The 54,682-nt window shown below is 69.2% G+C and carries 54 protein-coding genes and 4 tRNA genes (2 of these 58 running past the window's edge); 36 read left to right on the plus strand and 22 right to left on the minus strand.

Annotated elements, in window-relative coordinates; translation table 11 throughout:
• The 4 genes from gatB to ACLQ2Q_RS10820 all read left to right on the plus strand — a co-directional run.
• A protein-coding gene (gatB, locus tag ACLQ2Q_RS10805; protein WP_425820438.1) for an Asp-tRNA(Asn)/Glu-tRNA(Gln) amidotransferase subunit GatB crosses the window boundary here: on the plus strand, positions 1-842 show its 3' portion. It extends 682 nt beyond the left edge of the window; only the last 842 of its 1,524 coding nucleotides appear in the window; its start codon lies beyond the left edge, outside the window; it ends in the stop codon at positions 840-842.
• 65 nt (positions 843-907) lie between these two features.
• Positions 908-2,173 (plus strand): DNA polymerase IV, encoded by a 1,266-nt coding sequence (gene dinB, locus ACLQ2Q_RS10810; protein WP_425820439.1) that lies wholly within the window; start codon positions 908-910, stop codon positions 2,171-2,173.
• Between the two features lie 57 nt (positions 2,174-2,230).
• Positions 2,231-2,551 (plus strand): hypothetical protein, encoded by a 321-nt coding sequence (locus ACLQ2Q_RS10815; protein ID WP_425820440.1) that lies wholly within the window; start codon positions 2,231-2,233, stop codon positions 2,549-2,551.
• Positions 2,552-2,618: 67 nt separating this feature from the next.
• Complete coding sequence (locus ACLQ2Q_RS10820) at positions 2,619-3,128, plus strand: hypothetical protein (RefSeq protein WP_425820441.1); 510 nt, start codon at positions 2,619-2,621, stop codon at positions 3,126-3,128.
• A 34-nt stretch (positions 3,129-3,162) separates the two neighbouring features.
• Here the strand turns inward: ACLQ2Q_RS10820 and ACLQ2Q_RS10825 are convergent, their stop codons facing one another.
• From ACLQ2Q_RS10825 to ACLQ2Q_RS10850, 6 genes are all read right to left on the minus strand, one after another.
• On the minus strand, positions 3,163-3,636 hold the full coding sequence (locus ACLQ2Q_RS10825) for a DUF2017 family protein (RefSeq protein ID WP_425820442.1): 474 nt from the start codon (positions 3,634-3,636) through the stop codon (positions 3,163-3,165).
• A gap of 8 nt (positions 3,637-3,644) precedes the next feature.
• Positions 3,645-3,947, minus strand: a complete 303-nt coding sequence (gene clpS, locus ACLQ2Q_RS10830) for an ATP-dependent Clp protease adapter ClpS (RefSeq protein ID WP_425820443.1) — start codon at positions 3,945-3,947, stop codon at positions 3,645-3,647.
• Entirely contained in the window at positions 3,944-4,294 is a 351-nt protein-coding gene (locus ACLQ2Q_RS10835; RefSeq protein ID WP_425820444.1) for a metallopeptidase family protein, read from the minus strand. The genes clpS and ACLQ2Q_RS10835 overlap by 4 nt, the downstream gene beginning before the upstream one ends.
• Before the next feature lie 24 nt (positions 4,295-4,318).
• Positions 4,319-4,394, minus strand: a tRNA-His gene (locus ACLQ2Q_RS10840).
• Positions 4,395-4,430: 36 nt separating this feature from the next.
• A complete protein-coding gene (gene orn / locus ACLQ2Q_RS10845; protein ID WP_425820445.1) occupies positions 4,431-5,057 on the minus strand; it encodes an oligoribonuclease in 627 nt (208 codons plus the stop codon).
• Between the two features lie 45 nt (positions 5,058-5,102).
• Positions 5,103-5,175, minus strand: a tRNA-Arg gene (locus tag ACLQ2Q_RS10850).
• Between the two features lie 351 nt (positions 5,176-5,526).
• Between ACLQ2Q_RS10850 and ACLQ2Q_RS10855 the strand changes: the two genes are divergently transcribed.
• On the plus strand, positions 5,527-5,736 hold the full coding sequence (locus ACLQ2Q_RS10855; RefSeq protein WP_425820446.1) for a methyltransferase: 210 nt from the start codon (positions 5,527-5,529) through the stop codon (positions 5,734-5,736).
• Here the strand turns inward: ACLQ2Q_RS10855 and ACLQ2Q_RS10860 are convergent.
• Positions 5,696-6,391, minus strand: coding sequence for a YczE/YyaS/YitT family protein (locus ACLQ2Q_RS10860; protein ID WP_425820447.1), 696 nt, complete (start codon positions 6,389-6,391; stop codon positions 5,696-5,698). The genes ACLQ2Q_RS10855 and ACLQ2Q_RS10860 overlap by 41 nt on opposite strands.
• A 65-nt stretch (positions 6,392-6,456) precedes the next feature.
• On the opposite strand from ACLQ2Q_RS10860, the gene ACLQ2Q_RS10865 reads away from it, so the two are divergent.
• The gene (locus tag ACLQ2Q_RS10865) at positions 6,457-7,893 is read left to right on the plus strand and encodes a PLP-dependent aminotransferase family protein (RefSeq protein WP_425820587.1); all 1,437 of its coding nucleotides are present in this window, start codon (positions 6,457-6,459) and stop codon (positions 7,891-7,893) included.
• 1 nt (position 7,894) lies between these two features.
• On the opposite strand, the gene ACLQ2Q_RS10870 is transcribed toward ACLQ2Q_RS10865, so the two are convergent.
• Entirely contained in the window at positions 7,895-8,176 is a 282-nt protein-coding gene (locus tag ACLQ2Q_RS10870; protein ID WP_425820448.1) for a hypothetical protein, read from the minus strand.
• A gap of 239 nt (positions 8,177-8,415) precedes the next feature.
• On the opposite strand from ACLQ2Q_RS10870, the gene ACLQ2Q_RS10875 reads away from it, so the two are divergent.
• Together ACLQ2Q_RS10875 and ACLQ2Q_RS10880 are read left to right on the plus strand one after the other, a co-directional pair.
• Complete coding sequence (locus tag ACLQ2Q_RS10875) at positions 8,416-8,931, plus strand: single-stranded DNA-binding protein (protein ID WP_425820449.1); 516 nt, start codon at positions 8,416-8,418, stop codon at positions 8,929-8,931.
• Between the two features lie 76 nt (positions 8,932-9,007).
• Complete coding sequence (locus ACLQ2Q_RS10880) at positions 9,008-9,529, plus strand: DUF6993 domain-containing protein (RefSeq protein WP_425820450.1); 522 nt, start codon at positions 9,008-9,010, stop codon at positions 9,527-9,529.
• Positions 9,530-9,604: 75 nt separating this feature from the next.
• On the opposite strand, the gene ACLQ2Q_RS10885 is transcribed toward ACLQ2Q_RS10880, so the two are convergent.
• Complete coding sequence (locus ACLQ2Q_RS10885; protein ID WP_425820451.1) at positions 9,605-9,865, minus strand: hypothetical protein; 261 nt, start codon at positions 9,863-9,865, stop codon at positions 9,605-9,607.
• A 306-nt stretch (positions 9,866-10,171) separates the two neighbouring features.
• Here ACLQ2Q_RS10885 and ettA point away from each other — a divergent pair, with 306 nt between their 5' ends.
• A complete protein-coding gene (gene ettA / locus ACLQ2Q_RS10890; RefSeq protein ID WP_425820452.1) occupies positions 10,172-11,854 on the plus strand; it encodes an energy-dependent translational throttle protein EttA in 1,683 nt (560 codons plus the stop codon).
• Positions 11,847-12,347 (plus strand): acyl-CoA thioesterase, encoded by a 501-nt coding sequence (locus tag ACLQ2Q_RS10895; RefSeq protein ID WP_425820453.1) that lies wholly within the window; start codon positions 11,847-11,849, stop codon positions 12,345-12,347. Before ettA ends, ACLQ2Q_RS10895 begins: the two co-directional genes overlap by 8 nt.
• Positions 12,348-12,401: 54 nt before the next feature.
• Here the strand turns inward: ACLQ2Q_RS10895 and ACLQ2Q_RS10900 are convergent, their stop codons facing one another.
• The gene (locus ACLQ2Q_RS10900; RefSeq protein WP_425820454.1) at positions 12,402-13,307 is read right to left on the minus strand and encodes an acyl-CoA thioesterase; all 906 of its coding nucleotides are present in this window, start codon (positions 13,305-13,307) and stop codon (positions 12,402-12,404) included.
• A 19-nt stretch (positions 13,308-13,326) separates the two neighbouring features.
• On the opposite strand from ACLQ2Q_RS10900, the gene ACLQ2Q_RS10905 reads away from it, so the two are divergent.
• Complete coding sequence (locus ACLQ2Q_RS10905) at positions 13,327-13,998, plus strand: hypothetical protein (protein WP_425820455.1); 672 nt, start codon at positions 13,327-13,329, stop codon at positions 13,996-13,998.
• 81 nt (positions 13,999-14,079) lie between these two features.
• Here the strand turns inward: ACLQ2Q_RS10905 and ACLQ2Q_RS10910 are convergent, their stop codons facing one another.
• The 4 genes from ACLQ2Q_RS10910 to pepN form a co-directional block, all read right to left on the minus strand.
• Entirely contained in the window at positions 14,080-15,750 is a 1,671-nt protein-coding gene (locus tag ACLQ2Q_RS10910; RefSeq protein WP_425820456.1) for an FAD-binding dehydrogenase, read from the minus strand.
• Positions 15,747-16,196, minus strand: a complete 450-nt coding sequence (locus ACLQ2Q_RS10915) for a globin (protein ID WP_425820457.1) — start codon at positions 16,194-16,196, stop codon at positions 15,747-15,749. The genes ACLQ2Q_RS10910 and ACLQ2Q_RS10915 overlap by 4 nt, the downstream gene beginning before the upstream one ends.
• The gene (locus ACLQ2Q_RS10920) at positions 16,193-17,287 is read right to left on the minus strand and encodes a mechanosensitive ion channel family protein (protein WP_425820458.1); all 1,095 of its coding nucleotides are present in this window, start codon (positions 17,285-17,287) and stop codon (positions 16,193-16,195) included. Before ACLQ2Q_RS10920 ends, ACLQ2Q_RS10915 begins: the two co-directional genes overlap by 4 nt.
• 80 nt (positions 17,288-17,367) lie before the next feature.
• Positions 17,368-19,932 carry an aminopeptidase N gene (gene pepN, locus ACLQ2Q_RS10925; RefSeq protein ID WP_425820459.1) on the minus strand — a complete coding sequence of 855 codons (2,565 nt, stop codon included), beginning with the start codon at positions 19,930-19,932 and terminating at the stop codon, positions 17,368-17,370.
• A gap of 123 nt (positions 19,933-20,055) precedes the next feature.
• Between pepN and ACLQ2Q_RS10930 the strand changes: the two genes are divergently transcribed.
• From ACLQ2Q_RS10930 to ACLQ2Q_RS10965, 8 genes are all read left to right on the plus strand, one after another.
• Positions 20,056-21,258, plus strand: a complete 1,203-nt coding sequence (locus ACLQ2Q_RS10930; protein ID WP_425820460.1) for a ferrochelatase — start codon at positions 20,056-20,058, stop codon at positions 21,256-21,258.
• A gap of 10 nt (positions 21,259-21,268) precedes the next feature.
• Complete coding sequence (locus tag ACLQ2Q_RS10935) at positions 21,269-21,805, plus strand: ribose-5-phosphate isomerase (protein WP_425820461.1); 537 nt, start codon at positions 21,269-21,271, stop codon at positions 21,803-21,805.
• Positions 21,805-22,803 (plus strand): Fpg/Nei family DNA glycosylase, encoded by a 999-nt coding sequence (locus ACLQ2Q_RS10940; RefSeq protein WP_425820462.1) that lies wholly within the window; start codon positions 21,805-21,807, stop codon positions 22,801-22,803. The genes ACLQ2Q_RS10935 and ACLQ2Q_RS10940 overlap by 1 nt, the downstream gene beginning before the upstream one ends.
• A gap of 71 nt (positions 22,804-22,874) precedes the next feature.
• A complete protein-coding gene (locus ACLQ2Q_RS10945) occupies positions 22,875-23,510 on the plus strand; it encodes an FMN-binding negative transcriptional regulator (protein ID WP_425820463.1) in 636 nt (211 codons plus the stop codon).
• The gene (locus ACLQ2Q_RS10950; RefSeq protein ID WP_425820464.1) at positions 23,507-25,027 is read left to right on the plus strand and encodes an amidohydrolase; all 1,521 of its coding nucleotides are present in this window, start codon (positions 23,507-23,509) and stop codon (positions 25,025-25,027) included. The genes ACLQ2Q_RS10945 and ACLQ2Q_RS10950 overlap by 4 nt, the downstream gene beginning before the upstream one ends.
• Before the next feature lie 74 nt (positions 25,028-25,101).
• Complete coding sequence (locus ACLQ2Q_RS10955; protein WP_425820465.1) at positions 25,102-26,673, plus strand: multicopper oxidase family protein; 1,572 nt, start codon at positions 25,102-25,104, stop codon at positions 26,671-26,673.
• Positions 26,654-28,105, plus strand: coding sequence for a sensor histidine kinase (locus ACLQ2Q_RS10960; RefSeq protein ID WP_425820466.1), 1,452 nt, complete (start codon positions 26,654-26,656; stop codon positions 28,103-28,105). The genes ACLQ2Q_RS10955 and ACLQ2Q_RS10960 overlap by 20 nt, the downstream gene beginning before the upstream one ends.
• A gap of 20 nt (positions 28,106-28,125) precedes the next feature.
• On the plus strand, positions 28,126-28,788 hold the full coding sequence (locus ACLQ2Q_RS10965) for a response regulator (RefSeq protein ID WP_425820467.1): 663 nt from the start codon (positions 28,126-28,128) through the stop codon (positions 28,786-28,788).
• A 111-nt stretch (positions 28,789-28,899) separates the two neighbouring features.
• On the opposite strand, the gene ACLQ2Q_RS10970 is transcribed toward ACLQ2Q_RS10965, so the two are convergent.
• Positions 28,900-29,385, minus strand: coding sequence for a Dps family protein (locus ACLQ2Q_RS10970; RefSeq protein ID WP_425820468.1), 486 nt, complete (start codon positions 29,383-29,385; stop codon positions 28,900-28,902).
• Between the two features lie 146 nt (positions 29,386-29,531).
• Between ACLQ2Q_RS10970 and ACLQ2Q_RS10975 the strand changes: the two genes are divergently transcribed.
• Genes ACLQ2Q_RS10975 through ACLQ2Q_RS10985 form a run of 3 tightly spaced genes read left to right on the plus strand, consistent with a single transcriptional unit; the run spans position 29,532 to position 31,205 of the window.
• The gene (locus ACLQ2Q_RS10975) at positions 29,532-30,074 is read left to right on the plus strand and encodes a gamma carbonic anhydrase family protein (protein ID WP_425820469.1); all 543 of its coding nucleotides are present in this window, start codon (positions 29,532-29,534) and stop codon (positions 30,072-30,074) included.
• Positions 30,071-30,820 (plus strand): SDR family oxidoreductase, encoded by a 750-nt coding sequence (locus ACLQ2Q_RS10980; protein WP_425820470.1) that lies wholly within the window; start codon positions 30,071-30,073, stop codon positions 30,818-30,820. Before ACLQ2Q_RS10975 ends, ACLQ2Q_RS10980 begins: the two co-directional genes overlap by 4 nt.
• A 22-nt stretch (positions 30,821-30,842) precedes the next feature.
• Entirely contained in the window at positions 30,843-31,205 is a 363-nt protein-coding gene (locus ACLQ2Q_RS10985) for an A1S_2505 family phage non-structural protein (RefSeq protein ID WP_425820471.1), read from the plus strand.
• On the opposite strand, the gene ACLQ2Q_RS10990 is transcribed toward ACLQ2Q_RS10985, so the two are convergent.
• Positions 31,202-32,122 (minus strand): alpha/beta fold hydrolase, encoded by a 921-nt coding sequence (locus ACLQ2Q_RS10990; RefSeq protein ID WP_425820472.1) that lies wholly within the window; start codon positions 32,120-32,122, stop codon positions 31,202-31,204. The two genes, ACLQ2Q_RS10985 and ACLQ2Q_RS10990, sit on opposite strands and share 4 nt — an antisense overlap.
• 109 nt (positions 32,123-32,231) lie before the next feature.
• Here ACLQ2Q_RS10990 and ACLQ2Q_RS10995 point away from each other — a divergent pair, with 109 nt between their 5' ends.
• A complete protein-coding gene (locus ACLQ2Q_RS10995; RefSeq protein WP_425820473.1) occupies positions 32,232-32,561 on the plus strand; it encodes a hypothetical protein in 330 nt (109 codons plus the stop codon).
• 18 nt (positions 32,562-32,579) lie between these two features.
• Here the strand turns inward: ACLQ2Q_RS10995 and ACLQ2Q_RS11000 are convergent.
• Positions 32,580-32,653: transfer RNA gene (locus ACLQ2Q_RS11000), tRNA-Gly, on the minus strand.
• A 247-nt stretch (positions 32,654-32,900) separates the two neighbouring features.
• Here ACLQ2Q_RS11000 and ACLQ2Q_RS11005 point away from each other — a divergent pair.
• The 8 genes from ACLQ2Q_RS11005 (at position 32,901) to ACLQ2Q_RS11040 (ending at position 40,778) form a co-directional block, all read left to right on the plus strand.
• Positions 32,901-32,974, plus strand: a tRNA-Pro gene (locus ACLQ2Q_RS11005).
• Positions 32,975-33,059: 85 nt separating this feature from the next.
• On the plus strand, positions 33,060-34,499 hold the full coding sequence (gene tig, locus ACLQ2Q_RS11010; protein ID WP_425820474.1) for a trigger factor: 1,440 nt from the start codon (positions 33,060-33,062) through the stop codon (positions 34,497-34,499).
• A 227-nt stretch (positions 34,500-34,726) separates the two neighbouring features.
• Positions 34,727-35,314, plus strand: a complete 588-nt coding sequence (locus ACLQ2Q_RS11015) for an ATP-dependent Clp protease proteolytic subunit (RefSeq protein WP_425820475.1) — start codon at positions 34,727-34,729, stop codon at positions 35,312-35,314.
• A 27-nt stretch (positions 35,315-35,341) separates the two neighbouring features.
• On the plus strand, positions 35,342-36,040 hold the full coding sequence (locus tag ACLQ2Q_RS11020; RefSeq protein WP_425820476.1) for an ATP-dependent Clp protease proteolytic subunit: 699 nt from the start codon (positions 35,342-35,344) through the stop codon (positions 36,038-36,040).
• Positions 36,041-36,203: 163 nt separating this feature from the next.
• Positions 36,204-37,472, plus strand: a complete 1,269-nt coding sequence (clpX, locus tag ACLQ2Q_RS11025; protein WP_425820477.1) for an ATP-dependent Clp protease ATP-binding subunit ClpX — start codon at positions 36,204-36,206, stop codon at positions 37,470-37,472.
• Between the two features lie 19 nt (positions 37,473-37,491).
• Positions 37,492-38,475 (plus strand): serine hydrolase domain-containing protein, encoded by a 984-nt coding sequence (locus tag ACLQ2Q_RS11030; RefSeq protein ID WP_425820478.1) that lies wholly within the window; start codon positions 37,492-37,494, stop codon positions 38,473-38,475.
• 9 nt (positions 38,476-38,484) lie between these two features.
• Complete coding sequence (locus tag ACLQ2Q_RS11035; protein ID WP_425820479.1) at positions 38,485-39,684, plus strand: epoxide hydrolase family protein; 1,200 nt, start codon at positions 38,485-38,487, stop codon at positions 39,682-39,684.
• An 8-nt stretch (positions 39,685-39,692) separates the two neighbouring features.
• Complete coding sequence (locus ACLQ2Q_RS11040) at positions 39,693-40,778, plus strand: class I SAM-dependent methyltransferase (RefSeq protein WP_425820480.1); 1,086 nt, start codon at positions 39,693-39,695, stop codon at positions 40,776-40,778.
• Positions 40,779-40,816: 38 nt separating this feature from the next.
• Here the strand turns inward: ACLQ2Q_RS11040 and ACLQ2Q_RS11045 are convergent, their stop codons facing one another.
• A complete protein-coding gene (locus tag ACLQ2Q_RS11045) occupies positions 40,817-42,874 on the minus strand; it encodes a M3 family metallopeptidase (RefSeq protein ID WP_425820481.1) in 2,058 nt (685 codons plus the stop codon).
• A 102-nt stretch (positions 42,875-42,976) separates the two neighbouring features.
• Here ACLQ2Q_RS11045 and ACLQ2Q_RS11050 point away from each other — a divergent pair, with 102 nt between their 5' ends.
• Genes ACLQ2Q_RS11050 through ACLQ2Q_RS11060 form a run of 3 tightly spaced genes read left to right on the plus strand, consistent with a single transcriptional unit; the run spans position 42,977 to position 45,197 of the window.
• Entirely contained in the window at positions 42,977-43,621 is a 645-nt protein-coding gene (locus tag ACLQ2Q_RS11050; RefSeq protein WP_425820482.1) for an ArsR/SmtB family transcription factor, read from the plus strand.
• On the plus strand, positions 43,618-43,851 hold the full coding sequence (locus ACLQ2Q_RS11055) for a hypothetical protein (RefSeq protein WP_425820483.1): 234 nt from the start codon (positions 43,618-43,620) through the stop codon (positions 43,849-43,851). Before ACLQ2Q_RS11050 ends, ACLQ2Q_RS11055 begins: the two co-directional genes overlap by 4 nt.
• On the plus strand, positions 43,848-45,197 hold the full coding sequence (locus ACLQ2Q_RS11060; protein ID WP_425820484.1) for an MFS transporter: 1,350 nt from the start codon (positions 43,848-43,850) through the stop codon (positions 45,195-45,197). Before ACLQ2Q_RS11055 ends, ACLQ2Q_RS11060 begins: the two co-directional genes overlap by 4 nt.
• 9 nt (positions 45,198-45,206) lie before the next feature.
• Here the strand turns inward: ACLQ2Q_RS11060 and ACLQ2Q_RS11065 are convergent, their stop codons facing one another.
• On the minus strand, positions 45,207-45,461 hold the full coding sequence (locus tag ACLQ2Q_RS11065) for a hypothetical protein (protein ID WP_425820485.1): 255 nt from the start codon (positions 45,459-45,461) through the stop codon (positions 45,207-45,209).
• Positions 45,461-48,037 (minus strand): valine--tRNA ligase, encoded by a 2,577-nt coding sequence (gene valS, locus ACLQ2Q_RS11070; RefSeq protein WP_425820486.1) that lies wholly within the window; start codon positions 48,035-48,037, stop codon positions 45,461-45,463. Before valS ends, ACLQ2Q_RS11065 begins: the two co-directional genes overlap by 1 nt.
• 1,029 nt (positions 48,038-49,066) lie before the next feature.
• Between valS and ACLQ2Q_RS11075 the strand changes: the two genes are divergently transcribed.
• Complete coding sequence (locus tag ACLQ2Q_RS11075) at positions 49,067-49,228, plus strand: DUF559 domain-containing protein (protein ID WP_425820487.1); 162 nt, start codon at positions 49,067-49,069, stop codon at positions 49,226-49,228.
• A 247-nt stretch (positions 49,229-49,475) separates the two neighbouring features.
• Here the strand turns inward: ACLQ2Q_RS11075 and ACLQ2Q_RS11080 are convergent, their stop codons facing one another.
• Together ACLQ2Q_RS11080 and ACLQ2Q_RS11085 are read right to left on the minus strand one after the other, a co-directional pair.
• Complete coding sequence (locus ACLQ2Q_RS11080; RefSeq protein ID WP_425820488.1) at positions 49,476-50,129, minus strand: pentapeptide repeat-containing protein; 654 nt, start codon at positions 50,127-50,129, stop codon at positions 49,476-49,478.
• Between the two features lie 9 nt (positions 50,130-50,138).
• Positions 50,139-51,491, minus strand: coding sequence for an MFS transporter (locus tag ACLQ2Q_RS11085; RefSeq protein ID WP_425820489.1), 1,353 nt, complete (start codon positions 51,489-51,491; stop codon positions 50,139-50,141).
• A 376-nt stretch (positions 51,492-51,867) separates the two neighbouring features.
• Here ACLQ2Q_RS11085 and ileS point away from each other — a divergent pair, with 376 nt between their 5' ends.
• Positions 51,868-54,682, plus strand: partial view of an isoleucine--tRNA ligase gene (gene ileS, locus ACLQ2Q_RS11090; RefSeq protein WP_425820490.1) — the 5' portion only. It continues 578 nt past the right edge of the window; only the first 2,815 of its 3,393 coding nucleotides appear in the window; the start codon lies at positions 51,868-51,870; its stop codon lies off the right edge, out of view.

Below are 54,682 nucleotides of genomic sequence, written 5' to 3' on the forward strand. Positions count from 1 at the left end.
CGGCGGATGGCGAGCCACCCGCGCCCCTCGGCACGCGCACCGAGACCAAGAACGTCAACTCGATGCGCTCGGTGGAGCGTGCCGTGCGGTACGAGATCCAGCGCCAGGCGGCGATCCTGGCCGACGGCGGGAGCATCACCCAGGAGACGCGGCACTGGCACGAGGACACGGGCACGACCTCGCCCGGTCGTCCCAAGTCGGACGCCGACGACTACCGCTACTTCCCCGAGCCGGACCTGCTTCCCGTCGTCCCGTCGGCCGAGCTGATCGCCGAGCTGCGGGCGGCGCTGCCGGAAGCACCCGCCGATCGCCGCCGCCGCCTGAAGACCGACTGGGGCTTCACCGATCTGGAGTTCCAGGACGTCGCGAACGGAGGGCTGCTCGCCGAGATCGAGGCGACGGTCGCCGCAGGTGCGACCCCGGCCGCCGCTCGCAAGTGGTGGACGGGCGAGCTGACCCGCATCGCGAACGCCGAGGGACGAGAGGTCGCCGATCTCGTCTCACCCGCCGACGTCGCGGCCGTGCAGAAGCTCGTCGAGGACGGCACGCTGAACGACAAGCTCGCGCGCCAGGTGCTGGGCGGCGTCATCGCCGGCGAAGGCACACCGCAGCAGGTCATCGACGCGCGGGGCCTTGCCGTGGTGTCGGATGACGGAGCACTCATCGCCGCGATCGATGAGGCGCTCGCCTCGCAGCCGGACGTGCTGGCGAAGATCCGCGACGGCAAGGTGCAGGCGGCCGGTGCGGTCATCGGCGCCGTCATGAAGGCCATGCGAGGACAGGCGGATGCCGCCCGCGTGCGCGAACTGGTGCTCGAGCGCGCGAGCGCGCACGGAGCGTAGAACGGACGCGAGCGCCGGCATCCGGAGGCGAGGCGGATGTCGGCTGCCGCGGCGAGGATGGTGCCATGGGTCGGGGTGACGGCAGCGAGCGCATCGTCTCGGATGCGGATGCCGACGACTCCGGCACCGGCATCCTGCACGTCGACATGGACGCCTTCTACGCGTCGGTCGAAATGCTGGATGACCCGTCGCTGCGCGGCAAGCCGATCGTCGTCGGCGCACCAGAGGGGCGCTCCGTCGTCTCCAGCGCCTCGTACGAGGCTCGTCGGTTCGGGGTGCGCTCGGCGATGCCGGTGTCGCAGGCGCTGCGGCTGTGTCCGCAGGCGATCGTGGTGCTGCCGCATTTCGACCGCTACCTGGAGGTCTCGAGGCAGGTGATGAAGATCTTCTCCGATGTCACGCCGCTCGTCGAGCCCCTCTCGATCGACGAGGCCTTCCTCGACGTGCGGGGTGCACGGCGTCTGTGGGGGAGCCCGGCTGAGATCGCGAGGGCCATTCGGAGCCGGGTGCAGCTCGAGACCGGCATCACGTGCAGCGTCGGGGTCGCGTCGACGAAGCATGTCGCGAAGATGGCGTCCACGATCTGCAAGCCCGACGGCCTGCTGGTCGTCCCGGCGGCGGCCACGGAGGAGTTCCTGCGACCACGACCCGTGCGGGCGCTGTGGGGCATCGGACCGAAGTCCGCCGAGTCGCTCGAGGGACGAGGAATCCACACCGTCGCCGATGTGCTCGACACGCCGCGCGACGTGCTCGACCGAGCCCTCGGGCCCGCGATGGGTGAGCGCATCTGGCACCTCGTGCGCGGCATCGATGCGCGCGCCGTCTCGACGACGCACGTCGAGAAGAGCATCGGGCACGAGGAGACGTTCTCCGAGGACCTCGCCGATCCGGCGTATCTCCGGGCCGAACTGCTGCGGCTCGCCGATCGGGTGGCCGGGCGCCTGCGCCACGGCGGGTGGGAGGCCTCCACGGTCGCCATCAAGGTGCGGTTCGCGGACTTCACGACGATCAGCCGGTCCCAGACGCTCTCGGAGCCGTCGGACGTCGGTCAGCGGATCGGCGACGCCGCCCGCGAGCTTCTCTCCTCCATCGACCTCCATCAGGCCGTGCGGCTGGTCGGCGTGCGCGCCGAGAAGCTGCGCCCCACCGGGGGTGGCGGGATGGGGCTGTGGGACGACGATGCGGAGTGGCGTCGCATCGACGATGCGCTGGATGACGCGACCGCGCGGTTCGGAAAGGGCGCGGTGACGCGGGCGACGTTCCTCGGGCGCACGGAGCGTGGCGCGTCCCTGCCCTCGCACCCCCGTCCACCCGAACCGTCCGACGATTGAGCGGACGATCCCGTTCCGACCCTGGGCAGCACGAGCCGCGCGGGGTAGCGTGGACGTATGCCCAACATCGCACTCGAGCTCGGCAAGCAGTCCGCATCCCTCGGCGTCCACAGCGCCTACGGCGAGCAGCAGGACGTAGACGGCATCCGCCTCATTCCCGTGGCCATCTCATGGTCGGGATTCGGCGGCGGCTCTGACGAGGCCGGCAACGGCGGCGGCGGGGGCGGCGGATACGCCGTGCCGATCGGCGCCTACATCCGCCGGGGCGACGACCTCCGCTTCGAGCCCAACGTCGTGTCCTTCCTCGCCGTTGCGATCCCCTTCGTGTGGGTTGCCGGACGCGCGCTCAGCCGTGTCATCCGCGCCCTCAAGAAGTAGCAGCACGCAGGCCGATCCCTTCGCGACCGCCCTCCGACGGGCGACCGCTTCTCTTCGCGAGGCCATCGTGGGGCTGTCCGCCGCCAACCCCGTCGTCCTGATCGACGGACGCAGCGGAGCGGGCAAGTCGAGCCTTGCGCGTGCCCTGGTGGCGGACTGGCCGCTGCGAGGGCGGGTTCAGCTCGTCGCGCTCGATTCCCTCTACCCGGGGTGGGACGGGCTCGAGGACGGCGTCGTCGCCGCGCGCAATCTGATCCTCGCCCCCCACGCGCGAGGGCTGATCGGCGTCTGGCAGCGGTTCGACTGGGACATCGACGAGTACGCCGAGGCGCACGCCGTCGATCCGTCGCTCCCGCTCATCGTCGAGGGCTCGGGCATCATCACGCCGGTCACGGCCCGCCTCGCCGATATCCGAGTGCTCCTGGAGGCGCCGCCCGACTCCCGCAAGCGCCGAGCGCTGACCCGTGACGGCGACGCCTTCCGCCCGCACTGGGACCGCTGGGCCGAGCAGGAGGAGCGCCACCTGAGGCGAGACGAGCCGGCGCTGCACGCCACGCACGTCTTCTCCATGCCGTGAGCCCTTCTCGGCGCCGAGCCGGGGGACCGCAGGATCAGGGCTCTGAAGCCTGCAGCAGGCCTTCGAGCCGGTAGCCGAGCCAGTCGTAGACGCCGAAGCGGGGATCCGCCTCGTCCCGGTCATCCTCATCCTCGATGCCGAGACGCGACGCGATCACCAGCCGGATGGCGGTGAGGGTGCGCATCCAGGACCGCACTCCCTCCTCGTCCAGGGCGATGTCGACGAGGCGCGTGTCGTCGTCCGGCATCTCCTCGTCGTCGTCCGGAGTGCCCCCGAGATCACCGAGAACGCGGGCAGCGTCCTCGGCTCGACGTCCGAGCAGATCGGACCGGGTGGCTCGCCGGAAGTCCTCGGACGCCTCCGCGTCACCGGGGTAGGCATCGGGCACGAGCCGTGCGATCGCGGGGTCGAGGTCCTCGGTGGGGGATTCGTCGACGAGCTCGGCGAACTGCGCCACGAGATCTGCGAGGTGCTTCGCCTCGATACCGGTGATCGTCAGGATCAGCATCCGCCCGCTCATCCGTCCGCCCTCCGCACCGTCGCCCACAGCCCGTAGTCGTGCATGGCCTGCGCGTGAAGTTCCATCTGCTCCCTCGGCCCCTCCGCGACCACCGCGTGCCCCTCGTTGTGCACGGCGAGCATCCGCTCCCTGGCCTTGTCGGGCGAGAACCCGAAGTACTCGCGGAACACCCGCACGACATACGTCATCAGGTTCACCGGGTCGTTCCAGACCACCGTCTGCCACGAGCCCGTAATGGCAGGCGCGTCATCCAGATCGAGATCCCGGTCGATCCGCGGCGCCGAATCGACGGCGGTCATGCCCAGCCCAGCTCGTGCAGCCGGTCATCGTCGATGCCGTAGAAGTGGGCGATCTCGTGCACGAGGGTCGTGTGCACTTCGTCGCGGAGGTCGTCGATGCTGTCGCACGCCTCGAGGTGCGGCTCGCGATACACGATGATCCGGTCGGGCAGTTCTCCCTGGCCGTACCGGTCCCGCTCCGTCAGCGCCAGGCCGTCGTAAAGCCCGAGCAGGTCGAGACTGCCGTCCTCCGGGCGGTCCTCCACGACGAAGACGATGTTGTCGAGGCCGTCGACCATGTCATCGGGGAGGAGGTCCAGCTCCTCGACCACGAGCGCCTCGAACGTCGCAGAATCCATGTCGATCATCGGGCGTGCTCGACCTCGCTCATCTGGGGTGAGTAACGGGGCTCGAACCCGCGACATCGGCCACCACAAGGCCGCGCTCTACCAACTGAGCTATACCCACCGTGTGCTCGCATGAGCGGGCAACCAGACGATTGTATTACACCTCGGTGGCGAACGCCGACACGGCAGAGGCCGCCGCGGCGCGCGCGCCGTCGCTCGTCGGCCCCGGCTGGGCGACGAAGACCGCCTGACGGTAGTAGGCCAGCTCACGGATCGATTCCAGGATGTCGGCGAGGGCGCGGTGCCCGCCGTCCTTGGACGGGGCATGGATGTAGGCGCGCGGGTACCACCGGCGGGCGAGCTCCTTGATGCTCGACACATCGACGTTGCGGTAGTGCAGCCACCGGTCGATGCGGGGCATGTAGGACGCGAGGAACATGCGGTCGGTGCCGATGGTGTTGCCCGCCAGCGGGGCCTTGCCCTCGGCGGGCACGAACCGCTGGATGTACTCGAGCGCGAGGAACTCGGCCTCGGCAAGGCTGACGCCGTGTGGGATCTCTTCGAGAAGGCCCGACGAGCGGTGCATCTCGGTGACGAACTCGCTCATGTTCGCCAGCGCGCTGTCATCCGGCTTGATCACGATGTGGAATCCGGCATCGAGCGGACGAAGGTCGAAATCGGTCACCACCACGGCGATCTCGACCAGCTCGTCGACCGCCACATCGAGTCCCGTCATCTCGCAGTCGATCCATACGAGCCGGTCGTTCTCGGAAGCGCCCACCATGCGACCCATCCTAATGACGGGCGCCGACAGGCCGACCCGATGAAGTCCCCCAGGCAGGATTCGAACCTGCGACCAGCGGATTAGAAGGCCGCTGCTCTATCCACTGAGCTACTGGGGGTCGCATCATCCAGGTTACCGGGCGCGACGCGCCGGCGCGGGGGTGCGGGGCGGGGCCCCGTCAAGGGGCGCGCGTCAGCAAGCCGGGGGCGTGGGGCGGAGCCCCACAAGGGGGCACGCGTCAGCAAGCCGGGGGCGTGGGGCGGAGCCCCACAAAGAGGCGCGCGTCAGCAAGCCGGGGGCGTGGGGCGGAGCCCCACAAAGAGGCGCGCGTCAGCAAGCCGGGGGTTCGGGGCGGAGCCCCGTCAAGGGGCGCGCGTCAGCAAAGCCAGGGGTATGGGGCGGAGCCCCGTCAAGGGGTAGTTTCCCTCGGCCGCCCGGCGTAACGTCGAGACGGCGGAAGGAGTGCATCATGACGAACACGAGGACGCACCGCTTGTGGGTCGCGCACAACGACACCGGCGCGGTGGGAACCATCCAGCAGGACGACGACGTTTACACGGTCCGGATGCTCGGCCGCGACGAACCCGCGGGTACTTACCCGTCGATGGAGGTCGCGAAGAACGCGCTGTTCTCCCAGCTCAAGCCCGGCTCTGCCTGGCCCGAGTTCCGGGAGCACTGAGCTCCCCTCCGCCGGCCGCCGCGGTGGCGCCGCCGGAGCCGACCGTATCGCGGATGTCGTCCTCTCGGGCGGCGGATGCGCGCGCTCCCGTGTCGAGGAGCGGCAGCGCGACGTGCACCAGCGGGCCGATGAGGAACGCGAACGCCATCGTTCCGACCCCGACCGTGCCGCCGAGGACCCACCCGATGGCGAGCACGGTGATCTCCACGGTTCCGCGCGCGAGCCAGATCGGCCACCCCAAGCGCGCCTTGATTCCGGTCATCAGCCCGTCTCGTGGACCCGGACCGAACCGCGCTCCGATGTAGAGCCCGGAGGCGACGGCGACCATGAGCAGCCCGGCCACGAACACCAGCACCTGGGGGAAGAGCCCGCTCGGGGCGGAGACAAGGGAGAGCGTCGCCTGCATGCTCGTGCCGACGATGAGGATGTTGGCGATCGTTCCGATCCCGGGCTTCTGCCGAAGCGGTATCCAGAGCAGCAGCACGCCGAATCCGATGATGTTGGTGACCCACCCGATGCCGATGCCGGTGTGCACGGAGACACCCTGGGCGAACACGGTCCAAGGGTCGACACCGAGCCCCGCTTCGACCGTCAGCGCGCACCCCGCGCCGTACAGCACGAGTCCGATGAGGAGTTGCAGAACGCGTCGGGTCATGAGGACAATCCAATCGTACGATTGGACCGGTACATAGAGGCCAATATCGGTATAGTGGCCCCATGATGGACTCCCGCGTTTCCGCGCGCACTCTCGAGAACCTGCTGGGACCGTGGCGCACCCGCGAGCCTGCCTACGAGGCCATCGCGGACAGCGTGCGGCTGCTCTGCCTCGATAACCGCCTCGCCCCCGGCACAGCGCTCCCCGCGGAACGGGAGCTCGCCGCCCGGCTGCGGGTGAGTCGCACGACGGTGGCCGCCGCGTACCGCAGCCTCCGCGACAGTGGTCACATCGAAAGCCATCGAGGGTCCGGAAGCGTGACGTTACCGCTGGGCGGCAGCGCCCCCGGCGGATTTCCCGCGTCCGAGGGCGTGGTCGATCTGCAGCAGGCGAGCCCTTCGGCATGGCCGGGGCTGGCCGCGGCCTACGGGGACGCGGCAGCCAACGCCGCCTCCCTGGTGTCCCGGACGGGGTACGACGTCGTCGGCAGACCGGCGCTGCGAGAGGCGATCGCCGCGCACTACGTCGAGCGTGGGCTCCCGACCACTGCGTCTCAGATCATGGTGACGAACGGCGCGCAGAGCGCCATCGCCCTCGTGGCGTCGCTGTTCGTCTCGAGAGCGGATCGAGTCGTCATCGAGACACCGACCTATCCGCACGCGGCCGAGGCGTTCCGGCGGCGGGGCGCGAGGCTCGTCGGCGTGCCCGTGGTCAGCGGCCATGGCTGGGACCTGGAACGGGCCGAGCACGCCTTTCGTCGCGCCGTGCCCAGCGCCGCCTACCTGATGCCCGACTTCCAGAATCCGACGGGCTCGACCATGACGCGCGACGAGCGGGTTGGTTTCGCCGAAGCGGCCCGGCAGGCGGGTGCGACGCTGATCATCGACGAGACGACGGCCGAACTCGACATCGATCGTCCTCGGTCTTCGGTTCCGTTCGCGAGCGTGGCGGAGGCCATGGGCGGTGTCGGGCTGGTCACAATCGGGTCTCTCGGCAAGACGGTGTGGGGTGGGCTGCGCATCGGCTGGATCCGCGCAGAGGTGGACGTCATCAGGCGCCTGGTGGCGGCGCGAACCGCGCACGATCTCGGCACACCGGAATTCGAACAGTCGGTCGCGGAGCATCTCTTCCGACAGATGCCGGAGATCCTGGCGCAGCGCTCCGGGCTGCTCCGGGAGGGCCGTGATGCGGCGATGGCCGCCCTCGCGCTGCGGATGCCGGAATGGGACGTACCGGCAGTTCACGGTGGGGTCTCGCTCTGGGTCGGACTGGGAGAGCCGCTCAGCTCCAACCTCGTCATGAGCGCCCGCCGGCGTGGCCTGCTTCTCTCCGCAGGCCCGCGCTTCTCGGTGGACGGGGGGCACGAACGGCACCTGCGCATTCCGTTCACCGTTTCTCGCCACACCATCGAACGCGCCGTGGACACCCTGGCGGCGGCCTGGGGCGACGTGTCGGACGGTGTGGCGTTCGAGGGCACCGATTCGCTTTCCTCCGTCATCTGAGTCACGACGAGTACCGCAGGGATGCGACGGCGTCATCCGCCGACCAGAACTCGCCGAGGTCGCGGAATCGCGTGGACGGCGAGTGATACCTCTTCGCACGGAAGCGCACACCGAGGGGATGGCTGAACCTCTGCACGTGACCGATCACGTGCCCTGACGGGTCGAGCACCCGCCAGAGGTCATGGCCGGCCGGCTGCAGCCGCTCCCGTGCCCCGGCGGAGAGGCGGGGCACGGATTGATCAGTCCCCGTAGCCGCCGCGGCGGCTGTCAGCTGCATCGTCATGGTGGATTCCCTTCGTCGCGTCGAACATATCTACGACCCCCGACATTGTGACCGCCGCGGGCATCCGTGACCCGACTCAGGGATTCCTCCCCAGGCGGGCATGACCTCTCTCGTCCCACAACCCGCGCTTTTCGCCCTCCCCGGGTGCCCGCACCCCGCACTCTGGGTGCAGTTCGGGCGTCGGCAGGGCACGCCGACGCCCGAACAGCGGGGAGGGTCCCCGCGGAAAGGAATCGAACATGAGTGACACCATCACCATCACGGGAAACATCGGAACGCCGCCGGAGCGCAAGGTCACAGCGGCCGGGGTCGTGATCACGAGCTTCCGGGTGGCCAGCAGCCAGCGCCGATTCGACCGCGCTACCGGAGGCTGGATCGACGGAGAGACGAACTGGTACACGGTCTCGGCCTTCCGCGCCCTGGCCGAGCACGTCTACGAGTCCTTCCATCGCGGCGAGCGGGTGATCGTGACGGGGCGCTTGCATCTGCGCGAGTGGGACAACGGCATCAAGAAGGGGTTCGCCGCCGAGATCGACGCCGAGGCCGCGGGACACGACCTACTCTGGGGAACCACGCGCTTCCGCAAGGACGAGACCGACCAGCCGCCGGTGGATCCGGCCGAGGTCGACGCGCTGCAGAATCAGGGCGAGACGGATTCCGGCGGCTGGAGCGCGCCCGGGCAGTCCGTCGTCACCGACTGGAACACGGTGGACCCCAACGCAGACGAGCTCGCCGCCACTGCGGCGCCATTCTGACGCGCGCGCCCTGAGGACGGCGGCTGCGCTCCGGCGCATCCATGGCGGTCGGGGGTGGCGGCCATAGACTCTGTGCGTGACTCGCCACCCCCGCCGATGCCGGTCTTCGGCGGTGGTGACCAGCGTCACGATCGCTGCCGCCCTCGCGCTGTCGGGGTGCACGGGCGATCCGACACCCCCGCCTTCGACCTCGTCGACCGCCCCGCAACCCGGTGCAACGAACGCCTCGCCGTCGACCGACGTCGGCCCGAGCCCGCAGCCGGCGCCCGCGCTTCAGCCGGACGGCTCGGCCGCCGACAATCTCCCGTTCTTCGCCGCCATCACCGCCGCCGTGTGGGCCAGTGACCGCCGCACCGAGGGCCGGGCGTACATCGACGCGCTGGCGGCCAGTGGTTTCGACAAGGCCGCGATGCAGGTGACCGAAGACGCATCCACCGTAGGCAACCCCGCCGAGAGCATCCAGTTCTCCGTGCTGTGGAAGGGCGAGTGTCTGATCGGTCAAGTCGGACCCGCTACGGGGGATCCGGTCACGGTTGTCGCCCCGGGCCTGGAAGGGGGCGGCTGCCTCGTAGGGCAGACACGGCTGATCGACTGGTGAGATCGCCTGGTGACGCGCCGGAGCGCTACGGGGCCGGCGGAGGGTCGAGCTCGCTCGCGACGACGGCCGCGCGCCTCAGGCGGTCTCGGGGGAGGAGGTGCGATCGGGCGTCGGGTGTGCCGGGAGCGCGGTTTCCCCGCGGCGATCGAGCTCCCTGAGGTGGTGTGCCGCGGAGCGGTGGTGCGTCCTGGATGTGGCGAAGTAGCCGTCGAAGGCTGCCGCCTCGGCGAGGCTGAGCTGCTCCCAATAGACCCTTCTCAGGTCGTCGAGAGGGATCGAGGCGAGGAGTTCACCGCGTCCACGGATGAACTGGCGGACGCGGGAGAGAACGATCATGCGGCGAGCTTTCGTGCGGAAGGGAGACACGGGTGGATAGGCGGGCTATTCACTCGGGAACACGCTCCCCTGTGCGAGGCCGCGGGTCTCGGCATCGAGCCCACGGCAAGAGAGCGCTGGTGAGCGCGCTCCTGAGCGTGCGTGCCCGCAGGCGGGCGGATGGCCATTTCGGGTAGCCGCACTCATCATATGGCCGCTCTCGCGCTTGCACCGGGTTATACACACCCCGCGAGGCACCGGTCGCCGCGTGCGGTCTGGAGGGGGCGTCGCTGGTGGGGAGCACCCGGCCAATAGACTGGAGAGGTTATGGCTGAATACATCTATTCGATGGTGCGCGCCCGCAAAGCGGTCGGCGACAAGGTGATCCTCGACGACGTCACGATGGCGTTCCTGCCCGGTGCGAAGATCGGCGTCGTCGGCCCGAACGGCGCCGGCAAGTCGACGATCCTCAAGATCATGGCCGGCCTCGACACGCCCAGCAACGGCGAGGCGAAGCTGTCGCCGGGGTACAGCGTCGGGATCCTCATGCAGGAGCCCGTGCTCGACGAGCACCTCACGGTGCTCGAGAACGTCCAGCAGGGCGTCGGGCCGATCATGGGCAAGATCAACCGCTTCAACGAGATCTCCGGGCTGATGGCTGACCCCGACGCCGACTTCGACACACTGCTCGCCGAGATGGGCACCCTGCAGGAGGACATCGACGCCGCAGACGCCTGGGATCTGGACTCCCAGCTCGAGCAGGCGATGGATGCGCTGCGTACCCCGCCGCCGGACTCGGTGGTCTCGAATCTGTCGGGGGGTGAGAAGCGTCGCGTGGCGCTGTGCAAGCTTCTGCTGCAGAAGCCCGACCTCCTTCTCCTGGACGAGCCCACGAACCACCTCGACGCCGAGAGCGTCCTGTGGCTGGAGCAGCACCTCGCCAAGTACCCCGGCGCCGTGCTGGCCGTCACGCACGACCGGTACTTCCTCGACCACGTCGCCGAGTGGATCTGCGAGGTCGACCGCGGCCGCCTCTACCCCTACGAGGGCAACTACTCGACCTACCTCGAGAAGAAGCAGGAACGCCTGCAGGTGCAGGGCAAGAAGGACGCGAAGCTCGCCAAGCGCCTCGCCAGCGAACTCGAGTGGGTGCGCAGCAATGCAAAGGGTCGCCAGACCAAGTCGAAGTCGCGCCTTGCGCGCTACGAGGAGATGGCGGCGGAGGCCGACCGCACCCGCAAACTCGACTTCGACGAGATCGTCATCCCGCCCGGTCCCCGACTGGGCCAGCTCGTGCTCGAGGCCAAGAAGCTCAAGAAGGGCTTCGGCGACCGCATCCTCATCGACGACCTGACCTTCACACTGCCTCGCAACGGCATCGTGGGCATCATCGGCCCGAACGGCGTGGGCAAGACGACGCTGTTCAAGACGATCGTCGGGCTCGAGCCCCTCGATGGCGGGGACCTCAAGGTGGGGGAGACCGTCGACATCTCCTACGTCGACCAGAGCCGCGGCGGGATCGACCCGAACAAGAACCTCTGGGAGGTCGTCTCCGACGGCCAGGACTGGATCCAGGTCGGCAAGGTCGAGATCCCATCGCGGGCCTACGTCTCGCAGTTCGGCTTCAAGGGACCCGACCAGCAGAAGAAGGCCGGGGTGCTCTCCGGCGGCGAGCGCAACCGCTTGAACCTCGCGCTCACCCTGAAGCAGGGCGGAAACCTGCTGCTGTTGGATGAGCCGACGAACGACCTGGACGTCGAGACGCTCGGCAGCCTCGAGAACGCCCTGCTGGATTTCCCCGGCTGCGCCGTCGTCATCACGCACGACCGGTGGTTCCTCGACCGCATCGCCACGCACATCCTGGCCTACGAAGGCACCGAAGACGACCCGGACAACTGGTACTGGTTCGAGGGCAACTTCGAGGCCTACGAGGAGAACAAGATCGAGCGCCTGGGCGCCGACGCGGCGAAGCCGCACCGGTCCACCTACCGCAAGCTCACCCGTGACTGACACCAACGATGCGGGGACGCCCGGGCGTCCCCGCATCCACATCCCCATCCATTTGCGATGGGGCGACCTCGACGCGTACAACCACGTGAACAACACGTCGATGCTGAAGCTCCTCGAAGAGGCACGCGTGCGCGCCTTCTGGCGAGCCGATGAGGGTCCCGTCGCCCCTTCGACCGCGGTGCTGGAGTCGGGCCACGCGAGCGGATTGCTCACGCTCATCGCGCGGCAGGAGATCGTCTACCTGCAGCCGGTGCCGTACCAGCGGCATCCGCTCGATGTGCAGATGTGGTTCGGCAAGGTCGGCGGCTCGAGCCTCGAGGTCTGCTACGAGATCTGCAGCCCCGTGGAGACGCCTCCGCAGGTCGTGTACGCCCGCGCCGTGACGGTGGTCGTGAAGGTGGATGCCGCCTCCGGCAAGCCGGTGCGTTTCAGTCCGGACGAGCGCGGAGCCTTCGAGGAGTACCTCGACGAGCCCATCCGACTCCGCCGCTAAGCGCTCGCCCGCGGGCGGTGGCCGTCGGCAGGTCGGAGCAGATCCGGACTCGCCCTAGCGCCTGCCGCCCGAGTCGGCGATCCGGATGACGACCTCCTGGGCGACGCTCGCCACCAGCTGACCGTCGCGCGAATAGAGTCGGCCCGTCGCGAGACCCCGCCCGCTGCTGGCGCTCGGGGACTCCTGGACATACAGCAGCCACTCGTCCACGCGCCCGGGTCGATGCCACCACAGCGCCGTATCGAGGCTCGCCAGCTTCAACCGCGGGTTCGACCACGCCTGCCCGTGCGCGCGGAGGATGGGCTCCTGGATCGAGATGTCCGTCATGTAGGCGAGGACGGCCGCGTGCAGGGTGGGCTCATCGGGGAGAGGGCGCCGCACGCGGATCCACAGCGCCTGGGACGCGGAGCGCTCGGGATCGGGCTGGAGGTAGATCGGTGCCGACACGTGACGCAGCTCCACCGGGCGATCCTGGATGAGACGACGCGTGAGCGGATGCTCGAACGACATCACCTCCTCGATCGCGGGGACGTCCTCGGCGTCCGGGATGCCGTCGGGCATCGGCACGAAGTGCTCCAGGCCCTCCTCGTGCCGTTGGAAGGAAGCGATCATGGAGAAGATCGGCACGCCGCCCTGGAACGCCTGGGTACGCCGGGCGGCGAACGATCGGCCGTCGTGGATGCGGTCCACGGTGAAGCGGATCTCCTCGTCGGGATCTCCGGGCCGGAGGAAATACCCGTGCATCGAGTGCACCGCGTGGTCATCGTCCACCGTGCGGCTCGCCGCGATCACGCACTGCGCGAGCACCTGTCCGCCGAACACCCGGCCGTGCGGCATCGGCTCGGAGCCGCCGACGAACGCCTCCAGACCCGACGGATCGTCGGTGGGCGTGAGATCAAGCGTCGCCAGCATGAATGAGACCGACGCGGCGGCACTGTCTACGTCACGGGTTTCGGTCACGGAGTGTAGTTTATGGGGGATGTCTGAGCGCCTCCGTTTCGTCGATCAGGAGAGCCGCGACGACGCTCTCACCTTCGCGGCGCGGGCCGCCCGCCTCGCCGATTCGTCCGTGCGGCTCCGCGCCTCCGACGGCGTCCTGGCCATGACCGCCGCCCCGCTGGTGCCGCGGGACCTCGTCGACCCGACGCCCACGGTGCTCGCGTTGCGCACGCTCGCGGTCGATCCCGAGCTCGAGTGCGACCTGACCGTCGACGCCGCTCTGCTGCAGCCGGCATCCCTACCGACCGACATCACGCTTCCGGATACCGCGATCCGGGCCGCCTGGGCCGGCGTCTCTCCCCCCCGCGCGGGATGGGCACCGGCCGGCGAACTCGACGCGGCCGCCCTCGCTGCCCAGGCGCATGACGGCATGGCCCGCGTCGCCTCGGCGCTGCCCGCGGATGCCGGCGAGGAGGTCGTGCAGCGGATACGCGCCGGGGTGTGGGGAGAGCCGGTTGCCGAATGGGGCGACCTGCCGCTCGGCGTGGCCTTCGCTGCCGTCGCGCTGGGCTTCATCTCCGGTGGCGAGAGTGCGCGCGTGTTCACGGCAGGACCGTGGACTCGCGTCAGCCTGCTGCGAGGCCACCTGCTGGTGCGCGGTCCGGCGGCCATCGGTCTGACGGCCGTTCGCACGACCGGCCGGTCGCAGTAGCCGCCGGCATCTCCGCGCGGCGCGAGCCGGCGCGCCGGCCGGCACGACCGGCGACAAGCCCCCCGGGTCCTTCCACCGCCGCTAGGCCGACTCGGCGGCGGCGCGGCCGGCCTGACGCCCCGAGAAGAGGCATCCGCCCAGGAACGTGCCCTCGAGCGCGCGGTACCCGTGCATCCCGCCACCGCCGAATCCGCTCGCCTCGCCGGCGGCGTACAGTCCGGGAATCGGCGCACCGTCGGCTCCGAGCGCCCGGCCGTGCAGGTCGGTCTCGATGCCGCCGAGCGACTTGCGGGTGAGCACGTGCAGCTTCACCGCGATGAGCGGGCCCGCCTTCGGGTCCTGCAGGCGGTGCGGCGTCGCGGTGCGGATCAGGCGGTCGCCGCGATACGCCCGCGCGGAGCGCAGCATCCCGATCTGGGCATCCTTCGTGAAGTCGTTCTCGATCTCCCGGTCGCGTCCCTCGACCTCTGCGATCACGCGGTCGGCATCGAGCGCGTCGCCTCCCGGGAGCGCCCGCATACCGGCGACGAGGTCCGCGAGGCTGTCGCGCACCACGAAGTCCTCGCCCTTGTCCATGAACGCCTGGACGGGCCCCATCGGTCCCTTGCCGAGGCGCTCGGACAGGAGCAGCTTGACGTTCTTGCCTGTCAGGTCGGGGTTCTGCTCGCTGCCGGAGAGGGCGAACTCCTTCTCGATGATCTGGCGTGACAGCACGAACCACGAGTGGTCGTGCCCCGTCTGGCGCAGGTGCGCGAGAGTCCCGAGCGTGTCGTAGCCGGGGAAGAGGGGCACCGGCAGACGTCGACCGGTGGCGTCGAGCCAGAGGGAGGACGGGCCGGGCAGGATGCGGATGCCGTGGGACGGCCAGACCGGATTCCAGTTCTGGATGCCCTCGACGTAGTGCCACATCCGGTCCATGTTCACCAGGCGCGCGCCGCCGGACTGCGCGATCGGCACCATCGACCCGTCGACGTAGGCCGGCACGCCGGTGAGCATCGACGCGGGCGGCGTGCCGAGGCGGGCCGGCCATTGCGCGCGGACCAGGTCGTGGTTGCCGCCGATGCCACCGGAGGACACGACGGTGGAGCCCGCCGTCACCTCGAACGATCCGACGACCTCCCTGGATGTGGGCAGCCCGCGCGCGGCGCCGGACGGGGCGAGGATGTCGCCGGCCGCGCCGACGATCGCCCCGGCGGTGCCGCGCAGGACGGACACCCGGTGCCGCGGCAGGATCGTGACGCGGCCCTCGAGCTCGGCCCGCTCCAGGATCGCCTGGAACGGCGCCACGAGGCCGGGTCCGGTGCCCCACGTGATGTGGAACCGCGGCACGGAGTTGCCCGGTCCCAGAGCGGTGTACCCGCCTCGCTCGGCCCAGCCGACCACCGGGAAGAACCCGACATCGAGCGACCGCAGCCATGCGCGCTTCTCGCCCGCCGCGAACTGCAGGTAGGCCTCCGCCCATCGCTTCGGCCACTCGTCCTCGGTGCGGTCGAATCCCGCGTTGCCGTGCCAGTCCTGACGGGCGAGTTCGAGGGAGTCTTTGATGCCCATCCGCCGCTGCTCGGGCGAGTCGACGAAGAACAGCCCGCCGAACGCCCACCACGCCTGGCCGCCGAGGTTCGTGCGCGGCTCCTGGTCGAGGATCACGACGCGCTTGCCTGCCGCGAGCGCCTCGGAGGCGGCCACGAGCCCCGCGAGCCCCCATCCGATCACGAGCACATCGGTGGCGTATTCGGCGGGGGCGGCGGTCATGGCGACTCCTTCGTCGGCGGGTTGATCGGAAGCGAGGAGGCGGCGCGGCCCTCGGCCGAGGGGCCGATGCCCGTCGGCTCGAAGGTGTTCACCATGGCCAGGGCGGCACGCTGAAGGTAGTCCCACAGCGTCGCCTCGTGCAGCGGCGAGAGGTCGAGCTCGTCGACCGCCGCCCGCATGTGCGAGAGCCAGCGATCGCGGGCGTCCGGGTTGACGTGGAAGCCGGCGTGGCGCATCCGCAGTCGCGGGTGTCCCCGCGTCTCGCTGTACGTGCCCGGTCCGCCCCAGTACTGCTCGAGGAAGAGCGTGAGGCGCTCGGCCGCGGGGCCGAGGTCGTCCTCCGGGTACATCGGCTTGAGCACCGGATCGTCCGCGACGCCGCGGTAGAAGGCATCCACCAGGCGCACGAAGGTCTCGTGCCCGCCGACCTCGTCGTAGAAGCTCATACGTCACCGTCGCTCGGGGCCTCGGGGGTGTGCGGTGGCGTCTTCTTGGCGCGCCAGATGGGGCGGGCGGGAGGGGGGGCTTCCGCGACGGCGGTCGGCTTCGTCTTCGGCGGGTTGGCGCCCCGAACCCGCTGCGCTCCCTCGATGCCGCTGAGCGTCGTCGAGTTCAGCTGGGGGAGCGTGAGCCCGAGGTCATCGATGGCCTTCTTCAGCCGCATCCGCAGTTCTCGCGCGACGTCGTCCTTCGCGTTGGACCGGGTCTTCATGACGAGCCGGATGACGAGGGCATCGCCCGTGACGGACTCGAGGCCCCACACCTCGGGCTTCTCGAGAACCCGGGTGCGCCACTTCGGATCCTTCGACAGGGCCAGCGCCGTCTCCAGCATCGTGCCCTCCACCTCTTCGATGTCCGCGTCCACCGGCACCGCGAGGTCGACGATGACGCGCGACCAGCCCATCGACATGTTGCCGATGCGGGTGATCTCGCCGTTGCGCACGTACCACAGCGTGCCGTTCACGTCGCGGACGTTCGTCACCCGCACGCTGACGTACTCCACGATGCCCGTCGCGAGGCCGAGGTCCACGACGTCGCCGATCCCGACCTGGTCCTCCGCCACGATGAAGATGCCGTTCAGCACGTCCTTGACGATGTTCTGCGCGCCGAAGCCGAGTCCCGCGCCGATCGCCGCGGTGAGCAGGGTCAGCGATCCCAGGGCGGTGGGGGCCAGCACGCTCAGGATGAGCACCAGCCCGACGATGACGATCGTGACGTTCACGACGTTCTGCAGGATGGACCCGAGGGTGCGTGTTCGCTGCACCAGTCGAACCGCGGCGAGGGGCGATCGATCGAGAGCGCGGGTGTCGTCCACCTGCGCCTTCGACTTCGCCCCGTTGACGATGCGCGACACCACCCGCCGGATGACCAGCTTCAGGATCCAGGCCAGGACGATACCGCCCACGACGATCCCGGCGACCTTCAGGATGTTCCAGCCGGCGTCGGTCAGGAACTGGAGCAGATCGGTCCAGATGATCGACTCGGCTGTGGGCGCGGGACTGGGGTTCGGAACGGTTGCGAGGGGAAGAATGCGCATCGTTTCGATCCTAACGACGGATGCCGCGCGCCACCTGGGCGCGCGGCATCCGCTCGTGCCGTTCTCGGAACCGGCGAGTCCTACTCCGCGTCTTTGTCCTGCACGGCGAGCGCGCGCTCGACGCCCGCGAGGTTCTCGTCGACGAGGCGCCGCAGCGCCGGAGCGGCGTCGCGGTTCGCGGCCAGCCACGCGCGCGTGGCATCGCGGAGGGCGATGTTGGCCAGCGGAGCGGGGTAGAGGCCGGCGATCAGATACTCCGCGATCTTGTAGGTGCGGGACTCCCAGATCGGCAGCAGCATGTCGAAGTAGGGCTGCACGAACGCGCCGAGCTGCGCGACGGTGGCGGGATGCTGGAACCCGAGGGCCGTGGACCGCACGATCGTGTTCGGCAGATCGTCGGTGTCGATCAGCGAGTTCCACGCGGCGCGCTTCGCCTCCGCCGTGGGGATGGACGCCTTCGCCTGCGCGGCGAACTCCCCGCCCTTCGCGGTGTTGTCGGCGGCGAGGGCCTCGTCGATCTGCGCGGCATCCGCCACGCCACCCGCGGCGAGCGAGATAAGCAGCTGCCACGAAAGGTCGGTGTCGACGTCGAGCCCCTCGAGCGTGGTCTCGCCGTCGCGCAGGGCGCGCACGATCTCCCAGTGCTCCGGGGTCGAGGCGGCGCTCGCGAAGGCGGTCACGAACTGCAGCTGGCTGTCGCTGCCGGCCTCGGCGGACTGCGCGAGCTGCCACAGGCCGTCGGCGACCTTCAGGCGCGTCGCATCGCGCTTCTCGGGCGAGACGTAGGAGTTCGCCGCGAGCTGCAGCTGTCCCAGGGTCGTCCGCACCGTGGTCGACTCGCTCTCGCGGCCGATGTTGCGCAGCACCAGGTCTACGTAGTCGCTGGGCGACGCCTCGGCGTCGCGCGTCTGGTCCCAGGCGGCCCCCCACACGAGCGAGCGAGCAAGCGGATCCGCGATGTCGCCGAGGTGAGCGATCGCCGTCTTCAGCGACCGGTCATCGAGGCGGATCTTCGCGTACGCGAGGTCTTCGTCGTTCAGCAGCACGAGGTCCGGGCGCTTCTGGCCCTTCAGCTCCGGAACCTCGGTGAGGTCGCCGTCGACGTCCAGCTCCACCTTGTGCACCCGATCGAGCGCGCCGTTCTGCACGTTGTAGAAGCCGACGCCCAGGCGGTGCGGGCGGATGGTCGGGTAGTCCGCGGGGGCCGTCTGGGTGATCGCGAACCGGGTGATCGTGCCATCGGAGGCCTCGGCGATCACCGGCGAGAGCGTGTTGACGCCGGCCGTCTCGAGCCACTTCTTCGACCACGTGGTCAGATCGCGGCCGCTCGTGGTCTCGAGCTCGCTGAGCAGGTCGACGAGCTCGGTGTTGCCCCACTCGTTCTTCTTGAAGTACTCGGCAACGCCCCCGAAGAAGGCCTCGATGCCCACCCACGCGGCCAGCTGCTTGAGCACCGATCCGCCCTTGGCGTAGGTGATGCCGTCGAAGTTGACCTGCACGTCCTCGAGGTCGTTGATCTCGGCGACGACCGGGTGCGTGGACGGGAGCTGGTCCTGGCTATACGCCCAGGTCTTCTCCATCGCGTTGAAGGTCGTCCACGCCTCCTTCCACTCCGTCGCCTCGGCCGTGGCGATCGTCGACGCCCACTCGGCGAACGACTCGTTGAGCCACAGGTCGTTCCACCACTTCATGGTCACCAGATCGCCGAACCACATGTGGGCGAGCTCGTGCAGGATCGTGACGACGCGGCGCTCCTTGATGGCGTCGGTGACCTTGCTGCGGAAGACGTAGCTCTCGGTGAAGGTCACCGCACCGGCGTTCTCCATGGCGCCGGCGTTGAACTCAGGCACGAAGAGCTGGTCGTACTTGGCGAACGGGTAGGGGTAATCGAACTTCTCCTCGTAGTACGCGAAGCCCTCGCGCGTCTTGTCGAAGATGTAGTCCGAGTCCAAGTGCTGCCACAGGCTCTTGCGGGCGTAGACGCCCAGTGGGATGACGCGGCCCGATGCGCTCGTCAGCTCGGAGAACGTCGACTCGTACGGGCCTGCAACGAGTGCGGTGATGTACGACGAGATGCGCGGCGTCGGCTCGAACCGCCAAGTGGCGCTGCCGTCTCCGTGCTTCTTCGGCTCCGGGGTCGGAGAGTTCGAGACGACGGCCCACGGCTCGGGCGCGGTGACCGTGAATCGGAAGGTGGCCTTGAGGTCGGGCTGCTCGAACACCGCGAAGACGCGGCGGGAATCGGGCACTTCGAACTGCGTGTAGAGGTACACCTCTCCATCGACCGGGTCGACGAAGCGGTGCAGGCCCTCGCCGGTGTTGGTGTAGAGGCAGTCCGCCTCGACGATCAGCTCGTTCTCGCTCTGCAGGCCGGTGAGGGCGATGCGCGAGTCGTCGAAGGCAGAGACCGGCACGTCGACGCCATTGAGCGTGATGCTGTGCACCGCGCCGGCGATCAGGTCGATGAAGGTGTCGGCGCCCGCGGTGGCGGCGAATCGCACCACCGTGCGGGATCCGAAGACCTCCTCGCCCCTCATGAGGTCCAGCTGCACGTCATACGAGGTGCCGGTTCCTGAGCTTGTCGACGGGTCGATGATCGCGCGGCGTTCCTGCGCTTCGATGCGGGTGAGGTTATCTCCAGGCACTGCGGAACTCCCAGGTTTGAGGATGGGGACGACGGCGCGCTTCTGATGCACCATCGACAACCCCACCAGCCTACGACAGCGGTGTCGGCCTCCCCCCCTTCCGCGAGGTGTCAGGATGGACGGGTGGCCGCAGAGCGTGTGAGAACGAGTACGGATGTCGAGACGGTGCCGTTCGGGTCGCCCGCCGTGCAGTCCGGGGCCGCGCATGTCGAAGAGCCCGTCGCGTACGACGCGATCCTGCTCGCGAGCTTCGGAGGCCCGGAGGGACAGGAGGACGTGATCCCGTTCCTTCGCAACGTGACGCGCGGCCGCGGCATCCCGGACGAGCGTCTCGAAGAGGTGGCGCACCACTACCGTCACTTCGGGGGCGTCAGCCCCATCAACGCGCAGAATCGCGCGCTCAAGGCGGCGCTCGAACGGGAGCTGCAGGCCCGGGGGCACGCGCTGCCGGTGTACTGGGGCAACCGCAACTGGGCCCCGTATCTCGACGAGGCGGTGCGGGATGCCGCATCCGCCGGCGATCGCGCGCTGCTCGCCCTCGCGACCAGCGCCTACAGCTCTTTCTCGAGCTGCCGCCAGTATCGCGAGGACTTCGCTCGCGTGCTCACCGAGACGGGACTCGCCGGCTCGGTGACGATCGACAAGGTGCGGCAGTTCTTCGACCACCCGGGTTTCGTCCAGCCCTTCATCGACGGAGTGCAGGGGGCGATAGAGCAGTTCCTGGCGGAGGGGATCGACGCCGGCGGCATCCGCGTCCTCTTCTCGACCCACAGCGTGCCGATGGACGACGCCCGCCGCTCGGGACCCCGGGACGTCGACTGGGGCGAAGAGGGCGCGTACGCCACTCAGCACACCGCGGTCGCGGCACGCGTGATGGCCACTGTCTCCGAGCGCGTCCCCGAAGCCGGCGGGATCGCGTGGCAGCTCGTCTACCAGTCCCGCTCCGGTCCGCCGACGCAGCCCTGGCTCGAGCCGGACGTGTGCGACGTGATCGCCGAGCTGCCGGCAGAGGGCGCGCGCGCCGTCGCGATCGTCCCCCTCGGGTTCGTGTCGGATCACATGGAAGTGCTGTGGGATCTGGACACCGAGGCAATGGATGCCGCCGCTGAGGCCGGTCTCCGCGCCGTGCGGACGCCCACCCCGGGGATCGACCCCGCGTACGTGTCGGGGCTCGTCGATCTGATCGAGGAGCGACTGCAGGGAACACCCGCGGCGGCACGGCCGCACGAGACCGCGCTCGGCCCGTGGTTCGATGTCTGCCGGCCGGGCTGCTGCGAGAACATCAGGGCCGGCTTCCGACCGGCCGCCTCTGGCCTGGCTCCCTAGGATTGACCGCATGCGCATCCACATCGCGACCGACCACGCCGGCCTCGAGTTCTCCACGCAGCTGATGCACCACCTGAGCGATCAGGGACACCAGGTCATCGATCACGGCCCGCTCGACTACGAGCCGCTCGATGACTACCCGGCCTTCTGCATCCGCGCCGCGCAGGCGGTCGTGCGCGACCAGGCCGACGGCATCGAAACGCTCGGGGTCGTCTTCGGCGGGTCGGGAAACGGCGAGCAGATCTCGGCGAACAAGGTGCGGGGCGTGCGCGCCGCCCTCGTCTGGAGCATCGCGACCGCCGAGCTGGCGCGCGAGCACAACGACGCGAACGTCATCGCCGTCGGCGCCCGCCAGCACACGTTCGATGAGGCCGTCGCCTTCATCGACCGGTTCATCGCGACACCGTTCTCCGGCGACGAGCGGCACGCGCGCCGCATCGCGCAGATCGCCGCGTACGAGATCGATGGCGCTCTTCAGCCTGATCCTCGGGCACCGGGGCCGCGCGGCGGAGAGTCGTCCGACGCGTTCGACCCCGAGGCGGGCTGATGCCCGAAGGGCATTCCGTCCACCGCATCGCACGCCAGTTCGATCGCAACTACGTCGGCCGCATCGTCTCTGCGAACAGTCCCCAGGGCCGCTTCGTCGAAGGAGCGGCCGTGCTCGACGGCCGCGAGGCGCTCTCGGCCCGGGCCGTCGGCAAGCAGATGTTCCTGAAGTTCGACGGCGACGAGTGGCTGCGGGTGCACCTCGGGATGTACGGCGCGTGGGACTTCGCCGGCGAGATCGTCGCGGACGCCACGATCGCCTCGGCGAATGGGCGCATGGGACAGACGAATCAACGGGGCACCGTGCTCGAGGAGGAGATCCTCGACGACGCGGGCGAGAACTCGCTGAGCTCGATCGGTGCGCCGCGCCGGGCGCGGGTGCACGTGCGGATGTCGGAGCAGACCACCGGCCTCGCCGATGAAGGTGCCGACTGGCCGCCCCCCGTCGTGGGTCAGGTCCGCCTGCGCCTCATGACGGCCGTCACCTGCGCCGACCTGCGGGGGCCGACGGCATGCCAGCTGCAGACCTCCGACCAGGTGCAGGCCACGATCGCCAAGCTCGGGCCCGACCCACTGGTCGACGACGTGGCCGAGGGCGAGGAGCGATTCGTGGAGGTGGTGCGCCGCAAGCCGACGCCCATCGGCCTGCTGCTGATGGACCAGTCGGTGGTCAGCGGCATCGGCAACGTCTACCGCGCCGAGCTGCTTTATCGCGCGCTGCTCGATCCGCACACCCCCGGGCGTGTGGTGCCGGAGGAGCTCGTCCGCGAACTCTGGCGCGACTGGGTGCGGCTGCTCGCGATCGGCGTCGAGACGGGCCAGATGATGACGATGGACGACCTGGATCCTGAGGCGTACCGGGCGGCGATGGCCAGCCGTGAGGACCGGCATTGGGTCTACCGCCGCGCGGGGCTCCCTTGCCGCGTGTGCGGCACCGAGATCGTGATGGAGGAGATGGGCGCGCGCAAGCTGTACTGGTGTCCGTCCTGCCAGAAGTGACGGGCGGTGCACGCCCAGGCCGGCAGAAGTGACGGGCGCTGCGCGCCCAGGCGGTCTCATAGGCTGGGAGCATGCGCCAGAACCCGAGCTTCGCCCTGACCGATGTGGGCGAGCTCCGCCGCCTCATCGACCGGAACCCGTGGATGACCCTCGTCAGTGACACCCCGGATGGTCTCGTCGCGTCGCATTACGCCGTGCTGCTGGACGCCGACCGCGATGACCTGACCGTCGTGGGCCACGTCGGCAAGCCGGACGACATGATCCACGGGCTGGGCGAGCGGGAGCTGCTCGTCGTCGTCCAGGGTCCGCACGGATACATCTCGCCCGGTTGGTACGGCGATGTGCAGAGCGTGCCCACGTGGAATTTCGTGTCGGCGCACTTGAGCGGGGTTCCGGAGGTGCTGACGCCGGAGGAGAACCTGCAGGTGCTCGACCGGCTGGTAGCGCGCTTCGAGGGACGGATGCCCGACCCTCGCCTCATGTGGGAGCGCCCGAACGACGCCGCATTCATCGAGCGGATGGAGCGCGGCACCGTCGGCTTCCGCCTGACACCGACGCGCGTGGTCGCCAAGCGAAAGCTCAGCCAGAACCGGACACCGGACGTCGTCGAAACGGTGATCGCGCAGCTCAGCGGTGGCGGGCCCTACGCCAACGCGAGTCTTGCGACAGAGATGCGCCGCGCCCGCGACGCGATGGACCGGTCGTGACGGCCGGCACATCGCAGAGTCCAGGCGAGACGGTCGGTACGATCCGCAACGCGCGGATCGCCGGTGGTGGTCGGGAACTGCTGCCGACCGATGGTCCGTTCGACGTCTTCCTCGAAGACGGCCTCATCGCAGACATCGCGCCGATCGGAGCCCTGACACCTCGGGGCGCGGTGCTGGACGCCCAGGGCGCCTGGCTCGTTCCCGGGCTGTGGGATCATCACGTGCACGTCGTGCAGTGGGCCCTCGCCGCGCAGCGTGAAGACCTCGGCTCCGCACGCTCGGCCGCGCACGCCGCCCGCATCATGGGCGCAGCTCCGGTGCTCACTGATGGGCGGCGGATCGGCACCGGCTTCCGCGATGCGCTGTGGCCCGACAGCCCCAGCCTGTCGGTGCTCGACGAGGCCACGGGCGACATCCCGACGTACCTGATCAACGCCGATGTGCACAGCGTGTGGATGAACACCGCGGCGCTCCGCCGGGAAGGACACGAGCCGGACGGCATCGGCCTGCTGCGAGAGACGCCCGCCTTCGAGATCTCACGGAGGCTCAACGACGTCGAACCCGCCATGGGCGACCGGCTTGTCGCGCGGATGGCGGCGGATGCGGCATCCCGCGGCGTGGTGGGCATCGTCGATCTGGACATGGCGTGGAACGAGGGGTCGTGGGCCCGCCGTCTGGCCGGGGGATTCGACGCGCTGCGCGTCGAGTTCGGCATCTATCCCGAATTTCTCGATCGGGCCATCGCCGAGGGTCTCGGCACCGGCGATCCCGTGCGCGGGGCGGCATCCGATCTCGTCCACGTCGGATCACTCAAGGTGATCACCGACGGCTCACTCGGCACGCGGACGGCCGCCTGCTCTCGGCCGTATCGCGGCGATCCGCACAACCACGGCATGCTCACCGTGTCGCCCGAGATGCTGCTCGGTCTGATGACGGCGGCCACGGGCGCCGGTCTGTCGTGCGCGATCCACGCCATCGGCGACGTGGCCAATTCCAACGCGCTCGACGCATTCGCCGTCAGCGGGGCGACCGGCACCATCGAGCACGCACAGCTGGTGGCGCACGCCGACATCCCTCGCTTCGCCCGTCTCGGCGTCGGCGCCAGCGTGCAGCCGGAGCACGCGATCGATGATCGCGACGTCACCGACAGCATCTGGGCCGAGCAGACCGCGGTTCCCTACCCGCTGCGCCTCCTCGCGGACTCCGGTGCGGCGATGCTCTTCGGCTCCGATGCGCCCGTGTCGCCGCTCGACCCGTGGGCGGCCATCGCGGCCGCGGTCTTCCGCACGCGGGACGGCCGTGAGCCGTGGCACCCCGACCAGGGAATCGACATCGCGACAGCCATTGCGGCCTCCACGCACGGCGGGACGGGCGGGAGCACGGCGCGTATCGAACCGGGCGGCATCGCCGATCTCGCGCTGTGCGAGAGCGACCCGCTGACAGCGTCCGAGCCGGAGCTGCGCAACATGACGGTGGCTGCGACGACGCTCGGCGGACGCCTGACGCACGTCAGGTAACGGGGGACAGCCCCCCTCCGCATCCGCCAGGTCGCCGGATGCCGCAACCGGGCCTTCGTGGCGAGGCTGGATGCATGCCTGAAACGACTGTCTTCTCCCAGGATGCACCGGACGGCGATCTTCCGCCGGGCCTCTCCCGGACGGGCGCGCGCCGCCCGGGCGCTGTGGCTGCGAGCCTCGCCTCGATCGCGGCGATCGGCGTCGCACTGCCCCTGCTGCTGGGCGGCTGCTCCGCCCTGTTCCGGCCGGCTCCGCCGCAGCCGGGTGGCGTCGAGTTCACCCAGCCGCTCCGCCTTCCCGCCTTGGCGGAGTCGCGCATGGAGGGCGACATCCGGATCTTCTCGCTGACCGCGGATGAGGCGCGCACGGCATTCGTGCCGGAGGGTGAAGCCGCAACTCTCGGGTACAACGGCGACTACCTCGGGCCCACGCTCGTGGCCGCCCGGGGCGAGCGGGTGCGCGTCGATCTGCAGAACGACCTGGATGCCGCCACCACCCTGCACTGGCACGGCATGCACCTCCCAGCCGCACAGGACGGAGGACCGCACCAAGTGGTTCCGGCCGGCGAGGCCGCCCACCCGGAATGGACCATCGACCAGCCCGCGGCGACGCTCTGGTACCACCCGCACCTCCACGAGGAGACGCGTGCTCAGGTGGACGCGGGACTGGCCGGCATGTTCCTGGTGCGCGATGACGAGGAGGCGGCGCTGGACCTGCCCCGCGACTATGGAGTCGACGACTTTCCTCTCATCGTGCAGGACCGCTCGTTCAACCAGGCCGGTGGCTTCACCGGCGGCGTGGAGCAGTTCGACGGTGCGCTGGGCGACACCATCCTCGTGAACGGCATCGTCGGCCCCTACCTCGACGTCTCGACCGAACGCGTGCGCCTGCGGCTGCTGAACGGCTCGAGCGCACGCATGTACGACTTCGCGTTCGCCGATGACCGGCCGTTCGAACTGATCGCCACGGACGGCGGGTTGCTGTCGGCTCCCGTCCGATCGAAGCACATCGCCCTGTCGCCGGGGGAGCGGGCCGAGATCGTGGTGAGGATGGCACCAGGCGAATCCGTGGTGCTGCGCTCGGACGCCCCGAACCCGGACCTGCACGCGGGAGGCGACGCCTTCGACGTGCTCGAACTCCGCGCCGCGGCATCCCTCTCGCCGTCGCCGGAGGTCCCCGCCGCGCTGGCCACGCTGCCGGCACCCGACCCGGGAGCCGCCGCCGCGGAGCGCTCGTTCGAGATGTCGGGCCATGACATCAACGACCGCGAGATGGACATGACGCGCACCGACTTCGTGGCCACCGTCGACACCAGCGAGGTATGGAGCGTCACGAACACGAATCCGCTGCCGCACAGCTTCCACGTGCACGACACGCAGTTCCGCATCCTGAGCATCGACGGCTCCCCGCCGCCTCCGCACCTGGCCGGCTACAAGGACACGATCGCCCTGCCGTGGAACCGCACCTACCGCCTGCTCGTCCGCTTCGACGACTACGCGGATCCGACGACGCCGTACATGTATCACTGCCACCTGCTGTGGCACGAGGACCAGGGCATGATGGGACAGTTCCTGGTCGTCGAACCCGGGCAGAGACCTGCCCTGAAGACGCACGAGGGAGAGACCGATGACCGCCATGACCACTGACCCCCAGCTTCAGCGCGGGGCGCAGCCAGGTGCCGCCCCGATCCAGGGAACCATCCCTTCCTACGGCACGCTGTGGAAGAGGACCCCGGGCAGCGCCGTGTACCTGCTCGTCATCTTCGTCGTGGCCATGGTCTCGATCAGCGTGCTCGCCGCGCTGTTCTGGACGGGGATCGGGCTGCTGGCCATCGTGATCGGTCTGCCGATCGTCGTCGGCACCCTGCTCGTGGCCCGCGGCTTCGGCGTCGCGGATCGATTTCTCCTGCGCCTGACCGGCCAGGAGCCGATCGACGAGCCCGCCTGGAACCGCGATCGCACGGATGCGTCGGGGTTCTGGATGACTTTGACCCGTCCGCTCCGCAACGGGCACTACTGGCTGTACCTGCTGCACGGCATGATCGTCAGCCCCATCATCAGCACGATCACCTTCGCCCTCACGGTCGCGTGGCTGAGCATCAGCCTCGGTGGGCTCACGTACTGGTTCTGGGGAGTGTTCATCCCGCGCGGCGATGGTGCGGGGGTCTGGGGCGACAACGTCGCCGAGGCGTTGCCGTGGCTGTTCGGCGGTCTGGACCCACGGGGCGTCGAGGTCGCGCTGTACCTCATCGCCGGCGTGATCTGCGCCGTCACGTTGCCCTGGGTGCTGTACGGGCTCGCGTGGGTGCACCACGCCGTGGCGAAGGCGATGCTCGGCCCCTGGCGGACGGATGCCCTGGCGCAGGAGGTGCGGGCCGAGGCCGCCGCACGGGGCGCCGCGGTGCACGCCGAGGACGTGTCGCTGCGACGCCTGGAGCGCGACATCCACGACGGTCCGCAGCAGCGCCTCGTCCGCCTGCAGATGGACCTCGCCGCTCTCGAGCGCCGAGCCGAATCCGGTGACACCGAGGAAGCCACGCGACTCGCTCAAGAGGCCCGCGGCCAGGCCAAGGCCGCGCTCGACGAGCTGCGAGCGCTGTCCAGCGGCGTCGCACCGCCCCTTCTCCAGGACCGCGGCCTGGCCGCCGCGCTGTCGGCGCTCGCCTCCGAGAGCCCGCTGAGCGTGACGGCGGAGATCGACCCCGCGGTCGACACCGCGGTCGGGGCGGACGTGGCTCGAAACGTGTACTTCATCGTCGCCGAGCTGCTGACGAACGCCGTCAAGCACTCCGGAGCGAGCGGCGTCGCACTCAAGGCCGCGCTCCGCGCGCCGGCTGCCGGTTCGCCGTGGATGCTGGACGTCTGGGTGGTGGACAACGGAGCGGGCGGTGCCCACATGAGCCCGGGCCATGGGCTCGAGGGTCTGAGGGACCGGGTGCACGGCCTGCGGGGCGTGCTGATCGTCGAGAGCCCGACGGGCGGGCCCACCACCGTGGGGGCGCACATCCCGCTCCCGGGTTCCGCCCCAGAACCCCGGTTCGCTGCCGCAGGCCCCCTCTCGCCGGTCGGCTCGGCGTGAGCGCGTCCTATCCTGGGGGCATGACGCCGCCTGCAGGCCCGCTGCGCATCGTGCTCGTGGAGGACTCGGTGCTGCTGCGCGAGGGGCTCGTGCGGCTGTTCGACGAGGCGGGCTACGTCACGGCCGGAGCCTTCGGCGACGCCGATGACATCGTCGCGCGGGTGCGGGGCACGCAGCCGGACGTCGTGATCCTCGATGTGCGGCTGCCTCCCGACTTCCGGGACGAGGGCATCCGCGCCGCGCTGCAGCTGCGCAAGGAGGTGCCGGGCATCGGCATCCTGGTGCTCAGCCAGTACGTCGAGGGCGTCTATGCCCGCGAGCTGCTGGCCGGGGGAGAAGGCGGGATCGGCTATCTGCTGAAGGACCGTGTGACCTCGCTCGACGAGTTCACCGACGCCGTACGCCGAGTGCACGACGGTGGGACGGTGCTCGATCCGCTCGTGGTGCGGCAGCTGCTCGCCGCCCGCCCTGACCCCATCGCCGCACTCACCCCCCGGGAGCGGGATGTGCTCGAGCTGATGGCGGAGGGCCGAAGCAACGGAACCATCGCCGAGCGCCTGTTCATCGGCGTCGGAGCGGTGGAGAAGAACGTCAGCGCGATCTTCCAGAAGCTCGGGCTCGAGGAGTCCGGCACCGACCACCGCCGCGTGCTCGCCGTGCTGGCCTTCCTGCAGCACGGCTAACGAGCCGCGACGCCCGCCACGGAACGGAAGAAGCCCGCGGGGTGCTCCCCGCGGGCTTCTCGGCGTGTGTCGTGCCTACTCGCTGACGTGGGCCTACTCGCTGACGTGGGCCTACTCGCTGACGTGGGCGAAGAGGAACCACCGGTCCTTGTCGAGGCCGCGCATGATCTCGATAGCGACATCCTGGCTCGTGACGTCAACCTCGCCGAGGCCGTCGATGGCGGTCTTCAGGTCGACGAGGATCGCGTCGATGTCGGCGATGACGTCGCGGATGAGCTCATCGGATCTGGTGAACCCGGCCGGGACCTCGGTCGCCTTGGCCTTCGCCGCCACGGTCTGCACACGGGCATCGATCGGCAGGCCGAGGGCCACGATGCGCTCCGCGGCGGTGTCGGCCCAGTCGCCGGCGTGGGCCACGATGGTGTCGAGCAGCTCGTGCACCCCGACGAAGTTCGAGCCGCGGACGTGCCAGTGGGCCTGCTTCCCGTTGATCGTCAGCGCCTGCAGCCCGAGCACGACGGGGGAGAGGAACTGGGCCGCCGCAGCAGCGACGGTGGGGTCGCTGGCGGTGGTCGAGATGGTGTGGGTCTTGCTCATGATGTCGCCCTCCGGAGTGCGTCGGTCGTGAATTCTGAGTGCAACGCTACTCACGCTGAGGCATTCCGCAAGCAAGCTGAGGCTGGGCTAACCAGGCCCCGGAGACAGGTTCGGGGGCCGGGATTCCGGGCGGCTAGGGTCGGAGGATGACCATCGCCTCCGATGCCAGTGTCCTCGCCCTCGAAGGGGCGTCCCCCCGGTTGGATGCCGGGTCGTTCGTCGCCTCGGGCGCCCGAGTCATCGGCGCCGTCACCCTCTCCCAGGGGGCCAGCGTCTGGTACAACGCCGTGCTGCGGGCGGACAGCGACAGCATCTCGCTCGGTGCCGGCAGCAACATCCAGGACAACGTCTCGGTGCACGTGGATGCCGGGCATCCGGTAGTGATCGGCGAGAACGTGTCGGTCGGTCACAACGCCGTCGTGCACGGCTGCACGATCGGCGATGGAACGCTGATCGGCATGGGCAGCGTCATCCTCTCCGGTGCGGTCATCGGCGACGGATGCCTCATCGCCGGTGGAGCGGTCGTGCTCGAGGGGTCTGTCATCCCGCCCGGATCCCTGGTCGCCGGCGTACCGGGCAAGGTGCGCCGCGAACTCTCCGACCAGGAGCGCGCCGGCATCCTCCGAAACGCCGAGACCTACCGCGCTCACACCGCCCGCCACATCGCCGCCGCCACGGTTGCGTCGTGAAGCCCGTTGCGCTCATCACCGGGGTGGGTCGTCCGCAGGGGATCGCGGCCGGCATCGCGCGTTCGCTCGCGCGCGACGGCTGGGACCTCGCCGTGAGCCGATGGCAGCCGGCCGATGAGGCGATCTTCGGAACGGATGCGACGGCGGGGCTCCACGACGTGATCGACGAGGTCCGCTCCCTCGGCGCAAGGGTGGTCGACATCCCCGCCGACCTCGAACAGCCGGAGGCCGCGGCAATGCTTTTCGCGGCCGCACGGGACGAGCTCGGCACGGTCGAAGCGATGGTGCTCTCCCACGCCTGGGACGTCGAGTCCGGCATCCTCGACACCACCGTCGACGAGTTCGACCGGCACTTCGCGGTGAACACGCGCGCGAGCTGGCTGCTCATCGCCGAATTCGCCCGGCAGGCCGATCGCGGCGGGGCCATCGTCGCCCTCACCAGCGATCACACCACCGGCAACCTCCCCTACGGCGCAAGCAAGGGCGCCCTCGACAGGATCGTGATCTCCGCCGCCCGCGAGCTGGGTCCGCGCGGCATCTCCGCGAACGCCCTCAACCCGGGCCCGATCGACACGGGGTGGATGGACGACGAGGTGCGCACCGCGCTCACGGGAATGCAGCCGGGGGGACGGCTGGGCCGGCCCGCCGACGTCGCGGAGGTCGTGGCCTTCCTCGTGTCGCCACGGGGTCGCTGGGTCACGGGTCAGCTGCTCAAGGCAGACGGCGGATTCTCGATCTCGACCTGAGAAACGGGCGTACCCTGCCGCCATGAGAATCGAGACGCTTCGACCCGGCGAGATCTTCGTGTTCGGCTCCAACGCATCGGGTGCGCACGGGGCAGGTGCGGCGGCGACCGCTGTGGAGCGGTTCGGCGCGGTGTGGGGCCAGGGCGACGGGCTGCAGGGCCAGTCGTACGGCATCGACACGATGAGCGGGCTTCCCACGATGGCGGAGGGCGTCGAGCGCTTCCTCGACTTCGCCGCCCAGCATCCGGAACTGCGCTTCCTCGTCACCGAGGTCGGATGCGGCATCGCCGGGTACACGCCCGACCAGGTGGCACCGCTCTTCCGCGGCGCGCCGGAGAACGTGGTGCTTCCCGAGCGATTCCACGCGGTGTTGGAGCGGTCCTAACCAGCCTGCGCCGGCGGGTGGTACGTTCCTCGGTGGATCTCGTACACGGTCGCCTGGCCGGGGGAGTCGGGGTCATCCACGATCGGTTTGTCCTCCATGAACAGCCGGATGACGTTGGACAGCTCGCCGGGATGGCTGAAGTTGATGGCGTGCGCGGCGCCTTCGATCCGCACCACGAGCACATGATTGTCCGTCTGCGCCGCGACCTCTTTGACGCGCTCCGGCCCCGGCAGGAGGGGGTCCCGGTCCCCGAGCACGACCAGGGTGGGGATGGTGAGCGCGAGAAGGCGCTCGAGCGTGGGGTACTCGGTCAGGGCCTTGAACATCTTGAATGTGCTCGGGACTCCGAAGCGCAGGTAGTCGGGGGTGGCGACAGTCACCATCTTCCGTGGCTCGCGCGGACCGTCCTTGGTGAGCTGTGCCATCGCGCGCCGCAGCGGCTGGTTGTAGAGCCCGCCGGCGGGGGACACCAGAATTGCCCGGTCGATGCGTTCGGGGTACCGGTACGCGAACTCGCAGATCACCGGGCATCCCATCGAGTTGCCGACGAGGGTCGCCCTCTCGATGCCCATGCTGTCGAGGAACCGGGCGGCGGCGTGCGCGAGGTCGGGCACGTCCAGCAGCGCGCCCGCCTTGGCGCTGCGACCGAACCCCGGGAGGTCGGGAACGAGGGTGTGGAACTCGTCCGACAGCACCTGTGCCGTCGGCAGGAGGTAGCGACCGGAGAGCCCGAAGCCGTGCACGTGCATCATCACGCGGGCGTCCGGCGTCGGGTCGGGAGATTCGCGGTAGAAGACGCTGAAGCCGTCGACCGTCGTGTACCGCTCCGCGAGCGCGGATGCCGGCTTGCGAGGCAGCTTCGGCGGCTTGGGCTGCCGGCTCTCCTTCGCGGCCGACGCGCTGGAACCTCTCGCCATGATGCGCCCCCTCTGACCCGCGAGTTCTCGTGCTCAACACGATTCCATGGCCCACGGTAGCGCTGAACCCGAGCACTAGCATCAACGACAACGAACAGGGAGGTTCTCGATGACCGCGAACACCGCCGGACCGACTTCCGCCCCGCGCAGACCGGCCGCGAGGACAGGGGACATCATCGCCACCATCCTTCTGATGCTCGTCTCGCTCGGCCTAGCGGCCGCCCTCTTCCTGGCCTCGCTGCTGTGGGCCGTGGACAGCAACCCCAACACGGTGGGCTTCGCGCTGGGCGTCTACGGGCCGCCGGTCCTCGCGATCGTCGGCGTGGTGCTCGGCATCGTCGCCCTGGTGAAGCGGCGTCTCGCGTTCATCTACCCGCTCGGGGCGATCGTCCTCGGGCTCATCGTCTGGTGGATTGGGGCGCTGCTGATCGCTTCGTGATGGCTGCAAGAGGTGACGTGGAGGGGATGACGGGAATCGAACCCGCACCATCAGTTTGGAAGACTGAGGCTCTACCATTGAGCTACATCCCCGCAGCGGCGAGCCGCGGCATCCACAATCTTATGGCATGACCCGCCCGTGCCTCGGACAGCCCGCGCCAAGTTCGGAGAAGCGCCCCTTCCTCGGCGTCTCAGCCACGAATGCGCCGAAGTTCGTGACATTCTCCGAGCTTCGTGCATGCCAACACCCCAGAACCGCGGATGTCGCAACCCTCGGATGCCCGTCGGCTAGACTCTGACGGGTTGTTTGTGCCCGCGCGTGCGCACGGACACCACCACCCGGGGCGTAGCTCAGCTTGGTAGAGCGCCCGCTTTGGGAGCGGGAGGCCGCAGGTTCAAATCCTGTCGCCCCGACGGCACGGCCTTCGAAAACCATCCCAAGACCTTTCACCCGGTCGCGTCGTGCGTGCCGGGAAAACATCGAGGAGAACGAACAAGCATGGTGAACAGCACCGTCGAGACGCTCACCCCCACCCGGGTCAAGCTGCACATCACGGTCACCCCCGAGGACCTCAAGCCGAGCATCACGCATGCCTACGAGCACATCGCTCAGGACATCCAGATCCCCGGCTTCCGTAAGGGCAAGGTTCCCGCCCCGATCATCGACCAGCGCGTCGGCCGCGGCGCGGTCATCGAGCACGCCGTAAACGAGGGACTCGACACGTTCTTCCGTGCCGCCGTCGCCGAGCACGACGTCAAGGTCATCGGCCGTCCGTCCGCCGACATCATCGAGTGGCCCAACGAGAAGGACTTCTCCGGCGACCTGCTCGTCGACGTCGAGGTCGACGTCCGTCCCGACTTCGAGCTCCCGGCCTACGAGGGCATCACCCTCACCGTCGACGCGATCGAGGTCGACGAGGCCGCGATCGACGAGGAACTCGACCGCCTCCGTGCGCGCTTCGGCACGCTCGTCACGGTGGACCGCCCCGCCGCGACCGGCGACTTCGTCGAGCTCGACCTCGTCGCGACGATCGACGGCGCCGAGATCGACCGCGCCGACGGCGTTTCGTACGAGCTCGGCTCGGGCGAGCTGCTCGAGGGCATCGACGAGGCCATCGACTCCCTCACCGCGGACGAGGAGACCACCTTCCGCTCGAAGCTCGTCGGCGGCGACCACGCCGGTGAAGAGGCCGAGGTCACCGTCGTCGTCAAGGCCGTCAAGGAGCGCGAGCTTCCCGAGGCGGACGATGACTTCGCTCAGATCGCCAGCGAGTTCGACACGATCGCCGAGCTCCGCGAGAGCCTGCGCGAGCGCGTCGCCCAGCAGTCGACCTTCACGCAGGGTGCGGCCGCGCGCGACCAGCTCGTGGACGCCCTGCTCGAGCAGGTCGACATCCCGGTGCCGCCGCAGCTCATCGAGGACGAGGTGCACAACCACCTCGAGGGTGAGGGACGCCTCGAGGACGACGTGCACCGCGCCGAGGTCACGGAGGCGAGCGAGAAGCAGTTCCGCACGCAGCTCGTGCTCGACGCCGTGGCCGAGCAGGCCAAGGTGCAGGTCTCGCAGGAGGAGCTCACGCAGTACCTGGTGCAGTCCGCCGCCCAGTACGGCATGGCCCCCCAGGAGTTCGTCGAGACGCTGCAGCAGAACAACCAGCTGCCGGCGCTCGTCGGTGAGGTGGCCCGCAACAAGGCCCTCGCCGTGGCGCTCAGCCGCGTCAACGTCGTCGACACCAACGGTGCCCCCGTCGACCTCGCCGGCTTCGTCGCCCTCGAGGACGAGGCCGCCGCGGAAGAGGACGTCGTCACCGAGGCGGATGAGATCGCGGATGCCGCGGCCGACACCGACGCCGCGTCCCCAGACACCGCGGAGGAGCCCGCCGCGCAGGAGCCCGCGGCGAAGCCGGCCAAGAAGAAGGCTGCGCCCAAGAAGAAGTAGTCGCGAAGCGACAAGAGAGGGGCGGATGCCGCGGTGAACGCCGCAGCATCCGCCCCTTTGTCATCCCCGCCGCCACGGGAACATGCCGCCACTGGAACGTGCGTGACGACTCCCGCGGCGTCCTCGCGGGCCGCCGGGGCGCGGATCTATGCCCACGGCGAACACGGCCGGACGCCGCGATCCCCGCCGGTAGATTCGTTCCAGACGTACTACGAAATGGAGCAAAGATGGCCGAACCACTGGTCGCACAGAGTGTCTTTGACAGGTTGCTGAGAGACCGCATCATCTGGCTGGGCTCGGAGGTGCGCGACGACAACGCCAACGAGATCTGCGCGAAGATCCTCCTGCTCGCCGCCGAGGACCAAGAGAAGGACATCTTCCTCTACATCAACTCGCCCGGCGGTTCCATCACCGCGGGCATGGCGATCTACGACACGATGCAGTTCGTGCCGAACGACATCGTCACGGTGGGAATCGGCATGGCCGCCTCGATGGGCCAGCTGCTGCTCACGAGCGGCACGAAGGGCAAGCGCTACATCACCCCCAACGCCCGGGTCCTGCTGCACCAGCCGCACGGTGGCTTCGGCGGCACCGCGAGCGACATCCAGACGCAGGCCCAGCTCATCATCTCCATGAAGAACCGCCTCGCCGAGATCACCGCCGCTCAGACCGGCAAGCCCGTCGAGCAGATCAACGAGGATGGCGACCGCGACCGCTGGTTCACCGCCGCCGAGGCGCTCGAGTACGGCTTCGTCGACCACATCCGCGAGCACGCCCTGGACGTCGTCGGCGGCGCCGGCACGACCGCGAGCTGACCGAAGGCGAAAGAGAGAATCCCGAGAATGAACATCCCCACCTTCGGTACGGCCGCACAGGGCCTCGCGAATGGCGGCGTCGCGCACCAGGGCCTGCAGGCACCCGGATCGCGCTACATCCTGCCGCAGTTCGAGGAGCGCACCGCCTACGGCTACAAGCGTCAGGACCCCTACAACAAGCTCTTCGAGGACCGCGTCATCTTCCTCGGCGTGCAGGTGGACGACGCGTCGGCCGACGACGTGATGTCCCAGCTGCTCGTCCTCGAGAGCCAGGATCCCGACCGCGACATCATCATGTACATCAACTCGCCCGGCGGCTCGTTCACGGCCATGACGGCGATCTACGACACGATGCAGTACGTGTCTCCGCAGATCCAGACCGTCGTGCTCGGCCAGGCGGCATCCGCCGCCGCCGTGCTGCTCGCGGCCGGCGCCCCCGGCAAGCGGCTGGCACTTCCGAACGCCCGGATCCTGATCCACCAGCCGGCGATGGGCGAGGCCGGTCACGGTCAGGCGTCGGACATCGAGATCCAGGCGGCCGAGATCCTGCGCATGCGCACGTGGCTCGAGTCGACGCTGTCGAAGCACTCGAACCGCACGCCGGAGGAGGTCAACCGCGACATCGACCGCGACAAGATCCTCTCCTCCGAAGAGGCCGTCACGTACGGTCTCATCGATCAGGTGCTGACGACGCGCAAGCGCATGCCCGCCGCGATCGGCAAGTAGCAAGACCCCGGATGCCTCGGCCCGCCCTCCCGCGAGGGCTGGGCCGAGGCATCCGCCGTTCTCAGGGCGTTACTCCACAAGTCCGTGGAAATACCACCCGATGTCGAGACCAGCGATTAGGCTCAGAGCACTCCCAGCAGGGGGTTTCACGAGGAGGAAGCACATGGCTCGCATCGGTGAGAGCGCCGACCTGTTCAAGTGCTCGTTCTGCGGCAAGAGCCAGAAGCAGGTGCAGCAGCTCATCGCCGGCCCCGGGGTGTACATCTGCGACGAGTGCGTCGAGCTGTGCAACGAGATCATCGAGGAGCGGATGGCCGAATCGGCCACCGGCGTCGTGTCGGACTTCGACCTCCCGAAGCCGCGCGAGATCTTCTCCTTCCTCGAGGAGTACGTCGTCGGCCAGGAGGCCGCCAAGCGCGCACTCTCGGTCGCGGTCTACAACCACTACAAGCGCATCCGGGCCCACGGCACGATCCAGAGCGCCGAGCAGCGCGCCGATGAGGTGGAGATCGCCAAGAGCAACATCCTGCTCATCGGCCCCACGGGCTGCGGCAAGACGTACCTCGCGCAGACCCTCGCCAAGCGCCTCAACGTGCCGTTCGCGGTCGCGGACGCCACAGCGCTCACCGAGGCGGGCTACGTCGGTGAAGACGTCGAGAACATCCTGCTCAAGCTCATTCAGGCGGCCGACTTCGACACGAAGCGCGCCGAGACGGGCATCATCTACATCGACGAGGTCGACAAGATCGCCCGAAAGGCCGAGAACCCCTCGATCACCCGCGACGTCTCCGGTGAGGGCGTGCAGCAGGCGCTGCTGAAGATCCTCGAGGGCACCGTCGCCTCCGTGCCCCCGCAGGGCGGGCGCAAGCACCCGCACCAGGAGTTCATCCAGATCGACACGACGAACGTGCTGTTCATCGTCGCCGGGGCGTTCTCCGGGCTCGAGGACATCATCTCGTCCCGGGTCGGCAAGCACGGCATCGGCTTCGGCGCCCCGCTGCACGACAAGGACGACGATCAGAGCCTGTTCGCCGACGTGCTGCCCGAAGACCTGCACAAGTTCGGGCTGATCCCGGAGTTCATCGGCCGCCTCCCTGTGGTCGCCTCCGTCACGCCGCTCGACCAGGACGCCCTCATGGAAATCCTCACGGAGCCGCGCAACGCACTCGTGAAGCAGTACCAGCGCATGTTCGAGCTCGACGGCGTGAGCCTCGAGTTCGAAGGTGACGCCCTGCGCGCGATCGCCGACCTGGCAGTGCTGCGCAAGACGGGCGCTCGGGGCCTCCGGGCGATCCTCGAGGACGTGCTCGGTCCGATCATGTTCGACGTCCCCTCCGCCGACGATGTCGCCAAGGTGATCATCACGCGGGCGTCGGTCGAGGACGGCGCCGCACCGACGGTCGTGCTCGCGCGCACCAAGAAGAGCGCCTGACCGCTCGAGGTCCGCCACGATGGAGCTTCCCGACGGCGTCCTCGACGGCTTCACGGGAGTCGTGAGCGCCCATCACGGCGACGAGGTGCTGGGGGAGTGGGCCGTGGGGCTCGCCGACCGCGTGCACTCCGTGCCGAACACCCCCCTCACCCGGTTTTCCATCGCGAGCGGCAGCAAGACATTCACCGCCGCCGCGGTGCTCTCCCTCGTAGCCGACGGCTCGCTGACGCTCGAGACCCGCGCTCGCACGATCCTCGGGTCCGACCTCCCACTCATCGCGGACGACGTCACGATAGACCATCTGCTGAGCCACCGATCCGGGATCGGCGACTACCTCGATGAGGACGAGGACGAGTTCGCTCCGCTCGCCCTGCCGGTGCAGGCGCTCGATTCCACACCGGCCTTCCTTCCGATCCTCGACGGCTACCCGACGAAGTTTCCCGCCGGCGAACGATTCTCCTACTGCAACGGCGGCTATGTCGTGCTGGCCCTGCTCGCGGAGCGGGTGAGCGGAGTTCCGTACGCGCAACTGGTGACTCAGCGCGTCTTCGACCCGGCGGGGATGGCGCACAGCGGCTTCCCGCGCTCCGACGCCCTGCCGCCGAACACGGCGACGGGCTACAAGGATGATGGACGCAGCAACATCTTCGACCTGCCCGTCGTCGCCTCCGGGGACGGCGGTGCGTACACCACCGCAGCCGACGTGCAGCGGTTCTGGCGAGCCCTGACGGCCGGAGCCGTCCTGCCGCCCGAGCTGGTCGACGCAATGCGCGAGCCCGTCAGTCCCGACGCCGATGAGGGCCGCGGCTACGGGCGAGGTCTGTGGCTCGATGACGGGATGCTGTCGCTGTCCGGCTCCGACTACGGAACCACGGCGCGCAGCCTGCACGATGTCGGGACGGGCGTGACGGTCACCGCGCTGGCCAACGCAGAACTGCCGATCCTCGCCCGCACCAACGCCTTGATGGCCGCGGCCCTCGAGCATGTCGGAGGCCGCGCGTAGCCTGCGTCGATGCAGCCGTTTCTGATCGACGTACCGGATGCCGTGCTCGAGGATCTGCGGGATCGCCTGGCGCGGACCCGCTTGCTGCCGGACTCGCCTCGCAAGCCGCGATCCGGCATGTCGGCGGCGTACCTGCGGCAGCTCGTCGACGGGTGGCGCGAGTTCGACTGGCGCGCCCGCGAGGCGTGGCTCAACCAGCATCCGCAGTTCACGGCCGAGGTCGGCGATGCGACCATCCACTTCGTCCACGCCCGAGCCGCTCGAGCGGATGCGCCGGCCCTGCTGGTGATGCACGGCTGGCCGCACCTGTTCTCGCTGCAGCTCGGCTTCGCAGATCTCCTGCCCGACTTCCACGTCGTGATCCCCAGCCTCCCCGGCTTCGCGTTCTCCCCTCCGTACGCCGATGGCCCCATGACCGAGCAGCGCCTGGCCGACACCATGCACGCGCTGATGACCGAGGTGCTCGGCTACGAGCGGTACCTGACCTACGGGGAGGATGTCTCGGCCAACGTGAACGACCTCCTCGCGGCCACGCATCCGAAGGCCGTGTCGGGGGTTCTGGTGACGCATGCGCACTTCCCCTCGAACGAGGAGCGCGACGCGCTCACCGACCCGGCCGAGCGAGCGTTCTTCGACCGCCTCGCGGCCGCACATGGGACGGACGGAGGCTACGGGCACATCCAGGCGACCAGACCCGACACGCTCGCTGCCGCCCTCAACGACTCACCCGCGGGCGTCCTGGCCTGGCTGGCGGAGAAGCTGGTCGAATGGAGCGACACACCGCCCGGGCAGCCGGAATCTGTCGAGCGGCGGATCAGCAGGGATCGCATCCTCACCGAGGCGATGATCTACTGGGTCACGCAGAGCATCGGCTCCTCCTTCAGGCCGTACTACGAGGGCGCCGATCAGCCGGGCCCGATGCCTCGCGTCGAGGTCCCGGCGGCGGTCTTCATCCAGCGCCACGAAGCCGACAACCCCGAGTCCATCGCCCGTGACTATTACCGCGACCTCCGCCGATTCGAGCGCCTGCAGGAGGGCGGTCACTTCACGGTGGCGGAGGTTCCGGCGGCGATGGCCGACCGCACCCGGGCATTCGCGACGGAGCTCGGCCTCCTGCAGCCCCCGACCGACCGGACACGACTGCACGCGGGCGATACGATGCCACCATCGATACCTCCGCCGAACCCGACAGCACGGAACTCCCGGTAGACCGGACCATGGCACCGGACTCCGATGCAGGGGAGGCGCTTGCAGAGCGCCTCTTCACCTCTCTGGTCCCCGCCCTGGAGCTGCTCACCATCGAGTTGGGACGGCGCCTCGGCTTCTACTCGAGCATCCACGAAGCGGGCGACGTGAGCGCGGGAGAGTTGGCCGCGCGATCGGGAACCTCGGCGCGGTACGCACGGGAATGGCTCGAACAGCAGGCGTCCGCCGGCATCCTCTCTGCCACCGGCGATGGCGCGGACGCACGGCGCTACGCCGTGCCGGCCGCGCATGTCCCTGTGCTGCTCGACGTGCGGAGTGCGCTGCACACGATGGGCGCTCCTACGATGTTCACCGGAGTCGCCACCACCTTCGACGCGGTGGTCGAGGCGTTCGGCACCGGTGATGGAGTGTCGTTCTCGGAGTTCGGTGCGGGGGTGCGCCATGGCCTCGAGATCTTCAACCGCCCCGCCTACACGAACGACCTGTCCACGTGGCTCCGCGAGATGCCGGATGTCGCCGAGCGGCTCGCCGGCGGCGGGACGATCCTCGATGCGGGATGCGGAACGGGTTGGTCCACCGTCGCTCTCGCCGAGGTGTTCCCCCGTGCGCAGGTGATCGGGATAGATCTCGACGACGCCTCCATCACCGAGGCGCAGGCGCACGCCGTTGAGTCGGGAGTGACGGCACGCGTGAGGTTCGTGCGCGCGGACGCCGGCGACGCGGAGGCCCTGCGTGCTGCCGCGGGCGGAGCGGTGAAGCTCATCACGGTCTTCGAAGCGCTCCACGACATGCTCGACCCCCAGCGCGTGCTCGCCGCCCTCGCGTCGCTCCTGGACGAGGGCGGCGCCATCTTGGTGGGGGACGAGCAGGTCGCCGATGAGTTCGCGGCACCGGCGCACTTCCTCGACCGGCTGAACTACGCGTTCAGCGTGCTGCACTGCCTGCCGGCGACGATCGCCGAGGGGAAGGGTGAAGCCAACGGCACCGTGCTGCGGGCACCGACGCTCCAGGCGTGGGCGACGGCCGCCGGTCTCACCGGATTCGATCGACTCCCGATCGAACACGACTTCTGGTCGTTCTATCGCCTCACCCCGTGAGGCGCCCGGCGTGAGCGCGAGCCGCGCGCGCCGAAGCCTCAGGCCGCCAGCCCGCGGCGCTCGAGGAGCGGCTGGATCTCCGCATCCCGGCCCCGGAAGTCGCGGTACGCCTCGAGGGGATCCTTCGACCCCCCGACGCCCAGCAGCCTGGTGCGGAATCGGTCGCCGTTCTCCCGCGTGAGCCCGCCGTTTTCGCGGAACCACTCCACCGTGTCGGCGTCGAGCACCTCGCTCCAAATGTAGGAGTAGTAGCCGGCGCTGTAGCCGCCCGAGAACACGTGCGCGAAGTAGGTGGATGAATAGCGCGTGGGCACGACAGGGTTGTCCAGGCCGATGTCGGCGAGTGCGGCCGCCTCGAAGGCGGCGACATCCGGAACCGCCGTGGCCTGCTCGACGCTCAGGGAGTGCCACGCCTGGTCGAGCCAGGACGCGGCCAGGTACTCGCTGGTCTTGTAGCCCTGGTTGAACGCCTCCGAGGCGCGCAGCCGTTCGACGACGTCGGCCGGAAGCGGCTCACCCGTCTCGACGTGCTTGGCGTAGTTGTCCAGAACCTCGGGCCACATGATCCACATCTCGTTCACCTGGCTGGGGAACTCGACGAAGTCCCGGAACACGGCGGTACCGGCGAAGTGCGGGTAGGTCACTGTCGCGAAGAGCCCGTGCAGGGCGTGTCCGAATTCGTGGAAGAGCGTGGTGACCTCGTCCAGCGTCAGCAGGGTGGGCTGACCCGGCGCCGGCTTGGAGACGTTGAGATTGTTCACGACGACGGGGTCGGTGCCGCGCAGCCGGGCCTGGCTCACCAGCGAGTTCATCCATGCCCCGCCGCGCTTGGTGTCGCGCGTGTAGAGGTCGAGGACGAAGAGGCCGAGGGGCCCTCCGTCCGCGTTGTGCACCTCGAAGATGCGATTGTCTGGGTGGTAGGCCGACAGGTCTGTGCGCTCGGTGAACGTCACGCCGTACAGCATCGCGGCGGCGGCGAACACGCCGTCCTGAAGCACCCGCTCGGCCTCGAACCACGGCCGCAGCGCGGTGGTGTCGATGTTGTACTCGGCCTGGCGCACCTTCTCCGTATAGAACGCCCAATCGTGGGCCTCGAGGGGAAACGGCTCGGGCTCCGACGCATCGATGAGAGCCTGGAGCGCCGCCTGTTCGCGCCGGGCGTTGCGGGCGGCGGGCACGGCGAGCTCCCGCAGAAGTGCGTGCACCGCCTCGGGCGTGCCGGCGGTCTCGTCGGCGGTCACATACGCGGCGTGCGACTCGTAGCCGAGCAGCGCTGCCCGTTCGGCCCGCAGCCGCACGATCTGGGTCAGCACCTGGGAATTGTCGTTCTCACCGCCGCGGCATCCGCGCGCCCGCGAGGCATCCATGATGCGCTTGCGGCTCTCGCGGTCAGTGAGGGTCGAGAGGTATGGGTGGCCCGTGAAGAGCGTGAGAGTGACCGCGAACTTGCCGTCCTCGCCGCGGTCCGCGGCCGCCTGCGCGGTCGCCGACAGCTCACCCTCGGTGAGCCCGTCGAGGTCGCTCGCCTCATCGAAGATCACGGCGAGGTCGTTCGTGTCGGCCAGGAGGTTCCTCTCGAACGTCGTCGTGAGCATCGAGAGCCGCTGGTTAAGGTCGGTGAGGCGCTCCTTGGCGTCTTCGTCCAGGGCGGCGCCGGCGTGGGTCATCTCGCGGAAGTGACGCTGCACGAGGTAGCGCTGCTCCGGATCGAGTTCGAGCGTGCCGAGCTGCTCGTGCAGCGTCTTCACCCGCCAATACAGCATCGCGTCGAGCTGGATCGAGTCCTGGTGGGCAGACATGAGCGGCGCGAGCGCCTCTTCGATCTCCTGGATCTCCGGCGTCGCGTCGGCCGAACTCACGGTGTAGAAGGTGCGGGACACTCGTCCGATCAGCTCACCGCTCGCCTCGAGCGGCACCATCGTGTTCTCGAACGTCGGCAACGAGCGAACCCGGGTGATCGCCGAGATCTCGGCTGTGTGGTCCGCGAAGGCACGCTCGAAAGCCGGCAGATAGTGCTCGGGGCGGATGTCGGCATACGGCGGGAGCGCGTAGGGAAGCGTCGAGGCGGTGAGAAGCGGGTTGGCGTTGTCGGACATCCGTCCAGCCTAATCAGGCGCCGTGGCGGGTCCTCGAATATGCAAAGGTATTTCGGCAAAAGAACCATTGCAAATATTTCTTTGCAAGAGTAGCTTTGCACCATGAGCAGCGACGACCAGCCGAACGGCCCCGGAGAGGCGACTGAGCCCGACGAGGCCACGCGTCCCAAGGACTACCGCGTTCTCGACGCGGGCGCTCTTCGCGCACTGGCCCACCCTCTGCGCGTTCAGATCTACGACATCCTCAGCCAATACGGGCCGCAGACCGCCAGCTCGCTCGCGGCTCGCCTCGGCGAGTCATCCGGAGCGACCAGCTACCACCTGCGCGCACTCGCCGCCCACGACCTCATCCGCGAGGTCGAGGGAAGGGGAACGGGACGCGAGCGGTGGTGGGAGCGGCCGAAGGGGGGCGTCACCTTCGCCAATCCGGAGGCCATGCGCACGCCATCTGGAAGAGCCGCCACCCAGCTCGTCATGGCGGAGTTCTTCCGCCGCAGGCAGCAGCAGCTGGTCGATTACGTCAACCGCGGCATCATCAACGAGCCGGAGACCTGGCAGGAGAGCAGCCTGCTCTCCACCTCCACCGCGCGGATGACGGTCGAGCAGACCCAGAAGCTCGGCCGGGAGATACAAGCGCTGGTGGATGCCGCCACCGACAAGTACCGCGATCAGCAGGGAGAAGGCGTGCGCCCTGTCACCATCCGCGCCGATATCTTCCCGCTCCCCAACGAAGGAGAAGCATCATGAGCACTCTCAGCGTCCACCGCGCGCCGCGGGGGTCCGTCCGCAGCGCCGGCGCAGCATACGCCACGCGTCTCGAGCGCCTCCTGCTCAGCGCTGCCGCCCTGCTCACCTCGGCGGCCGAGGCGCACGTGCGGCACCGCGCGTCGCGCGGCATCGTGCTTTCGGCGGCAGCCCACGACGATGCACGTCGCGACGCTGTCGCTGCGGGGCACATGGGGCTGCTGCCCCGATGAGCGCAGGCTCCCGCGTGCAGAAGCCGGTGTCCCGTGCCGAGCGCCCACGCCTCGGACGGGACTTCGGCAAGCTCTGGACCGCGGCGGCCTTCAGCAACCTCGCGGATGGCCTGCTGCGCACCGCCGTGCCGCTGATCGCCACCACGCTGACCCGCGATCCTCTTGCGATCGCCGCCCTCGGAGCGGTCGCGTTCCTGCCGTGGCTCCTCTTCGGTCTGCCGGCCGGCATGCTCGTGGACCGGTTCGACCGCCGCTGGATCATGGCGATCGCCAACACGCTGCGAAGCGGCACCGCGCTGGTGCTGGCCATCCTCACCGTCACCGGTTCCCTCGACATCCCGAGCCTGCTGGTCGCCACGCTGGTGTTCGGGTTCGGCGAGACGCTGTTCGACAACGCCACGAATGCGATCATCCCCGCCCTCGTCGATGACCGCGGCCGGGACCGCGCCAATGGCTTCATGCAGGCTGCGCAGGTGACGATCGACAGCTTCGTCGCGACGCCCATCGCCGGCGTGCTGTTCGCCGTTTCGCTGGCGCTCCCGCTGTGGGTCGGCACCGCGGGCTACGTCATCCCGATCGTGTTGGCCATCCTCCTCCCGCTCTCCGCCGCTCGCCCGCTGCGGCGGCCCCGTGCGGTGCTCGACGCCACGGGGGACCCGACGGATGCCGCGGCCGTCGGGCTCTCGGCCGCCACGCCGGTCGCCGCACCCGCTCCGGCCCAGGATGCCACGGAACCCCGCGTCACCGCGAAGGAGGCGGCCGCCTACCTCTGGCGTCACCGGTACCTGCGGGCGCTGGTCCTCTTCACGTCGGTGGTCGGCTGCGCCTTCTCCTTCGCGCAGGCTCCGACGATCCTGTACTTCCTCGACGAGATGCGGGTGCAGCCCATCGCGATCGGGTTCGTCACCGCCGGCATCGGACTCGGCGCACTCGCCGGATCGCTCGTGGCCCCGATGCTCGTGGAGAGCTTCGGCCGCGGGGCTGTCATGCTCGGCGCGAACATCGGAGCGGGAGCGTGCCTCGTGGGGGTGGGCCTGGCGCCGGAGGTCATCACGGGGGTTCTCGCCTACGCGGGCCTGGCGTTCTCGGTATCCACGTGGAACGTGCCGTGGGGGGCGCTGCGTCAGACCATCGTGCCGAACCAGATCTTCGGACGGGTGCTGGGCATCATCCGAACCTTCACGTGGGGAGTGTTCCCCTTCGCCACGCTGCTCGGTGGATTGGTAGCGCGCTACGACCTGCGGCTGCCCTACCTGATCGCGGCGGGCGTGACACTCGTCGCAACCGCGGTCGCGTGTCGTCTGCTCCTCCGGGCGTCGACCTTCACGGGACCGCTCGAGGACTGAGGCGGCGGGTCAGTGCCCGCCGAAGCCGGTGTCGGGGTCGTGCTCGACGACGGCCTCGCCCTCCGCCGTCAGGCGAACGATGACCCCGCTGTCGAGCTCAGCGACGGGTCGCCCCTCGAGCCACGTGAGCGTCCAGCGGGGCCGTGGGGCCCCGTCGGATGTCAGGACGTAGGTGTCGTCGACCTCGGCGATCGCCGAGCGGAGCTCCTTCGGCACGGCGGCCGGCGGTTCGTCTCCCGAGGTCCAGCGAGTTCCGAGCTGCATCATGCCTCCTGTGCGGGTGCCAATTCGATGGATGTCACGGTGAGGGCATCGCCCTCGACGAGGGTGAGGTCGCTGATGCGTCCCACAGCGCGAAGATCGCCTTCGGCGAACCGCAGGGCGTTCAGCGTCTCAGCCGGTGCGGTGACCGTCGCACGGGCGACGGGCGTCTTCTGCGAAGCCTTCGCCTCGGTCTTCGCACGACGGATGCCGACGAGCGCTGCGCTCGCGGCCGCCAGCACCGCCGGGTCGCCGTCGGATCCGAGCGGCGCGGGCCATGGGGCGGTGTGCACGGAGCCCTCGTTGAACCAGGACCAGGACTCCTCGGTCGCGAACACGAGCACGGGGGCGAGCAGTCGCAGCAGCGATGACAGGGCGATGCGCAGCGCCAGCGCGGCCGATGCCTGACCGACGTCCGTGCGGTCGTAGGCGCGCTCCTTGACGAGCTCGAGGTAGTCGTCGCAGAACGTCCAGAAGAACTGCTCAGTGACCTCCAGAGCGCGCGCGTGGTCGTAGGCCTCGAGCGCCTTGGTCGCCTCGACGATGACTCCGTCGAGCGTCGCGAGCATGCTCGCGTCCACCGCATGAGTGATCTCGGCGCCCTCGGCCGCAGGGAACGACAGCACGAAATTCGCCGCGTTCAGCACCTTGATCGCGAGGCGACGGCCGATCTTGATCTGCGTCGGGTTCTGCGGGTCGAAGGCGGCATCCGTGCCCAGTCGAGAGGATGCCGACCAGTACCGCACGGCATCCGAACCGTGCTGGTGCAGGATGTCGGCGGGGGTGACGACGTTGCCCTTCGACTTGGACATCTTCTTGCGGTCGGGGTCCACGATGAAGCCCGAGATGGCGGCATCCCGCCACGGCGCCTTCCGGTCCTCGAGCGCGCTCCGCAGCATCGTGGAGAACAGCCACGTCCGGATGATGTCCTGCCCCTGGGGACGCAGGTCGAACGGCGCCACCAGGTTCCAGAGCTCCTCATCGCGTTCCCACCCGCCCGCGAGCTGCGGGGTCAGTGAGGACGTCGCCCAGGTGTCGAAGATGTCGAGCTCCGGCTCGAAGCCGCCGGGAATGCCGCGCTGGCCCTCCGTGTAGCCGGGGGGCACGTCGCTCGACGGGTCGATCGGCAGCTGCGATTCCTCCGGCACGAGCACGCGGGAGTGGTCCCGCTCTCCGTTATCGTCGAGGGCATACCAGACGGGGATCGGCACGCCGAAGAATCGCTGACGCGAGACAAGCCAGTCGCCCGTGAGCCCGTTGACCCAGTTCTCGTAGCGGACGCGCATGAACTCCGGATGCCAATCCACCTCCCGGCCGAGACCGATCAGCGTGTCACGAAGGGTCTCATCGCGGGCGCCGTTGCGGATGTACCACTGGCGCGTCGACACGATCTCCAAGGGCCGGTCGCCCTTCTCGTAGAACTTCACCACGTGGGTGAAGGGCTTCGGAACCCCGATCAGCTCGCCCGACTCCTGCAGCAGCTCGACCATCCGCTTCTTCGCACTGAACACGGTCTTGCCCGCCAGTTCCGCGTAGGCGGCGAGCCCCGTCTCGCTCGTGACGGCCTCGGGTGCGTCGGGGATCACCCGGCCGTCCTGTCCGAGGATCGTGCGGTTCGGCAGGTCCAGCTCGCGCCACCAGATGATGTCGGTCACGTCGCCGAAGGTGCAGATCATGGCGATGCCCGAGCCCTTGTCGGGCTGCGCCAGGTGGTGCGCCAGAACAGGCACCTCGACGTCGAACACGGGCGTGCGAACGGTCGTGCCGAAGAGCGATTGATAGCGCTCGTCATCCGGATGCGCCACGAGCGCCACGCAGGCGGCGAGCAGCTCCGGACGGGTCGTCTCGATGAACACGTCGTTCTCGGGCCCGTGGAAGGCGATGCGGTGATAGGCGGCGGCCTGGTCGCGGTCCTCGAGCTCGGCCTGCGCGATCGCGGACCGGAAGTCGATGTCCCAGAGGGTGGGCGCCAGCGACTGGTAGGCCTCGCCGCGCTCGAGGTTGCGCAGGAAGGCGAGCTGCGACGTGCGGATCGTCTCGTCCGAGATGGTGCGGTAGGTCTGGGTCCAGTCGACCGAGAGGCCGAGGTCCCGCCAGAGCGCCTCGAAGGCCTTCTCGTCCTCGACGGTCAGGCGCTCGCACAGCTCGATGAAGTTGCGCCGGCTGATGGCGATCTGGTCGGCTGCGCGCGAGCTCTTGTTGTCGCCGCCCTCGTACGGGGGAGCGAAGCCGGCGTCGTAGGGCAGCGACGGGTCGCAGCGCACACCGTAGTAGTTCTGCACGCGGCGCTCGGTGGGAAGGCCGTTGTCGTCCCAGCCCATGGGGTAGAAGACGGTCTTGCCCGTCATCCGCTCGTAGCGCACCTTGATGTCGGTGTGCGTGTACGAGAACACGTGGCCGATGTGCAGCGAGCCGGATGCCGTCGGCGGGGGAGTGTCGACGGAGTAGATGCCCGCACGGCCGACCTCTGCCGCGCCCAGGCGGTCGAACAGGAAGGTGCCGTCGGCCTCCCACTTCTGCGACCACTTCGCTTCGAGACCTTCGAGGGCTGGTTTGTCGGGAATCTGCGCGTCGGCCATGGGGGTCTCCTGAGCGATATAGGCGGCACGGTGTGTACGTGCCTGAGTGTGGGATGTCGGCCCATTCTACGCGGGCCGCGTGCGGACCCGGTCGGCGGGTCCCTCCGAGCTGTGGTTGCTCGGGCGTGCCCGCGGGTCGGTTGCCCACCGCTGGGCGCTGCCGGCGTCGGGAGGAGATCCGGCATCGGGAGGGCCGGTTCCCGCAGAACGTTCCTCCCCAAGCCGGATCTCCTCCCGAAGGCCGCCTGGCGCGCGCGCAAGGACATGTAGCGCGCGCTCCTCCCCAGGTGGGTCCAAGGTGGGACTTCGTCCCCGTAGACCCTGCCGTGCCCGTGCGCTCGAAGTCTGTTGAGCAGAATCGAGCGATGCATGCCGCTGCCTTCACCCGCGCGAAGGGCGGCGTGGTCCCGGTCCGCAGCCTGCGTCGCGCCGGCCACTCGGAGCACGCACTGGCACGGGCTGTTTCCACCGGGGTGTTGGTGCGGGTCCGGCGCGGGTGGGTCGCTGTTCCGGATGCCGACCCATACTTGATCGCAGCGGCACGGGCCGGCGTGGTCGTGTCCTGCATCACCCAGGCTCGGCGGCTTGGTCTCTGGGTCCTCGCCGGAGCGGAACCGCACGTCGCCGCTCCGCAGCACGCCGGCCATGTCGCGGCCCTCGACGCGACAGTGCACTGGGCCGCGCCGCTCGTTCCGCGGGTTCCGGGAGCCCTCGAGGATGCCGTCGAGAATGTGCTGGCTCTGGTGGCGGACTGCCAGCCGTCGGAAATGGCCTTGGTGATCTGGGAATCGGCTCTGCGACGGGGGATGGTCGATCGAGTCGCGCTCGCTCGCCTCCCGCTGGGGCCGAAGGCTCGGACGATACTCGCCGACGCGCATCCGTTCTCCGATTCGGGACTGGAGTCGCTCTTTCGGGATCGCCTTCGTTGGCTGCAGCTGCCGATCATCGCCCAGCCTTGGCTCGCCGGACACCGAGTCGACTTCCTCATCGGCGATCGACTCGTCTTCCAAGATCGACGGCGCCCACCACGTGGGTGCTCAGCGCGAGGCCGATATAGCGCACGATGCACGGTTGATGCTGCTCGGCTATCACGTCATCCGCGTCGGATACACCCAGGTCATCGACCAATGGCCCTCTGTGCAGGATCTCATCATGCGCGCGATCGCCCAGGGCCTGCACCGCGCGATCTGAGCGGCGCTGCCGCGGACATGGACCGAGCCGCCGCGGGGCGTTCACGGATCCCCGCACCTTCGTCGCGCGCTCCTTCGACGCCCGTCGCGGTGACTTCGGGAGGAGATCGAGGATCGGGAGGATGAGTGCGGGGCGAAGCGGTCCTCCCGACGCCGGATCTCCTCCCGAAGCCGGATCTCCTCCCGAAACCGACCTTGCCTAGGCCGCCGGGCCTGCCCGGAAGCCGCCTCTCAGTCGCCCCACCCGGTCAGTCGCGGATCAGCACCCCGGCCGCGGCGGCGAAGTCCGGACCCAGGGCCGTGACCTGGCGTTCGCTGAGCGTCGCGCCGCGCAGGGCGGCCATGTCGAGATACCGGACCGCCTCGAGGCCGCGAAGGTCGACGTGCTCGATGCGCCAGTCCCGGTTGTCGACCTCGTCGACGCGGCAGCCCTCGAAGCGCACGCGCGAGAGCTTCGCCTGGGGCGCATCGAGCGAGCCCAGCGTGCAGTCGACGAGCAGCAGGTCGGATGCCGTCGCCCCGGCCAGCGTGAGGTAGTCCACCCGCATCCCGCGGAGCTCGACGCCGTTGAGGTCGGAACGCGAGAGATCGAGCGTGCCGATGCGGCCGCCCGTCATCCGCACGGTCTGCCACCTCGTTTCGCGGAACGAGACGTCGACCCCGCGCAGGTCTTCGATCTCGACATCCGTCAGCGACGACCCGCCGAGGTCGAGCCGCTCGACATCCGCACCCCGCACGATGCTCTCCACGAGGTGGGCGTGCGGCGCATCCACCCGCCCCGACAGTCCCTCCAGAAGCGCCGCGTCGACATGCGCCCCGCGGCGGAGCACACCCTCGCCCAGGTCCCTGGGGAGGTCGGGCGCCGCGATGCGTGGCGCGAGGGGAGTCGTGGTCCGGGCCATTTGCCCACGCTACGCCGGGACCGACGCCGACACTGTCCGGGTCGCGGATTCCGGCTCGGATTCCACCTCGGGCACGGGCTTGCGCCGCCCCGCCGCCCACGCGGCGAGGAGGGTGAGGAGCGCCATGGGCGCCAGCACGACCCCGGGGTGCCACCACGCGAAGCCGGTGGAGTCGCCGATCCAGAAGGTGAGGGCCGGGATGAATCCGCTGATCGTCGCGGCGATGGCGTACGAGATCGACAGCGCCGAATAGCGGAAGCGGTCGGGGAACAGGTCGTTCATCAGCCCGCCGAGCGCGGCCCACGACATGGTGGGCAGGATGCCGCCGATGATCATCGTCGCGACCAGGATCGGGAAGGTCGCGAACTGGAGCAGGAAGTACATCGGAAAGGTGATGAGCAGCGTGCCGAGCGCGCCCCAGGCGACGACGCGCGCCGATCCGATCCGCATCGCCCAGGATCCGAACAGCGGGATCGTGACGAGCTGCAACAGCCCGCCGATGGTCGTCGCGACGAGCAGGTCCTGGAAGCTGAACCCCAATTGCTCCACCCCGTAGTTGATCGTGTACGTGTTCATGAGCGAGTACGAGCCGATGCCGAGCAGGGCCGCGCCGATCGCGATCACGACGGCGCTCGGGGCGGCGGTGAACAGCGTGACGAACGGCACCCGCTCGCGGCGATCCTCGGCGACGACCTCCTTGAAGACCGGCGTCTCCTCGATCGACCAGCGGAGGTAGAGCGAGACCAGCAGCAGCGGGAATGCGACGAGGAACGGGATGCGCCAGCCCCAGGCCGCGAGCTCCTCCGCGGGCAGCGCGATCGTCATGACGATGAACAGCACTGCGGAGAGGATCGAGCCGACGGGCGAGCCGAGCTGCGGGATCGATGCATAGAACGCGCGCTTCACGGGACCGGAGTGCTCCGTGGCGAGCAGAATGGAGCCGCCCCACTCGCCGCCGAGCGAGAGACCCTGGGCGATGCGCAGGAGCACCAGCAGCACCGCGCCGACCCAGCCGGCCTGCGCGTACGTCGGAAGAAGCCCGATGAGCCCCGTCGCGACGCCCATGACGCCGACGGTCCAGAGCAGCGTCGTGCGGCGACCGAGGCGGTCGCCCATGTACCCGAAGATCACGGCGCCGATGGGGCGCACGAGGAACGCGACGGCGACCGTCGAGAACGCCAACAGCTGTGCGCCGAACTGTCCGAGCGGCTCGAAGAACAGCGGGCCGATGAAGTACGCGGAGAAGTACGCGAAGACGTAGAAGTCGAAGGACTCGAGCGATGTGCCGACCATCGACGCCCAGGCGACGCGGCGGACGGGGGATGCGGAGGCGGCGGATGCTGCAGAAGAGGTCACGGGCATCCATCTTGCCACTCCTGGGGCTTGCTGGATCCCGTCCAACAACCGCCGCAACGTTGAAAATCGGTCCGGCGACCGAGCCCCCGTGCGGCGCGCCGATTCCGGGCCGCCGGACCGATTCTCGCGGCGGAGGGCGAGGAGGGTCCCTCGCCCGTTAGAATCGACGCACAGACACCGATCCGGCCATCACCGGGGAGTCTTCGGAAGAACGGTCCCCTCCGGGGCTCAGTAGAACCGAACGGGGCAGGCCCGTCACAGCCGCAGGAAGAGCGAGTGCGCTTCGCCGGTTTCGACGGGGCGCGCTAAGCGGGGTGGTACCGCGGGTTTCCCGAACGGGAGGGTCGTCCTCGCAGGAAGCATCGCAACCTGCTGGAGTGACATGACGTATCCCAAATCAGGACCCGACGTCCCGCCGAGCCCCCGCTTTCCGGCCATCGAGGCCGAGGTGCAGGAGTTCTGGCGCGCCGACGACACGTTCCGGGCGAGCATCGCGCAGCGCGACGGGGCGCCCGAGTGGGTGTTCTACGACGGCCCGCCGTTCGCGAACGGGCTCCCGCACTACGGACATCTGCTGACCGGCTACGCCAAGGACGTGTTCCCGCGATTCCAGACGATGACCGGCCACCGGGTCGACCGCGTCTTCGGCTGGGATACGCACGGACTGCCGGCCGAACTCGAGGCGATGAATCAGCTCGGCATCAGCGAGAAGGCTCAGATCGAGGCGATGGGCATCGACGCCTTCAACGCGAAGGCGCGGGAGTCCGTGCTCGCCTACACCCGCGAGTGGGAGGACTACGTCGGGCGTCAGGCCCGCTGGGTCGACTTCGAGCGCGGGTACAAGACGCTCGACACGACCTACATGGAGAGCGTCCTCTGGGCGTTCAAGACCCTCTACGACAAGGGTCTCGCATACGAGGGCTACCGCGTGCTGCCCTACTGCTGGCGCGACGAGACGCCGCTGAGCGCGCACGAGCTGCGGATGGACGACGACGTCTACAAGATGCGCCAGGATCCCTCCGTCACGGTGACATTCCCGCTGGTGGGCGTGAAGGCCGAGAGCCTCGGCCTGACCGGCGTGCGCGCCCTCGCGTGGACCACCACGCCATGGACGCTGCCCACCAACTTCGCGCTGGCGGTCGGCCCCGACATCCGGTACGTCGTGGTCCCCGGCGGCCCGCTCGGCGCCGCCGACGTGCATCGCGACGACGAGGCCGCCGAGGCCGAATCGCATCGCTATCTGCTGGCAGAGGAGCTGCTGCCGAACTACGCCAAGGACCTCGGGTACGAGAGTGCAGCGGATGCCGCGGCCGCCGTCGACGCGCGTCTCACCGGCGCGGAACTCGCCGACGTTCACTACGACCGGCTGTTCGACTACTACGCCGACGAGGAGGCCTGGGGGACCCGGAACGCCTGGCGCATCCTCGTCGATGACTACGTGACGACCAGCGACGGCACCGGCATCGTGCACCAGGCGCCGGCCTACGGCGAGGACGACCAGCGGGTCGGCGAGGCCGCCGGCATCCCGACCATCATCTCCCTCGATGACGGCGGACGATTCCTGCCGATGGTGACGGATGTCGCCGGCGAGCTGTGGATGGACGCGAACACGCCGCTCCTCCGCATCCTGCGCCAGAACGGCCGCCTGCTGCGCCTGGCGAGCTACGAGCACACCTATCCGCACTGCTGGCGCTGCCGCAACCCGCTCATCTACAAGGCGGTGTCGAGCTGGTTCGTGCGGGTCACGGACTTCCGCGATCGCCTCGTCGAGCTGAACGAGGACATCACCTGGGTGCCCGAGAACGTCAAGCACGGGCAGTTCGGCAAGTGGCTCAGCGGCGCCCGGGACTGGTCGATCAGCCGCAACCGGTACTGGGGCTCGCCGATCCCGATCTGGAAGAGCGATGACCCCGAGTATCCCCGGATCGACGCGTACGGCTCCCTCGAGGAGATCGAGCGCGACTTCGGACGGCTGCCGCGGAACGCGGAGGGCGAGGTCGACCTGCACCGCCCGTTCATCGACGACCTGACGCGCCCGAATCCGGACGATCCCACGGGGCGCAGTACGATGCGGCGCATCGAGGACGTGCTCGACGTGTGGTTCGACTCCGGGTCGATGCCGTTCGCGCAGGTGCACTACCCGTTCGAGAACGCGCAGTGGTTCGACGAGCACTCGCCCGCCGACTTCATCGTCGAGTACATCGGCCAGACCCGCGGCTGGTTCTACGTCATGCACGTGCTCTCGGGTGCGCTGTTCGACCGTCCGGCGTTCACGGGCGTCTCGTGCCACGGCATCGTGCTGGGCAGCGACGGGCAGAAGATGTCGAAGTCGCTGCGCAACTACCCCGACGTCTCCGAGGTCTTCGATCGCGACGGGTCGGACGCGATGAGGTGGTTCCTGATGGCGAGTTCGGTGCTGCGAGGCGGCAACCTCGTCGTCACGGAGGAGGGCATCCGCCAGGGCGTCCGGGAGTTCCTGCTGCCGCTGTGGAGCTCGTGGTACTTCTTCTCGACCTACGCCAACGCAGCGGGCGGCCCGGAGGGAAGCGGGTACGACGCGAGGTGGAGCACGGCGTCGACCGACCCGCTCGACCAGTACATCCTGGCGCTCACGGGCGATCTGGTGCGCGGCGTGCGGGCAGACCTCGAGGGGCTGGACTCGACGACCGCGGCCGGCAAGCTGCGCGACTTCGCCGAGGTGCTGACGAATTGGTACATCCGGCGATCGCGCGACCGCTTCTGGACGGGCGTGGATGCCGCGAACCGACAGAGCAACGAGGCTTTCGACACCCTCTACACGGTGCTCGAGACCCTCACGCGGGTGGCCGCGCCGCTGATCCCGCTCGTCTCCGAGCGCGTCTGGCAGGGACTCACGGGCGGGCGCAGCGTGCACCTCACCGACTGGCCGGATGCGGATGCCTTCCCGCACCACGCCGACATCCGTCCCGCGATGGATGCCGTGCGCGAGCTGTCGAGCGTCGCCAACGCCCTTCGGAAGAAGGAGGGGCTCCGCGTACGCCTGCCGCTCGGGAGGCTGACCGTGGTGGCGGCGGATGTCGCGGCTCTCGCGCAGTTCGAGGACATCCTGCGCGACGAACTGAACGTCAAGGCGGTCGAGCTCGTCGAACTCGCACCCGAGACGGCCGTCGAGTACGGCATCACCCACCGGCTCACGGTCAACGCGCGCGCGGCGGGTC

The organism is Microbacterium sp. DT81.1, from assembly GCF_049844955.1.
GTDB lineage: Bacteria > Actinomycetota > Actinomycetes > Actinomycetales > Microbacteriaceae > Microbacterium.

Coding starts and splice junctions, on each gene's coding strand:
- valS (WP_425820486.1), bottom strand. CDS start 48,037: ATGGCCGACGCGCAGATTCCCGACAAACCAGCCCTCGAAGGTCTCGAA.
- ACLQ2Q_RS11035 (WP_425820479.1), top strand. CDS start 38,485: ATGCAGCCGTTTCTGATCGACGTACCGGATGCCGTGCTCGAGGATCTG.
- ACLQ2Q_RS10885 (WP_425820451.1), bottom strand. CDS start 9,865: ATGATCGTTCTCTCCCGCGTCCGCCAGTTCATCCGTGGACGCGGTGAA.
- ACLQ2Q_RS11080 (WP_425820488.1), bottom strand. CDS start 50,129: ATGGCCCGGACCACGACTCCCCTCGCGCCACGCATCGCGGCGCCCGAC.
- ACLQ2Q_RS10995 (WP_425820473.1), top strand. CDS start 32,232: ATGACCGCGAACACCGCCGGACCGACTTCCGCCCCGCGCAGACCGGCC.
- ACLQ2Q_RS10860 (WP_425820447.1), bottom strand. CDS start 6,391: ATGACCCGACGCGTTCTGCAACTCCTCATCGGACTCGTGCTGTACGGC.
- ACLQ2Q_RS11030 (WP_425820478.1), top strand. CDS start 37,492: ATGGAGCTTCCCGACGGCGTCCTCGACGGCTTCACGGGAGTCGTGAGC.
- ACLQ2Q_RS10920 (WP_425820458.1), bottom strand. CDS start 17,287: ATGCGCATTCTTCCCCTCGCAACCGTTCCGAACCCCAGTCCCGCGCCC.
- ACLQ2Q_RS11050 (WP_425820482.1), top strand. CDS start 42,977: ATGAGCAGCGACGACCAGCCGAACGGCCCCGGAGAGGCGACTGAGCCC.
- ACLQ2Q_RS11085 (WP_425820489.1), bottom strand. CDS start 51,491: ATGCCCGTGACCTCTTCTGCAGCATCCGCCGCCTCCGCATCCCCCGTC.
- ACLQ2Q_RS10940 (WP_425820462.1), top strand. CDS start 21,805: ATGCCCGAAGGGCATTCCGTCCACCGCATCGCACGCCAGTTCGATCGC.
- ACLQ2Q_RS11060 (WP_425820484.1), top strand. CDS start 43,848: ATGAGCGCAGGCTCCCGCGTGCAGAAGCCGGTGTCCCGTGCCGAGCGC.
- ACLQ2Q_RS11015 (WP_425820475.1), top strand. CDS start 34,727: ATGGCCGAACCACTGGTCGCACAGAGTGTCTTTGACAGGTTGCTGAGA.
- ACLQ2Q_RS10975 (WP_425820469.1), top strand. CDS start 29,532: ATGACCATCGCCTCCGATGCCAGTGTCCTCGCCCTCGAAGGGGCGTCC.
- ACLQ2Q_RS10825 (WP_425820442.1), bottom strand. CDS start 3,636: ATGCTGATCCTGACGATCACCGGTATCGAGGCGAAGCACCTCGCAGAT.
- ACLQ2Q_RS11045 (WP_425820481.1), bottom strand. CDS start 42,874: ATGTCCGACAACGCCAACCCGCTTCTCACCGCCTCGACGCTTCCCTAC.
- ACLQ2Q_RS10955 (WP_425820465.1), top strand. CDS start 25,102: ATGCCTGAAACGACTGTCTTCTCCCAGGATGCACCGGACGGCGATCTT.
- ACLQ2Q_RS11065 (WP_425820485.1), bottom strand. CDS start 45,461: ATGCAGCTCGGAACTCGCTGGACCTCGGGAGACGAACCGCCGGCCGCC.
- ettA (WP_425820452.1), top strand. CDS start 10,172: ATGGCTGAATACATCTATTCGATGGTGCGCGCCCGCAAAGCGGTCGGC.
- ACLQ2Q_RS10835 (WP_425820444.1), bottom strand. CDS start 4,294: ATGATCGACATGGATTCTGCGACGTTCGAGGCGCTCGTGGTCGAGGAG.
- ACLQ2Q_RS11040 (WP_425820480.1), top strand. CDS start 39,693: ATGGCACCGGACTCCGATGCAGGGGAGGCGCTTGCAGAGCGCCTCTTC.
- ACLQ2Q_RS11020 (WP_425820476.1), top strand. CDS start 35,342: ATGAACATCCCCACCTTCGGTACGGCCGCACAGGGCCTCGCGAATGGC.
- clpS (WP_425820443.1), bottom strand. CDS start 3,947: ATGACCGCCGTCGATTCGGCGCCGCGGATCGACCGGGATCTCGATCTG.
- ACLQ2Q_RS10905 (WP_425820455.1), top strand. CDS start 13,327: ATGTCTGAGCGCCTCCGTTTCGTCGATCAGGAGAGCCGCGACGACGCT.
- ACLQ2Q_RS10865 (WP_425820587.1), top strand. CDS start 6,457: ATGGACTCCCGCGTTTCCGCGCGCACTCTCGAGAACCTGCTGGGACCG.
- ACLQ2Q_RS10985 (WP_425820471.1), top strand. CDS start 30,843: ATGAGAATCGAGACGCTTCGACCCGGCGAGATCTTCGTGTTCGGCTCC.
- orn (WP_425820445.1), bottom strand. CDS start 5,057: ATGGTGGGCGCTTCCGAGAACGACCGGCTCGTATGGATCGACTGCGAG.
- ACLQ2Q_RS10960 (WP_425820466.1), top strand. CDS start 26,654: ATGACCGCCATGACCACTGACCCCCAGCTTCAGCGCGGGGCGCAGCCA.
- ACLQ2Q_RS10915 (WP_425820457.1), bottom strand. CDS start 16,196: ATGAGCTTCTACGACGAGGTCGGCGGGCACGAGACCTTCGTGCGCCTG.
- ACLQ2Q_RS10945 (WP_425820463.1), top strand. CDS start 22,875: ATGCGCCAGAACCCGAGCTTCGCCCTGACCGATGTGGGCGAGCTCCGC.
- ACLQ2Q_RS10870 (WP_425820448.1), bottom strand. CDS start 8,176: ATGACGATGCAGCTGACAGCCGCCGCGGCGGCTACGGGGACTGATCAA.
- ACLQ2Q_RS10910 (WP_425820456.1), bottom strand. CDS start 15,750: ATGACCGCCGCCCCCGCCGAATACGCCACCGATGTGCTCGTGATCGGA.
- clpX (WP_425820477.1), top strand. CDS start 36,204: ATGGCTCGCATCGGTGAGAGCGCCGACCTGTTCAAGTGCTCGTTCTGC.
- tig (WP_425820474.1), top strand. CDS start 33,060: ATGGTGAACAGCACCGTCGAGACGCTCACCCCCACCCGGGTCAAGCTG.
- ACLQ2Q_RS11055 (WP_425820483.1), top strand. CDS start 43,618: ATGAGCACTCTCAGCGTCCACCGCGCGCCGCGGGGGTCCGTCCGCAGC.
- ACLQ2Q_RS10965 (WP_425820467.1), top strand. CDS start 28,126: ATGACGCCGCCTGCAGGCCCGCTGCGCATCGTGCTCGTGGAGGACTCG.
- ACLQ2Q_RS10990 (WP_425820472.1), bottom strand. CDS start 32,122: ATGGCGAGAGGTTCCAGCGCGTCGGCCGCGAAGGAGAGCCGGCAGCCC.
- ACLQ2Q_RS10875 (WP_425820449.1), top strand. CDS start 8,416: ATGAGTGACACCATCACCATCACGGGAAACATCGGAACGCCGCCGGAG.
- ACLQ2Q_RS10815 (WP_425820440.1), top strand. CDS start 2,231: ATGCCCAACATCGCACTCGAGCTCGGCAAGCAGTCCGCATCCCTCGGC.
- ACLQ2Q_RS10855 (WP_425820446.1), top strand. CDS start 5,527: ATGACGAACACGAGGACGCACCGCTTGTGGGTCGCGCACAACGACACC.
- dinB (WP_425820439.1), top strand. CDS start 908: ATGGGTCGGGGTGACGGCAGCGAGCGCATCGTCTCGGATGCGGATGCC.
- ACLQ2Q_RS10970 (WP_425820468.1), bottom strand. CDS start 29,385: ATGAGCAAGACCCACACCATCTCGACCACCGCCAGCGACCCCACCGTC.
- ACLQ2Q_RS10935 (WP_425820461.1), top strand. CDS start 21,269: ATGCGCATCCACATCGCGACCGACCACGCCGGCCTCGAGTTCTCCACG.